Origin of the sequence: Nocardia sp. 348MFTsu5.1 (assembly GCF_000383535.1) — a bacterium.
Lineage (GTDB): Bacteria > Actinomycetota > Actinomycetes > Mycobacteriales > Mycobacteriaceae > Williamsia > Williamsia faeni.
Window position 1 is genome coordinate 573668 of the sequence record NZ_KB911510.1, and the last position, 56940, is coordinate 630607.

Genomic DNA, 56940 nt, shown 5'->3' on the forward strand with positions numbered 1-56940 from the left:
GTCGTGGGGGATCGACCGATTGTTCGCCGCCACCGTGAACCACTCGATGTGGTTCCACCGTGAATTCCGCTTCGACGACTGGCTGTTGTATGCGAGTGAGTCGCCCGTCGCGGCCGGCTCCCGCGGGCTCGGCACCGGTCGCTTCTTCACCCGCGAAGGTGTGCTGGCCACCACCGTGGTCCAGGAAGCGCTCATCAAGTACTTCCCGCCCCGCAAAGCTTGATCGACACTGCAACGCCTGATCGACATCGCAGACGTTGATCGGGCTGTATGAGGCAGACTTGTCCCATGCAGCCCCTGCAATCAACGCCCCAGTATTGGCTGACGCCGGGCCATGACCTGGAGCCGCGCAGCTGGCAGCGGCGTACCCGCAGACCGGTCATCGGCATCAGCGCGATCGCGGGTGTGATCTTTGCGATCCTCGGAATCGGTGCGATCGCGATCGGTTCGCAGACCAGGGATTTCACCGCCGAAGGCGCCGTGGTGCTCACCGCCGGTCAGTACGAGGTATCGGCCAACGACATATGCGGTGGCACAGGCGAATTCGAGGAGATCAGGGTCGGCACCCGGGTGCGGATCCTCGATGTCGACCTGACCGTTCTCGAGCAGTCGACGCTGGCCACGCCGAGGTTGTCGGCCGACGAATGCCGGCTCGAGTTCTCGGTTCCCGGCATTCCCGAAGACCGCGACCGCTACGTCGTCGAGATCGGTTCCATGTTCCGGTACGAGACGACCCAGAGCGTCCTCGAACACGGCATCGACATCGCGCCGTGAGACCGGCCGCCGATCAGACCTGACGGTCCTTGAATACCGGGGTCTCGCGCTTCATGCCTGCCTTGCGGGCGATCGCATGGTTCACACCGCGCAGTAGACGCAACTGCAGGACCTGCTCGACGGGGAACGAGAAGCGCGGTGACCGAGACCAGGTCTTCTCGAACAACCGCTTTGTCGACGCGACCGAGTCGGGCGAGCGGGCCGCGATCTTCTCGATGAGATCCATGGCCGCCGCATGCGGGTCGTCGGCCACTCCGGTGACCAGTCCGATCTCCTTGGCCTCGGCCGCGGAGAGCATCTCCCCGGTCATCGTGAGGCGTTTGGCGATGTCGATGCCGGTGAGCTGCGACAGGGACGCCGACGCGGACATGTCGGGAATCAGACCCCACTTGGCTTCGAGAACCGAGAAGTCGGCGTCCGGTGTCGCGAATCGGAAGTCGGCACCCAGTGCGATCTGTAGTCCGCCGCCGTAGCAGTGGCCGTGCACCACGGCGATGACCGGCACGGGTACGCGTCGCCACTGCCAGGCGGGATTCTGAAAACCATTGTCTCCCAACAGCAGATTGGGGATGAATGTCCGGTAGATGCTCTTCTCCTTGCCCGCGAGGCTGGCGAAGTCGAGGCCGGCACTGAACGATTTGCCGGCGCCGCTGATGATCACCGCGCGCAGGGTCTTGTCCCGGCCGGCGAGTTTGGCGGCATTGGTGAGTCCGGCGAGCAGGGGCAGCGTGAGGCCGTTGTGCTTGTCGGGCCGGTTCAGCTGGACGTGTGCGATCGGACCGAACGAGGTCTGCTCTACCCGATAGGTGACCGAACCGTCCGCGGCGGGGCTCACGGCGGGGTCGGTTGCAATGGTCAACGGTGCCGGTCCGGACGTGGCGTCTGGAGTGGACATGGCGTTCTCCTTCAGGTGTCGATTCGGGTCTGCGGTGCGCGGACACGGTGGTCAGTGCCCTGATAAGCGGCGGCGTAGAGCCCACGGCCACCTATGTTACCCACGAGTAATGTCGTGCTGCCATCTGATGGTCGAAACCCGAACCCGAACCAGATGTTGGATAGCGATTGGTTAACCCCAAACCGGCACCGCGGGTGGGGTGCCGAGGTTAACTTATCGGGACAGGCATGTCCGATATCGCGTCGCCGTGTGCGGTGCAGGCCAGCGGTCCGGTCGGACCGGTAGGAGTTCAGATGAGTGAGAACACCCCAGACACCGTCTTCCATCACCCGTCGGGGGTCGCTGTCCACACCACTGTCGAGGCATTTCAGCTGACCGCAAAGATGCATCCCGACCAGGTGGCACTACGCACGCCGGGCGGTATACAAGAGATCACCTGGCGCGAGTACGCACAGCGGGTTGAAGCGATAGCCCTGGGTCTGGTCACGTTGGGCGTGCGGCGCGGCGACACCGTGGGGCTGATGCTGAGGAACCGGCCGGAGTTCCACCTCGTCGATACCGCGATCGCCCACCTGGGTGCGGTTCCGTTCTCGGTATACAACACCAGCGCCCCGGAGCAGCTCGAGTACCTGTTCACCGACGCCGCCACCCGCATCGTGGTCACCGAACAGGCGTTCATCCCGGTGGTGAAGCGGTCCGGCGTCGATCTGGCACACATCATCGTTGTCGACGGCCCGGCGGAGGGTGCCATCGAACTGCGGGATGTCGAAGCGCAACCCGATGATGAGTTCGACTTCCAGGCAGCTTGGCGCGCAATCGAATCCGATGATCTGGTCACACTGATCTACACGTCGGGTACCACTGGTCCGCCGAAGGGTGTGGAGATCACCCATCGGAATGTCATCGCGGCAGCCGAATCGGTGTCCGCTGAACTCGATGCCGGGTTCGACGATCGGATCATCTCGTATCTGCCCGCGGCCCATATCGCCGACCGCGTGTCGTCGCATGGCGCCAATCAGTTGCGTGGCATACAGATCACTTCAGTTGCGGATCCAAGGGAGTTCGCGGCTGCCTTGCCGGATGTCCGACCGACCATCTTCTTCGGGGTGCCGCGGGTGTGGCAGAAGATCAAGGCCGGGATCGAGGTGAAGCTCGCCGAAGAGACCAGCCCGGTCAAATCGAAGCTGGCGGGGTGGGCGTTGGACGTTGCCGCGCGCGGGGCCAAGGCCGATTTGGCCGGTCGGCCGCGGGGCAAGGCATTGGACGTGCAGTATCAGGTCGCCGACAGGCTGGTGCTGTCCAAGGTGCGGGCCGCCCTCGGTCTGGACCAGGTCGAGTTGGCGATGTCCGGGGCTGCGTCGATACCTGTCGAAGTGATCGAATTCTTTGTCGGACTGGGTATTCCGATCATCGAGGTCTGGGGTTTGAGCGAAACCACCGGTGCGGCGACCAAGACGTCGGCCGACGACCTCCGGGTGGGAACGGTGGGCAAGGCCGTCGGTGGAGTGGAACTCAAGATCGCCGAGGACGGCGAAGTGCTGGTGCGGGCGCCGATCGTGATGCGCGGCTACCGCAACAAGCCGGAGAAGACCGCCGAGGCGATTGATGCCGACGGCTGGTTCGCGACCGGCGACGTGGGCACCATCGACGCCGAGGGCAACCTCACCATCGTCGATCGTAAAAAAGAGCTGATCATCAACGAGTCGGGTAAGAACATGGCGCCCAGCAATATCGAGAACGCGGTGAAGGCGTTCTCGTCGCTGGTGAGCCAGGTGGTGGCAATCGGCGACAACAAGCCGTATGTCAGCGCGCTCGTGGCGCTCGATCCCGACGTCTGTGCCCTGAGAGCGAAGGCATTGGGTGTGCCCGCTGCGCAGATCGCGGATCTGGTCGGACGTGAGGAAATCGTCAAGGAGGTCGCCGAGGCGGTCCGGGCCGGCAACGCCAAACTATCCCGGGTGGAGCAGATCAAACGGTTTGTCATCGTTCCGGCCGCCTGGGATCCCGGCGGCGATGAACTCACTCCGACAATGAAGTTGCGGCGCAAGCCGATTGCGGCCAAGTACGCCGACACGATCGGCGACCTGTACGCCGAGTCGCCGGGACCCGCGGTCATCAACCTCGGCTGAACATCGAGCGCGCATCGGCCCGCCCGGCGCATTCGAAAGACGATCGGGAGATGATGGGCGGGTGATCCAAGCAGTGGTGTTTGACATGGACGGCGTGCTGATCGACTCCGAACCGATCTGGGAGCAGGTCCGGCGGGACGTTGTCGCCGAGTACGGCGGCAGGTGGCTTCCCGAAGCGCAGACGGCGTTGATGGGTATGAGCACCCCGGAGTGGGCCGCCTATCTCAGTGCAGATCTCGGGGTCGGCAGACCGCCGGCGGAGGTGGCGCAGATTGTCATCGATCACATGGTGGCGCGCTATGAGGAGCATCTGCCGGTGCTGCCCGGCGCCGATGAGGCGGTCCGCACGTGCGCGGACCGGTGGCGGCTGGGGTTGGCGAGTTCGTCACCGCGCCGACTGATCGACGCGGTCCTGCACAGTGCGGGATGGACCGAGCTGTTCGAGGTCACGGTCTCCACAGAGGACCTCGACAGGGGTAAACCCGCACCGGACGTCTATCTGCATGCGGTCGCCGCACTCGGCGCCGAACCCACCGCCTGTGCCGCCATCGAGGACTCATCGAACGGTATGCGTTCGGCGACTGCCGCCGGGCTTGTGCTCATCGCCGCCCCACGTCCGGAATACCCGCCGGCCCCTGACGCGATCGAGCCGGCCGCGCTGGTGATCGGCGGTGTCGGCGAACTCGATGTCGACGTGGTGGCGGCGCTTGCCTGAGCCGGTGTCCCAAAGTCTGATATCCCGGATGTCTAGCGCGGCGTGATGGGCGGCAACGTCGACCACGGGAAATTGATCCACTTGTCGGTCAGACGCCAGGTGTAGTCGGCGCGGATGACCGACGTGGGCTTCTCGTACACCACCGCGGTGCGCACCTCGGAGGCGTGATCGCGACAGAAGCCATGGACCAGCTCGAGTGTCCGCCCGCTGTCGGCGACATCATCGACGACGAGCACGCTCAGTCCGTCGAGTTCGGTGGCGTCGAGGATCGGGGGCAGGATCACCGGATCGTCCAGGGTGGTCCCCATACCGGTGTAAAACTCGACGTTCATAGTGAACAGTGCCTTGCAATCGAGGTTGTAGGCCAGTGCTCCGGCCGGCAGCAAACCGCCGCGTGCGATCCCGAGGACAACCTCGGGAGCAAACCCGGAGTCGGCAATCGACTGGGCGAGTTCACGGCTCGCCTGCCCGAACAGGTCCCAGGTCAATACTTCTCGATCCGTCATCGAGCCATCGTTTCATATCCAACGATGCGCAATTCGGTGTCGTGCGGGTTCTGTTGCATACCAGCATTTTTCAGAGCTCGGTGAAACTCCCCGGCGACTTGCCGAGCCGGGGTCATTCAGCTGTGGTGAGCCGAGAATTGACGTCGACGAGTGTGCCGTGGGCGACGAGTCCCGTTGTCAGGACCAGCGCGGTCGCGCAGACGGCGAGTAGGGATATCAGGACAAACAATTGCATGATCGCGGCATCGGTCGGTGAGGCCCCGCCGAGCACCATGCCGACAAACGCGCCCGGAATCGTCACGAGGCCGACGGTTCGGGTCTGGTCGATGGCCGGCACGAGCGCGGTGGACGCAGCTGCGCGGCAAATCTCCATGCGGGCATCATATTTCGAGAACCCCAGAGATAAGGCCGCTTCGACTTCACCGTGTCGAACCTTCAGTTCGTCGGCCGCCCGGCGACCGGTCAACGATGTCGTGTTCATCGCGCCGCCGATCATGATGCCCGCGCTGGGGATCACCGCCAGCCCGGACGCGGGGAGTACCCCCACGAGTACCAGCCCGGCGACAATGACGATCGTCATCGCCGCGACCGGGACCAGGGTCCGCCCTATCTCGCGAAGTGTGGGCCGGTGCCCGGTGACTCGGCCGGCGGCGGTCCACGACGCGATGACCGCCATCACGAGTACAAATCCGGCGGACGCCCACAGATTACCTACGAGCAGCCCAAGAACGAGTGCCAGTGAACCCAGCTGAATGGTCGCGCGAACCGATGCCCGGGCAATTGCCCATTCCATTCGGGTTCGTCCCGCGTAGGCGACCAGGGCGGCGATGATTGCCAACAAGACCACCGCAACTGCGAGTGCCGGTCCGATGTGAATGACCGTATCCGACATCGAGACCTCCCACTCTTGCGACGATGAGCCTGCGCCGAGCCACAGTGCGTTGTGTCCGACGGTAGCCGCTGAGGTTTCCGAATTGTTCGCCCTGCGTAGGACTGTTGAGTCCGACGCGCTGGGTCGTATGACTCTTGGCATTGCGGCCTCGACCACAGACACTGGTAGGGACCGGTTACGAAACCCAGCTGCGAGTCCTCTGTAGTGCTCGTCTGAAAGGTGTTGCCATGTCGCATGTTCAGCGGATCATCGTCGGTGTTGACGGGTCGGAGCATTCCCTCGCGGCGGTGCGCTGGGCCGCCCAGGATGCGGCACTTCGGGCCGTGCCCTTGGCCATCGTCACGGCGCTGAAGGATCGTTTGCCCAGCCTGGCTGACGCGATCAATCTGCGGTCGGATCGTTCCAAAGTTGTCCGGCGCCATGCCGAACTCACCTTGGAAGCGGCGGCCGAGGTTGCCCGGGAGGCCGCTGCTTCGCGAGATCTCGAGATCAGCACCCTGATCGAGTTGGGTTCGGCCGCGGACATCATGCCGAAACTGGGGGAGCAGTCGGCGATGCTGGTACTCGGTTCACGTGGGCTCGGGGAGTTCAGAGGGGGCCTCATCGGATCGGTCAGTAACAGCGTTGTCACCCACGCCCGCTGCCCGATCACCGTGGTGAAGGCGGACGACCGCTCTGCAGAGGCATCGGCGTTGCCGGTGGTGGTCGGTCTCGACGGCACCAAACACAGCGAACCGGCGCTGGCCCACGCCCTGACCGAGGCGTCGATCCGGGGCGTCGACCTGGTCGCGGTTCACGCATTGATCGACCTCGATCCCGGGCACTCCGCATCGGGAGGACTTGCCGATCCGAAGCTTCCATCCGACGCCGATGACGACATGGCGCTCGCGGAGAGCCTGGCCGGGTGGCAGGAACAGTTTCCGGATGTTCACATCCGTCGCGAAACGGTCCGGGATCGTCCGGTACGGCAACTGGTGCGCGAAGCTGATCAGGCGCAGTTGATCGTGATGGGGAGCCGGGGCGGGGGCGGGTTACCGACGATGCTGTTCGGCTCCACGAGCCAGGCCGTGCTGCACACCGTGCAGACTCCGGTGACGATCGTGCCCACCTCTCGGTGAAAACTGCGGCGGCGTCGCCGCTGTCAATCTGGTTTGGGGCGCAGGACTGCCGCGCCGGCGAAGTGACCGGCTTTGAGGTCACGTAGCGCGGTGTGTGCTTCGGTGAGCGGATATTCGGTCGTTTCGATGTGGAGTCGGTGCTGATCGGCGAACCGCAGGAACTCGCGGGCGTCGGACCGGGTGTTGGCCTCGACACTGTGGATCTGTTTCTCGTGGAAGAGATGCCGCTGATAGTCGAGCGGTGGCGTATCGCTCATGTGGATGCCTGCCAGGGAAAGTGTTCCGCCACGATCGAGTGCCTCCAGCGCCGTGGGCACGATGTCGCCGACGGGTGCGAACACGATGGCCGCGTCCAATGCTTCTGGCGGGGAGTCGTAGGTGTCCTGGGCTGAGGAAGCGCCGAGTTCGAGCGCAAGGTCCCGCGCTTTCTCATCGCGCGTCATCACATGCAGGGTCGCGCCCTGGTGGAGGGCAACCTGGGCCACCAGATGGGCGCTACCACCAAATCCGTACAGACCCAGACGGCCACCCGAGGGGAGCTCTGCTCGTTTCAGCGCGCGATAACCGATGATTCCGGCGCACAACAGCGGGGCCAGCTCGGTGGGGGTGTAGCCGGTGGGCAATGCCAGCGCGTAGTCGGCCGGTGCCACGACGAAATCGGCGTATCCGCCGTCGTGGTCCCATCCGGTGTACAGCGAACTCAGGCAAAGGTTTTCCGATCCCCGGCGGCAGTAGACGCAGGACCCACATGTCTGACGCAGCCACGGTACGCCGACCAGTTCACCGACCTGAAAGTCTGTTGTGGTGCCGGTGGCGATCTCGACAACGCGGCCGACGATCTCGTGACCCGGGACAACTCCGGGCCTGTGCACCGGGAGATCCCCTTCGGTGACATGAAGATCGGTCCGGCACACCCCGCACGCCTCGACCGCGAGCAGGAGTTCACCGGTGGCAGGGGTCGGTTGCGGCTCGATCACCAACTCGATCGGTGAGTCCTCAACCGGACCGGGACTCGTCACCCGCCATGCACGCATCTGTTCCACCTTCGGTCTCGAGCGTCTCTCGCCCGGGTTCCAGCGTGTCTGCGATCGTACGCGTGGCAACCTGATCGAGGACGGCCTCGATACCGCCCAGGTGGAAGGCGCGGCGTTGATGAACTGCTCCGTTGCCGGAGGTGAACACCTTCTCTATGGTGTCTGTGACCATCGTGTGGTCGCCGAGGAGATCAAGGGCATCCGACACGTGACGCACCAGGTGATCGACCGCCGTCCGCGTATCGACCATGCTGCCGCTCAACGGATCTGGGCACATCCCGGTGATCCCGTCCCGGGCAGCGCGCCATTTGGCGAGTCGCAGCCAGCTGGTATCGACTGGCGGCGGCGGGTCGTCGTTGCGCTGTAGTGCGGCAAGTTCGGTCATCACCAGTGCTCGCACAAGTGTTGCGCACAAAACAGTTTCGTCCGTGGTGGCCGGGACATCGGAGACCCTGAACTCCACGGTCTGGAACTTCCCGGAATACCGGATATCCCAATAGATCATGCCTTCGTCGAGCGCTGCTCCGACGGCGATCATTCTGGCGATCGCGGTGTCGTAGTCGTTCTCGGACTCGAAATGTGGCGGACAGTCCGCGGTGGGCCATCTCGACCACAACACCATTCGCCAACTGTCGTATCCGGTGTCGGTGGCGTTGTGCAGCGCGGAGTTCGCGGTCAGCGCCAACAGCACCGGTAGCCAGCGTCGGGACCGGCTGATCACGGCGATGCCGCGACCTCGATCCGGCACCGCCACGTGGACGTGACATCCGGATACTCCCTGCTCGCTCGCGAGTAGGCCGAAGTTGTCGGCGAGGAGTTGGTACCGGTCGGTTCCGGAGACCGGCCGGATGTCACCGGGCATGGGTGGAAGCCCACAGGCGAGCAAGCGCCCACCCATCTCCCGGGCCGCGGATTCCGCAGTCCGTCGACTGCTCAGGATGTGGTGGCGCAACTCGGACGACGTGTTCAGAACCGGTGTCGCTGTTTCGATCTGGCAAGGTGTTATCTCCAACTGGAGATCCAGCCCGAGCGATTTCGCCACATGGCGAACCGCCGTGCTCTCCATCAACGGTGCTCCGGTGATGGGATCGACGAGTAGTAACTCCTCCTCGACACCGAACGTCGGTATGTCCATCTTGCAGCTCATCGGATCTCCTGACTCTGTCGAGTCGGTCGGGTCCGAGGAGCTTGGGGCCTGACCGTGGCTCCTGGTTGTGGCGCAACAGGGGAGTACCCAAAAATTCCGCCATCTACCTGGCGCGCCGAATAGGTGTTGCCGTGCGATGCCTGCGCTCTATGCACTCTTCTGGCCGGATTCTTCTTCCTCAGCTCAGATGGCGGGGCTGCGGGTGGGACTTGTGATTCCAGTCGGACCCGGTCGGTTGCTGATTGCCTGTCCCCGACGACATCGTGTGCTCATCGGAGGGTACCAACGACACGATGATCGACTTCGATGTCGGACAATTGCTCTTCAGAGCGGTCGAGTCCAGTGGAACAAGGGGATTGGTCTCCGGATAGTAGGCGGCCGCGCAACCGCGTGGGGTCGCGTATTCGACAATGCGAAACGCTCGTGCACACCGGTCCTGGTCGTCATCGTCCCAGCGGGTGACGATGTCAACGATGTCGCCGTTGCGGTGGCCAAGGGCAGATATGTCTTCGCGGTGCATGAAGATCACGCGCCGACCGCCCTCGATGCCGCGGTAGCGGTCGCTGAAACCGTAGATGGTCGTGTTGAATTGATCGTGGCTGCGTAAGGTCTGCAGGATCAGATGGTTGGGCGGTACCTGTAGCGCGTCGATCGGTGACACCGCGAATTCTCCACGGCCGGAGTCGGTCTCGAAGGTGCGGGAGTCGCGCGGCGGATGCGGGAGGATGAACCCGCCAGGTTTGCGAACATTGACCTCGTATCCCTCGCAGCCGGGAACCACACGAGCGATATGTTTCCGGATGTTGCGATAGTCATCACGCATCGCGGCCCAGTCGATACCGTGTCGACTGCCGAGTGTGGCCTCGGCGATACCGGTGATGATCGCAACCTCGGATTTGAGGTGCGGGCTCGCCGGCGGTAATGGACCCCGGGAGGCATGAACCGAACAGGTGGAATCCTCGACCGAGATGTATTGAGGCCCAGTGGTTTGGACATCCTTCTCGGTTCGGCCCAAGGTTGGCAGGATCAGGGCGGTGTCTCCGCAGACGAGATGGGAGCGGTTGATCTTCGTTGAAATCTGTACAGTCATCCGGGCATTGCGAAGGGCTTGGAACGTGACATCGCTGTCGGGTGTCGCTTGTGCGAAGTTCCCGCCGAGACCGAGGAAGAAATGGGCTTTGCCGTCGCGCATCGCCCGGATGGAATCGACGGTGTCCAGACCGTGCTCGCGTGGGGGATCGAATCCGAACTCTTGCTGCAGCGAGTCCAGAAAATGTTGTGGCGGACGTTCCCAGATACCCATTGTGCGGTCACCCTGGACGTTGGAATGTCCCCGGATCGGGAACAGTCCGGCACCCGGTTTGCCGATGTTTCCTTGCGCGAAGGCAAGATTGGTGACTTCTTTGATGGTGGCCACGGCATTGCGGTGTTGGGTCAAGCCCATTGCCCAGCAGAAGACGGTGGCTTTCGAATTACGAAGAAGCGTGGCGGCGTCGGCGATCTGTTCACGCGACAGGCCCGTGGTCGCGGTGACGACATCCCAGTCCACGGCCCGAACGTGGTCCCGCCAAGCGTCGAAACCCGTGGTGTGGGCGTTGATGAAGTCGTGATCGAGAGCGTCTGATTCGACGAGCAGTGAGCCCAGGGCCTGGAAGAGGGCGAGGTCGCCGTTGAGGGCGATCGGAAGGAACAGATCGGTCAGGTCGGTGCCGGGACCGACCACGCCGCGCGGGGTCTGTGGATTCTTGAAGTTGACCAACCCTGCTTCGCGTAAAGGGTTGATGGACAAGATCTTGGCACCGTTCTTCTTGGCCTTTTCAAGCGCGGTGAGCATCCGGGGATGGTTGGTCCCAGGATTCTGTCCGGCGATGACGATCAGTTCTGCGTCGTAGACGTCGTCGAGGGTGACGCTGGCCTTACCGATCCCGATGGATTCCTGCAGGGCGATCGACGTCGACTCATGACGCATGTTCGAGCAGTCGGGGAGATTGTTGGTGCCAAAGGCGCGGGCAAACAACTGGTAGACGAACGCTGCTTCGTTGGAGGCCCGGCCCGATGTGTAAAAGATCGCCTCGTCGGGAGAGTTCAGACGGTTCAACTCATCGGCGATGAGCCCGAACGCTTCGTCCCATTCGATCGCTTCGTAGTGGGTGCCGGAGGGGCGTTTGATCATGGGATGCGTGATCCGCCCTTGTTGCCCGAGCCAGTGCTCGCTGCGGCCGTCGAGGTCGTCGATGCTGTGTTCAGCAAAGAAGGTGGGGGTTGCGCGCGTGGTGGTGGCCTCCTCGGCGACGGCTTTCGCGCCGTTCTCGCAAAACTCTGCGGTATGCCGGTGTCCGGGATCAGGATCGGGCCAGGCGCAGCTCATGCAGTCGAAGCCCTCGGCCTGATTCAGTTTGAGCAGCGTCTTCGCGGTTCGCGTCGGGCCCATGTGACCGAGGGCACGTTTCATCGACACGGCCACTGCAGTGGCACCGGCAGCATGTGTTTTCGGCTTCTCTATGTGCAGATTCGCCAGGTCACGTTCGTTGTTGTCCGCGTTGTTGTCAGGCATGAAACCCTTCCGATCCGCTCGCTCAGTGCTGCGCTCGCCGGGTACCCCGCACAGCTCGTCTTCATGCGTGCAGCCGACCAGGGAGAGGACCGCCGGGTCTCAGTTGGCGATCATCTTTTGGGCATGCGCAAGGATCGCTTCGAATGTGAAGTCGAAGGTCGTCTCCTCGACATCGTCGATGCGCCGGCCCTTGACCGAGAGTTCCTGGAATAGCGGAGCAGTCAATGCGCTGTTCGTGTCACTGCGTGGCCCACCGCCGCCGTCGCCTGAGAACACCCCCTGATGTTCGATCATTGCTGCGCCGCACACGTGTGCCAGCAGGGACAGATACACCTCGAGTGCATCCGGTGGGGTGAATCCGGCTTTGACCATCTCGGTGATGACCGAATTGAGTTTGTTGGCGGTAGCACGGATCGACATCGGACTCAGTTGTCCTGTTCTGGCACGCAGGAGGATCAACTCGACCAGCACCGGCTGATCCTGGAATGTCTTGTGCATCTTCCGGAAGTGCTTGCGCAGGGCGTCCTGCCAGTTTTCTGCAGTGACCGAAGGAGTCGCGGCGTGGTACTCCTCGCTCGCCTGTTCGGTCATCGCGTCGAGCAGCTCTTCCTTCTTGCGGAAGTACCAATACATGCTCGCGACACCGACGTCGAGATGCTTGGCGAGCGAAGCCATGCTGAGCTGACTCAGCGATGTCTTGTTGGCGACCTCGAATGCCCCGGCAATGATTTCCTCGGCAGAGATCGACCCTCGTGGCCGGCGGTTCCCTGCCGCCTGTCTCGAGTTCGAGGTCGCCATGTTCTCCTCATTCGCGCGCTGGTCGCCGAAATGTCAGATCTTCCTGGAAGCGAAGGGGTTCGTCCCGATGCCCGCCCGATGTGGCCGGGGCGAGTGCGCTGACGACACCTCGCGACGCCCAAACGGTACACCTTTGCGGGTCGTCGAACAGCGCGTCGGATTGGTGTGGTGATCGGAGTGCGTCCGGTTTCACCGATTCGCGATTTCCCGGTTCTGTAACGCGTTACAGTTCTGCCGAGACCTCGTATGGTCGCCCCTATCATTGGCCGTTCGATATCTCTCCGGCTGCGGATTGCCCTGGTCAGCCGCGTTCCACACTTTGAAGGGACTCAATTGAAAACAACACATTCAGTGCGCCGCGGCGTTCGTGATGTTGCCGCGATCGGCGCCGCCTCGCTCATGGTGCTGGGGGTGGTATCGGGATGTGCCGACTCGTCATCGGACTCGGGTGACTCGGCTGCCGCCAGCATTTCGTTGCCCTCGAATGTGCCCCAGGGCGATCCCATCAAACTCGGCTTCATCGCGCCGGAGGGCGGGGCCGCAAACCTTCCCATGGTTCGTGAGGGTGGTGAGGCCGCGGTCGAGTACCTGAACAACAACGGCGGCGGTATCGGCGGACACAAGATCGACCTCGTGGTCTGCAAGCAGCAAGAGGATCCGGCGTCGGCGACAAACTGTGCAAACCAGATGGTCGAGGAGAAGGTCGTCGCAGCGGTCACGCCGTTGGGTGCGCAGGGCGCGGTGATGGTGCCGATCATCACCGGCGCGGATATCCCTTATGTCGGGCAGGCCCCGGTCTCCCAGGTGGAGATGGTCACGCCCGGCTCATTCATGCTCTCCGGCGGGATCATCGCTGTGCTGACCGGGCAGGCAACGGTTGCCGCTCAAGAAGGCGTCAAGAAGTTCACCGTTTTCATCGGGGACAGCGGCGACGCCGCGGCGTCGGTGAAGTTGCTCGGCGATCCACTGTTCAGTCGGGCGGGAATTGCGCTGAACGTCGTCACCGTTCCGACCGGAACGGCAGATCCCACTCCGCAGATCACCGCCGGACTGGCGGACAAACCCGATGCCGTCACGATTCTCGGCGACACATCGCAGTGCATCTCGTCGCTCAAGGCGATGCAGACCGCGGCGCCGACCGTGAAGAAGTACCTGATTTCCACCTGCCTGGACCAGAAAGTGATCGAAAGCGTTGGCCTGGAAGCGGTCGCCGGTTCCAAGGCCTTCACCTCCGTCAATCTGAGCGCCGATGATCCATCGGTGAAGCTCTACAAGGACGTCATGGCGAAGTACGCACCGGACACCGATCCCGCCGGTATCGCTTACACCGGCTACCAGGTCGTCATGTCGATGGCCGAGGTCGGCAAGTCGCTCACCGGCCCGGTCACCGCCGAGCAGTTCACGGCAGCGTTGGAGGCGGCAAAGGATGTTCCGTTCCCAGCGGCACCGGGGTTGACCTTCACGTGTGATGGCAAGGCGTTCCCGCCGCTTCGTGCGCTGTGCAGCAAGGCAATTCTCGCCAGCGACGTCACCGCTGACGGATCACTCGAAAACTCTGTCGCAGTCAACAACGGCTAGATCTATCGGAGCGGGGGCCGCACGTCGCTGCGGCCCCCGGTCGAGGACACCTGATGACACAGCATTTCTCATTTCTCCTTCTGGGATTGGGCAACGGAGCCGTGTTCGCCGCGCTCGGGCTCGCCCTCGTGATGACCTTCAAGAGTTCAGGAGTGGTGAACTTCGCGACCGGCGCGGTTGCCCTCTATGCGGCGTATACATATGCGTTCTTGCGACACGGCGAACTCCTCAACCCGATCCCGGGTCTACCGGCGAGAATCGATCTCGGTAGCGAGTGGAGCGTGCTTCCGGCGATGGCGTTGTCGGTTGTCATCTCGGCGATTTTGGGTGTCATCCTCTACCTCTTGGTGTTCCGGCAGATGCGCTCGGCACCGGCGCTGGCGAAAGCGGTCGCGTCCATCGGCCTGATGTTGGTGATTCAGGCTGTGATAGCGCTGCGCGTAGGCGTCGACACGCCGACTGTTGGACCCATCTTCGAACACGACACACTGCAGATCGGTGACATCGTGGTCCCGACCGATCGACTGTGGCTTGCCGCGGTGGTTGTCGGGCTGGCTGTGTGTTGCGGGCTTGTCTTGCGTTACACCCGCTTTGGTCTCCAGACCGAAGCAGCTGCCGAGTCCGAAAAAGGCGCGTTGGTCACGGGCCTGTCGCCGGACCGGATCGCAGTGAGCAACTGGGCTCTGTCGTCTGCCACCGCTGCCATCGGCGGCATCGTCATCGCACCGATCATCCCGCTCAATCCGGTCGCATATTCGATGTTCATCGTGCCGGCGCTGGCGGCGGCACTGGTGGGCAACTTTTCGAGTGTTGCGGTGACGGTGGGCGCCGGACTGGTGATCGGGATGGTGCAGTCCGAGGCAACCAATTTGCAGTCGACGGTCGACTGGTTCCCGGAGGCGGGCGTGGCCGAAGCCGTTCCGTTGCTGCTCATTCTGGTGTTTCTCCTGGTTCGCGGGCAACCACTTCCGGGACGAGGCGCGGTGACCCGCCAGGACCTCGGACGGTCGCCCCGGCCTCACCGGCTGCTGCTGGGCACGGCTGTTGGTCTGGGCGTCGGGTTGGTCGCGCTCTTCATGACGTCGGGGAGCATGCGGCTGGCTGTGGTCTGCTCGATGATCTACGGAATCATCGCGCTCTCGCAGGTGGTGATCACCGGATATGCCGGTCAGGTTTCACTGGCGCAGCTCACCCTGGCCGGTGTCGGCGCATACAGCCTGACCAGGTTCACCAGTGATCTGGGAATTCCGTTTCCCATCGCTCCGATCCTGGCGGCCTTGGTGGCGATGGCCATCGGGGTCGTGGTCGGATTGCCGGCTCTCCGCGTTCGCGGACTACCGCTGATGGTGGCGACTCTCGCGTTGGCGGTGTTCCTGGAGGCGTTCTGGTTCCGCAATCCCACCCTCAACGGCGGTATGCAGGGTGCTCCCATCGAGCCACCCGAATTCTTCGGCATCGATGTCGGCATCGGAGCCGGGGAGGGTTACCCGAGACTGGCGTTCGGAATCGTGGTTCTTGCCTTCCTGATACTCGTTGCATTCGGAGTTGCGACCCTGCGGCGCAGCGGTTTCGGTGCATCGATGCTCGCGGTGCGGGCGAATGAGCGATCAGCGGCTGCGGCAGGTATCAACGTCGGAGTGACCAAGCTCGCGGCGTTCGCGCTCGCATCCTTTGTGGCGGGCCTGGGCGGGGCACTCCTGGGCTATCAGCAAACCCTGGCCACCGCGGGCAGCTTCGGGGTGTTCGCCGGGATCGCTCTGTTCGCGGTCACCTTCGTGGCAGGAGTGACGTCCGTGTCCGGGGGATTGCTCGCCGGAGTCCTTGCACCCGGTGGCCTGATGTTCTTCCTCAGTGATCGCTACCTGGACTTCGGCGAGTACTACATGTTGTCGAGTGGCATTCTGCTGGTGGTCGTCGTGGTCACCAGCCCCGACGGACTTGCCGGATATCTCCATCGGATCCGGATCCCCGGATTGCGCGGTGGCGGGGTGCGGCCGAGGGCAAGTGAAATGTCAGTCGCCGCCGAAGAGACTGCTCTCGCCCCCGAAGGTCGCACCGGCGACGATGTGGTCCTTTCGGTCCGGAATGTCAGCGTTCGGTACGGTCCCGTGCGCGCAGTCGACGACGTGAGTTTCGATCTTCATTCCGGAGAGATCGTCGGGCTGATCGGCCCCAACGGTGCAGGTAAGACGACGCTCATCGACGCCATCGGCGGTTTCGCCGTCGCTGATGGCCGAGTGACACTGAACGGCAACGAGATCGAGAAGCTGCCACCCCATCGTCGGAGCCGTTTCGGATTGGGTCGCACCTTCCAGGATCTGGAGCTCTACGACGAGCTGTCGGTTGCGGAGAACGTGACGGTCGGGGCGGTCCGCACTGGCGGCGAAACGTCCGAGACGGTTGATGCAGTGTTGCGCTTGCTGCAGATCGAACATCTGGCTCATGTTGCTGCAGCTGACCTTTCACAGGGCCAGCGGCAGTTGGTATCGGTGGCCCGAGTGCTTGCCGGCCGCCCGATCGTCGCCATGCTGGACGAGCCCGGGGCCGGACTCGACACCACCGAGAGCCGGTGGCTCGGTGAGCGACTGCAAGCGGCTCGCGCGATGGGGTCGACAATGCTGCTTGTCGATCACGACATGGAACTGGTGCTCAGCATCTGTGATCGCGTCATCGTGCTCGACCTCGGTGGTGTGATCGCCACGGGTACTCCCGACGAAATCAGAACGGACGATGCGGTGATCCGCGCCTACCTTGGTTCCCCCACCGGACACGGCAATGACCTGACAGAGACCTCGGGTTCTGTCGCTACCGACGAGGTTTCAACATGAGTGTTCTGTCCTGTGAAAACCTGGACGCCGGCCACACTCGGAGGAGTCCGTGCGTGCGCGGCCTCGATCTGTCACTGTCCGAAGGCGAGATCGTTGCGCTCCTCGGACCGAACGGCGCGGGCAAGACGACCTTGCTGATGACGCTGGCCGGATTGCTTCCCAGGCTTGGCGGCTCGGTGTTGTTGGCGGGTGAGCAACTCGGGTCAGGGAATACTCGCGCGGCAGTACGCCGGGGTCTGGTCCTGGTTCCCGACGATCGTGCACTGTTCAAGAAGTTGTCCGTCGCGCAGAATCTCCGTCTGGCCATCAGGGGGCGTGGACCCACGGCGCGCTCGTCCATCGACGAAGTGCTGCAGTACTTTCCCGCGCTGGAAGCTCGATTGAATCTGGCCGCAGGTCAGCTCTCCGGTGGTGAGCAGCAGATGCTCGCGATCGGCCGGGCGCTTGTGCAGCGACCCAAGGTGCTCCTCATCGACGAGCTGAGTATGGGGTTGGCGCCGGTTGTGGTCGAGTCGATCCTGGGTGTCTTGCGCAATGTGGCGTCCTCCGAGGGAACTGCGGTGATGCTGGTGGAACAGCATGTGCGCCTGGCACTCGGGATCGCTGATCGAGCGGTTGTCCTGGTGCATGGTCACGTGAGCCTGGAGGACGATGCCACGGTGCTTTCGAATGATGTGGGCAGGATCGAACGGGCCTATCTCGGTCAATCCGGCGGCGACAGTCGTCCGCAAGCGGTGTAGGAGACGTCGAATGCCGGAAGATGTTGCAGTAGAAGCAGAGACGGTCATCGCGACCTATCGCGAGATCGAACACGAGCTGACGGCCGTGGAGGCTCCGTTCGAAACAGTGGAGATCGCGGGTTCGGGAGGAGTCATCCGCAGCTACCGGCATGTGCCGGAGAACTTCTATGACGTCGCGGAGGCCATCGAAGAGCAGTTTGCCGACAATATGCTTACGGTGAGTCCGCACGCATGGACGTACGGCGAAGTGTTTGCGCGTGCCAGGCGGCTGGCTGCCGCGCTCGAGGACCGGTACGGCATCGGACCCGGTGATCGGGTGGGCATCATGATGGCCAACCAGCCGTACTACCTGGTGTCGCTGCTCGCGATCACGCGGATCGGCGCGGTGGCGGTGCTGTACAACAGCCGCGCGAGCCGCGCTGAGATCGGCTCGGCCACAAGCGATGTGCGCAGTTCGGTAATCATCGCCGACCCCAAACGCATCGCACTCATCGAGCAGTCGGACTGTGATTCGGTCTTGATCTCGACCGAATCGATTGAGGGCATGGGGGTCGCGACGCTCGCTGATCTGATCGACGGCGCCGACAAGGACAGCGAACGTAATGTGGTGTCGCCGGAATCGGTCTGCATGATCTTGTTCACCTCGGGCACGTCGGGTCGGGCAAAGGGTGTTCTGCTGACTCATCGCAATCTCGGAAATGTTGTGCTCAACATGCGATACGTACTCGAGTGCAATCTCAGATTCGCGGCGAGACAGTACGGCATTTCGGTCGATGAGATACGCGCGCTGATGCCTCCGGTGTCGTCGTTGCTGATCTTCCCGCTGTTCCATGTCTCAGGTTTTGCGGCGCTGATGGTCACGATGCAATCGGGTGGGCTGGTCGCGACGATGGAGGGCTGGGACCCGGAACGTGCCGCGGGTCTGGTGGAGGAGCACAAGCTCACGTTGATGGCGGGCCCACCGATGGTGGTAGACGAGCTGCTCATGCAGCCATCTGCTCAAGAGCGCCTCGGTTCGCTCATGAATGTGGTTCCGGGTGGGCAGGTCACACCGCCCAACGTCAAGAGCAAGATCGCCACGACATTGCCGAATGCGCAACGGAGTTCGGGGTGGGGGATGACCGAGACCGGCGGAAGTGTGTGTACGGCGAACGGTGCTCTGCTGGGCATCTTTCCGGACACGCTGGGGCCGCTGAGTCCGACGATGGACGCCCGTGTCATGGACGCCGACGGACACGAAGTGCCATCCGGAAGCGTCGGCGAGCTCGAAATCCGCGGAGGACTGGTGATGGCCGGCTACGCGGGGCCCGATGGTTTGGCTGTCGAGACTCCTGACAACTGGTTCCGCACAGGCGATCTGGGATTCATCGACGAGTTCGGCCTTGTCTACGTCGTTGATCGCGCGAAAGACATCGTCATCTCGGCGGGCGAGAACATCTCATGCGTCGAGATCGAAAATGTTCTCATCGCCAGTGACTGGTTCGTTGAGGTGGCCGCATTCGGTGTGCCGGACGCCCGACTGGGTGAACGGCTGGTCGCGGTGGTCACCCTGCGTGACGGACAGTCTGTCACTGGCGACGACATCCGCGGTCTCGCGCGCGAATCGCTTCCGGAATACAAGATTCCCACTGAGATCATCTTCGACGCCGGGCCGTTGCCGCGGAACGCAACCGGAAAACTTGTCAAACGCGTACTGCGTGCGACGTACCTTGAACGGCACCACAGCAACGCGGGAGTCGGCTAGACAAGTCCTGCCGCCTTCACCGGCCCGGGCTACGAACTCGAGACCGACCGGTCCGAACCGTCGCGCGAGAGGGTTCGTCCCAGCGCCAGGGATGCAGTTCGTACGGCGGGTCCCAAGAGTTCGGGTTTGAACCGTTCTTTCGGCACGGATACCGACAGTGAGGCGACCGGTTCGTCTCGCATCAGGACGGTGGCCGCGAGACAGCAGGTACCTTTCGATGATTCTTCACGTTCGATGGCGACACCCCGGGCGCGGGTCTGGGCAAGTTCTCGTTCCAATATTTTCGGATCGGTGATCGAGTTCTCGGTGTAGCGACGGAGTGGGCGCGTCAGTACGTCCGTCTGGAAGTCCGGGGATTCGAATGCCAGCAGCGCTTTGCCCACCGCCGTGCAGGTGAGCGGGAGTCGGCCACCGACTTGTGACGGCAAGTGCTGCGCGGTGTGTCCATGGATCTTCTCGATGTAGACCACGTCGTACTGATCGCGCACGGCGAGGTGGACTGTTTGTTCGGTGACGGCGTAAAGATCCTGCATGAATGGCATCGCAGCTACGCGTAGACGACGTTTCACCGATACCCGCTCGCCCAATTCGAACAGTGTCATCCCGAGTTCGAACTTGGCTCCGGTCCGCTGGATCCAGCCGAGTTCGCTCAACTCGACAAGCAGTCGGTGCGCGGTTGACCGTGGGATGCCGGTGCGCGTGCACACATCGGCCAGGCTGAGTGCGGTCCCGCCGGGGAACGAGTCGAGCAACAGGGCCGACTTTTCGAGCTGCGACATGTTTCCATCCCGTCTCATGGGACGAATCCTAGTCCGGGGTTCGAAAGGGCCATACCTTCGTGCTCATGACAACGAAAGAACACGTGATCGGCGATGCGGCCGAGCGACTTGCCGCCGCTGCGCGTACGGGAACACCGTGCGAGCCGGTGCGGGACCTGATCGGCCGCGACAACATCGATGCGGCCTACCGCGTGCAGAAGCTGAACATCGACGGGCTGGTTGCGTCGGGGCGTCGCATCGTCGGGCGCAAGACAGGCTTGACGTCGCCGGCGGTGCAGAAACAGCTCGGTGTCGACCAGCCCGACTTCGGTGTGTTGCTCGACGACATGGACTGCACCGGTGATGCAGAGGTGGACTCCACACGTCTGCTGCAGCCGAAAATCGAGGCCGAGATCGCGTTCGTGCTTTCCCGCGACATCACGGCGCCGATCACCGAAGCCGATGCGCCGCAGTACGTATCCGATGTCTATGCCTCGTTCGAGATCGTCGACAGTCGTATTGCCAACTGGGACATCAGCCTGGCCGACACGGTTGCGGACAATGCGTCGTCCGGACTCTACGTGCTGGGGGATCGACGTGACCGAGGCGATGTTCCCGACCTCACCGGCGTCGAGATGACCATGACCGAAAACGGTGTGCAGGTGTCGCAGGGCAAGGGCTCGGATTGCCTGGGCAGTCCCTGGAATGCCTTCGTATGGCTGGCCAACATCACACTCGAATACGGATCAGTCCTCCATGCGGGAGAGGTTGTCCTGACCGGCGCCCTGGGACCGATGGTGCCGGTGACCCCCGGCTTCACCTATGTCACAACAATTTCCGGCATCGGCTCCGCGACAGCGGTTTTCAGTGCCTGACCACTCAGTAGCCAATCAATCCAGTCGAAAGCAGAACGTATGAGCACCATCAAGGCCGCGATCATAGGATCGGGCAATATCGGAACCGACCTCGTCATCAAACTCAAGCGAGTGGCCAAGAACGTGGAGATCGCCGTTCTGGTCGGTATCGACCCGAACTCCGACGGGCTCGCTCGCGCCAAGCGGATGGGCATCAGCACCGTGGACACCGGAGTCCAGGGTCTGATCGATCACCCGGACTTCGCCGACATCGAGATCATCTTCGACTCGACGTCCGCGAAAGCACACGTTGCCAACGAAGAAGCGTTGCGGCCGTACGGAAAACGCCTCATCGACCTCACCCCGGCCGCAATCGGGCCCTACGTGGTGCCTGCCGTCAACCTCGAAGAGCACCTGCATGCACCGGATGTGAACATGGTGACGTGCGGTGGGCAGGCGACCATCCCGATCGTGTCGGCAATTTCGTCCGTGACCACGGTCCACTACGCCGAGATCGTGGCGTCGATCGCTTCGAAGTCTGCCGGTCCCGGGACGCGGGCGAACATCGACGAGTTCACCGAAACCACATCTGAGGCCATCAGGGCGGTTGGCGGCGCTGCATATGGCAAGGCGATCATCGTGCTGAATCCGGCTGATCCACCACTGATCATGCGCGACACAGTGCTTGCGCTGGTGACCAACCCGGATCAGGATGCGATCCGTCAGTCGGTTCTCGACATGGTGGCCAAGGTGTCGGCGTACGTGCCGGGCTACCGCCTCAAGCAGGATGTTCAGTTCACCCAGCTCGACGATGCCGAGTCCGTGGCGACGCTCACCGGTGGTGTCGATGTCGGGCCGGGTCTGTGGAAGGTGGCGGTGTTCCTCGAAGTCGAGGGCGCTGCCCACTACCTGCCGGCCTACGCCGGAAACCTGGACATCATGACCTCGGCCGCGCTGCAGGTGGCAGAGCGGATCGCCGAAACGAAACTCACCGACTCAACTGTGGAGATGGCCCGATGACAACCAACAACCGAGCGTCCGCCATCGACGGCGCGCCCCTGTACATCCAGGACGTCACGCTGCGCGACGGCATGCACGCCACCCGGCACCGGATCACACCGGAAAACGTCGCCCGGATCGCCGGTGCCCTTGACCGGGCCGGTGTCGACGCGATCGAGGTCACCCACGGAGATGGCCTCGCCGGACACAGCCTCACCTACGGACCCGGCAGCAACACCGACTGGGAATGGATCGAGGCCGCCGCCTCTGTGGTGCATCGCGCGAAACTCACCTCATTGCTGCTTCCCGGGGTCGGCACCGTCAAAGAACTCGAACGCGCTTTCAAGATGGGTGTGACCTCGGTTCGAGTGGCAACCCACTGCACCGAGGCAGACGTTTCGGCCCAGCACATCGCCAAGGCGCGTGAGCTCGGGATGGATGTGTCCGGCTTCCTGATGATGTCGCATCTGGCCGAGCCGGCCGCGCTCGCGGAGCAGGCAAAGTTGATGGAATCCTATGGTGCACATTGTGTTTACGTCACGGATTCGGGTGGTCGGTTGACGATGGACGGTGTCCGGCAGCGGGTACGCGCCTATCGGGACATTCTCGATGCCGATACCCAGATCGGTATCCACGCACACCAGAATCTGTCACTGTCGGTGGCCAATTCGGTGGTGGCGGTGGAAGAAGGTGTCACCCGCGTCGACGCCTCGCTCGCCGGACATGGTGCGGGCGCGGGCAACTGCCCGATCGAACCGTTCATCGCTGTCGCCGATATCGAGGGCTGGAAGCACGGCTGTGACCTCTTCGGTCTTCAGGATGCCGCCGACGACATCGCCCGGCCCCTGCAGGATCGTCCCGTCCAGGTCGATCGCGAGACACTGACCCTCGGGTTCGCGGGTGTCTACTCGAGTTTTCTTCGGCACGCCGAAACCGCGGCCAAGCAGTACGGACTCGACACCCGCTCCATCTTACTGGCGGTCGGCGAGCGTGGACTTGTTGGCGGACAGGAAGATCTGATCACCGACATCGCACTGGATCTGGCGGCCGGCAAGAAGTAGGTCGACGCTCACCCAGGTCATCACTAGGCATTTCCCCGGTGTGATGGGCAACACAACAGGTCACTGTTGTGAAACTGTCCACTCAAGCGAGGGAAAAGTCTATGAACTCAGCAATCGGCGGGACCGGCAGCGAGTACCGAAGTCCAGGTGGTTCCGTATCCGGGTGGTCGAGCCCGAAGCATCGAAACAGCGTCCTGTGGATCGTTGCGTTGGCCACTGCAGCGATCGTTTTCGACGGATACGATCTGGTCGTGTACGGCACGGTCCTGCCGACACTGCTCGATGACCCCACACAACTCGGGAATCTGTCGGCGGGCACAGCCGGCGTTCTCGGGTCCTATGCGCTGGTCGGGGTGATGCTCGGCGCACTGATGGCGGGTGCGTTCGGTGACCGGCTCGGCCGTCGGCGAATGATGTTGATCAACATCGTCTGGTTCTCGGTCGGTATGGGTGCCACTGCCCTCGCGCAGTCCATCACCTCGTTCGGGATGTTGCGATTTTTCACCGGTATCGGTGTCGGGGGCCTCGTTGCCACCGTCGGGGCGATGATCGCGGAGTTCGCGCCGGCCGCCAAGCGGAATACCTACAACGCGATTGTCTACAGCGGTGTCCCGCTCGGTGGCGTTCTCGCGTCGACGCTGGCGATACTGCTGGAGGATCACATCGGCTGGCGCGGGCTTTTCTGGATCGGCGCCCTTCCCCTTGTTGTCCTGCTGCCGCTGGCGGTGGTGAAGATGCCGGAGTCGCCGCAGTGGCTGCTTGCTCGCGGCCGCTACGACGACGCTCGGAAGATTTGCGATGCCACCGGCATTCCGATGCCGACGGTGACAGCAAAGCCTTCTGCGACAAGTGATGTCGTCGGCGAGAAGGTCGGATTCGCCGCATTGGCAACAAAGCCGTACCTAAAGCCCACCCTGCTCCTGGGCTTCATGAGCTTCGCCGGATTGTTGCTGACCTACGGATTGAACACCTGGCTGCCGCAGATCATGGAGAACGCCGGGTTCAATGCGAAGGGCTCGCTGGCGTTTCTGCTCGTGCTCAACGGTGGAGCGATCGTCGGTGGGTTGATTGCCGCACGCATGGCCGATCGTCGTGGACCACAACGCATCGTGGCCACCACCTTCTGTATCGCAACTTTCGCGCTCATCTGCCTGACTCTCGGACTTCCGCTGCCGGTGCTGCTCGCTGCGGTCGCGGTCGCCGGAACCGGAACCATCGGCACACAGGTCCTCATCTACGGCTACGTCTCGAATTACTACCCGACAAGCGCCAGGGCAGCCGGGGTCGCGTGGTGCGCAGGGTTCGGCCGACTCGGCGGCATCGTCGGACCGATGATCGGCGGCCTCCTACTCGGAGCGGGCATCAGCTCCGGCACCGCCTTCTACATCTTCGCCGGCATCGCACTCGCGGGTGCGGGTGTCACCTTGCTGGTGCCGGCCAAGTCCGAACTGCCCACACCTGTCGCGCTTGACACGATTCGCGTCCCGCTGAGCGTGCAGGACTAGGCCGAGCAGGACTGACCGCTGCAGAAGCACGGCAGAAGTGCTCTCGCCCGGCTCGTCCGGGCGAGAGCACTGTCCGGTGTGTGCGGCCGCGCATGCCTGGGTGGGACTGGTTGTACTCCAAGAGGTTTGGCCCCGAGGCGCGCCGATATTTAGAAACCGAAAGCATCTTTTCGAGCGTTTGATTGCTCGGACACAACGGATTCGCGAAAGTTCAGCCCCGGTGATTGGGTCTTAGCCGATGTGGGTATTCAGTTCCTCGGGTCGAGTAGTCGGCCTATCTCCGCACCAAGCTTCAAGAGGAACGCGAGAGTTCACCATGACTACTTCAAATGGCATTCCCAGCTCGTATCAGACTCCCATCAATTCGCCGCCGGGGTCGGCAGACGACTCCTCGACAGCCGATGTTGCGAAACAGCAGGCCGGTCAGGTTGTCGAAGGCGCGAGCGACGCCGGAAAACAAGTCGCCGCGGTCGCCGGCGATCAGGCACAACAGGTGGCCGGCGAGGCCAAAAACCAGGCGCAAGATCTACTGCACCAGACCCGAGACGAGCTCACGACCCAGGCAGCAGCGCAGCAAACACGTGTTGCCGGTAGCCTGCGGGCCCTGTCGGCAGAGTTCGATTCGATGGCGAGAGGAAGCGAAAATCCCGGATTGGCAACGGATTTGACGCGTCAGGCCGCGGGACATGCCGATACCGTGGCGTCCTGGCTGGATGAGCGTGAGCCCGGCCAGATAGTGGATGAGATCACCCGGTTCGCTCGTCGCAAACCAGGTACATTCCTGGCTCTGGCGGCTGGGGCCGGGTTGTTGGCCGGTCGTCTCGGGCGCGGCTTGGCCGCATCCGACAGCGATACATCCACGAACTCGGCCCGTTCACGTCCGCTGCCGAGTCGGGCAGTCGACACCCCGACCGCTCCGCTACCCCCATTGCAGCCACCGGCCGCGGGCTACGGAAGTCCTCCACCCGCGGGGTACGGGGCCGGGGTCCATTCCGCTGCCGACAGCACGCGTTCGGAATCGTCGTATGTCGTGCGACCGCAGGCCAGTCCGGATGCGGGATACGCTCAGCGGCCGTCACCGGGGGTGAACCCATGACCGGCGCGCACAGCACGCCTGCCGCAGCAGGCGGTGATCCCCCGTCGATCGGGGAACTTTTATCGAATGTCAGCGAGGACCTTTCGGTACTCGTCCGGCAAGAGATGGCACTGGCCAAGGCCGAGGCGACCCAGACTGCCAGTCGAGTGGGCAAGGGCGCCGGAATGCTTGCAGGCGCGTCCGTCGCCGGTTACTTCGTCTTGCTGTTCCTGTCCGTCGCCGGATGGTGGAGTCTCGGAAATGCCATCGGCAGAGGATGGTCCGCGCTCGTGGTGATGGTGATCTGGGCGGCGATCGCAGGTGTCCTCGCAGTACTCGGCCGTTCGGCGCTGCGGAGGGCCAAAGGCCTACCGCAAACCGCAGATACCGTAAAGAACATACCCGGCGCGTTGACGCCGCATCCACAGGAGAGATCATGACCACCTCAGATCCAGACCAGATTCGGGCCGACATCGAACGCACGCGGTCGACCCTGAGTTCAGACGTCGATACGCTTGCGTACGAAGCCAATCCGGCCACCATGGCGAAACGCAGGGTCGGACGGGTGACCAGCACCCTCGGCGGTGTCCGCGATCGGGTCATGGGCTCGGCCCACGAAACCGCGCAGAACACCTCGGATGCAACAGGTTCCGCGATCTCGTCCGCCTCCGACGCTGTCCAGTCGGCTCCCGGCACGGTCAAAGCGCAGACCCAGGGCAATCCGCTGGCGGCCGGCGTCATCGCCTTCGGCGCCGGTCTCCTTGTCTCGTCGCTCATCCCGGCCAGCGAACGAGAAGCACAGGTGGCTGCGACGCTGCAGGAGAAGGCACAGCCACTCACCGACGAACTCACGGACGTGGCCAAGCAAACCGCGCAGAACCTGCAAGGGCCTGCACAGGAAGCGGTGGCCGCGGTAAAGGAGACTGCAGCCGATGCCGCGGAGACCGTCAAACAAGAGGGCACATCTGCAGCGCAGGATGTCCAGCGTCAGGCGAGGGACGCAAAGGATACCGTTGCCGACCAGTGAGAATGGGAACGAAAGGGTTCTGAGCCCCGGACGGATCGGCTCGGGCGACGGGGCGCCCGAGCCGACCATTCGCGTTGGGCGTCCCCACACACCCAGTCCAGGTTTGTGATCGGTGTTGCCGGGGTAACAGGTCTTCGATTTCACATTTCCGTCGGAAGGGCATCATGAGTACTCCCGGATACGATGCAGCCACCCCCACCGCCGGCTCGTCGGCGCCCGTCGCGAAGAAGAAGAGACCCATCACGACTGTTATCGGCCTGTTGGTGGCGGTGGCACTGGTCATTGCGCTGTTCGCCTTCGTTGTCCAGAACACAGAAGCAGCGAACATCGAGTTCTTCGGTCTCGAATTCGAGATGGCCCAGGGTGTGGCGCTACTGCTGGCGGCAGTCGTCGGATTTCTCATCGCCGTCCTTTGTAGCGGTTTGCTACGAGTCCGCCGGAAAGTGCGTAATCGCCATCATTGAGGGAGTTCGTCGACCTATGTCGTGCGCGTACAGCGGTGAAAACACCCCTATTCGGGAACGGTGAGCCATGAGTACACCAGTCGATGGAGAGAACCCAGAAGAGAATCCGGCCGATGTATTGCCGCAGCAGGATGACCACGTCGGAGGAGTGGCCGCCACCAAACGGCTTCGACCGCCGGCCCGTGCACTGAAGGGGCTCGAAGATCTTTCGGTGGTCGATTCGCCCGCCGCCAAGCTGGCGGAGACTCTTCAACGTGTGTTGCCGACTGCGGCGTCGGCGTTCTTGCGTGGACACTGGCTGGGCCATCCGTTGCATCCGATTCTCGTGACAGTTCCGATCGGGGCCTGGATTGCGGTGCCGCTCCTTGATGTCACCGGCCAACCCGCCGCTGCGCGACAGCTACTCGCGTTTGGTGTCGCAGCGTCGCTGCCCGCATCGGCGACCGGTCTGGTGGAGTTCACCACTCTCGACGTCGCCCAGCGGCGCGTTGCCCTTCTTCACATGGCGGCGAACACCCTCGCCCTCAGTTGCTTTGGTCGTTCCTGGTGGCAGCGACGGCGTGGCGGCCACCTGCGCGGGGTCGGATGGACTGTGGCGGGACTGACCGTCGCGGGAGTATCTGGCGCGCTCGGCGGTCATTTGTCCTACTCACAGGGAGCCGGGGTAGGTCGGGAACGGTGAGGCCTCCGTCGAGGCAGCGACAAAGTTCAGCCTGTGGGTCTCACTCATGTGGGGGATGTTTGGAACTGTTGAGGTGTGGGCACTCTAGATCACGCTTCTCCTGCGGTTAAGGATTTTCCCGCCGCAGGTGGGGCAATTTGTGCGAGTTCTCGATGCCTCCAGATGCGTGGGCTCTGCCGAGCTCGGTCGTTGGGACAGTTCTGGAGGAAAACCATGATCGCTCCGAGTCGTCGCCGGTCCGGATACGGAGCAATGGAATTGCTCAGCGTGACGAGGGAGCCGGCCCACACCGGCGCGGTCGTCTGGAAACTGCAGTGCGATCAATGTGAGCGCACATTCACCGTCGCAGCCGTCAAGCTGCGCCGCGATGCCGAACACGTTGCGGCGGCCCATGGTTGGTCGATTTCTGCTCCACTCACGCTGTGCCCGGCCTGCGCGTCGATTCGCCGCCAGTAGTGGCGTCTGTGCGCAACCGATTCGGTGAATAACCCTCCGCCCATTCGCCGGCGACCTGCGTCAGTGATCATTTGCGTGCAAATCAAGTTGTTCCGCGCGGCGAAGTAGATTTCCTGAATGCGGATGCCCGCATTCTTTTTTTGGGTACAAAGTCACCTATCGGCGCGGAGATCACCAAAAATGATGACGGCGGCAGGTCGCGACTGAAATACTTTCGAAACCAACTTGGCATTTGGTCTCGGCCTTGGCCGCCCGAGGTGATCTGGGTGTCAGTCGGACTGACGGCGATGTGGTAGGGAGGTTTGTGCTTTGGAAGATGACTATGACGTGGTGATCTGGCCCGACCCCAGTCCCTTGAGGGACTGGTGGTCAGCGGTCATGGCCGCAGCTGCATGAGCGGCCACCACCTGGGTGACCATGTTCCGTTTTCCGTCCCTGTGGTTTCGCACAGGTAGTCCTGGGCGCCACCAAAGCGTCAAGTGCCGCAGAAGGTTTGGAAGGTATCGCTGAACACCTTCGGAGCGGGTGTGGCGTAGTCGGACCATTCGTCGCGGCGATCGAAAGGATGTGTGACGACCTCGAGGAGCTTCTCGAACGGAGCGAGTTCGCCGTCGGTCGCGGCGCGCAAAGCGGCGTCGAGTTGATGATTGCGCGGGATGTACAGCGGATTGACGCCGTCCATCGTGTTCGCTGTCGCGGTTGCCTCGCGCCCATGCGTCGTCAGGGCGCCGCGCCAGCGTTCCAGCCAGGGACTGATCTGCTCGCGGGGTACAAGGCCGTCCAGAGGCGTGGGGTTTCCGCGTAGTTCGTCCGCGAGAGCACGGAAGGTGCCTGTCCAGTCGGTACCGTGTGCCTCCATCAGCGTCAGCAGGTCGTCTACCAGCGGTCGGTCGATCGGCTTGTCGGCCAAGCCGAGCTTTGCTGCCATGCCGGCGGCGTAGTGGCCGTGGTAGCGCTCGTCGAAGGTATTCAGGACTGCCGTCACCGCGGTGATTGCGTCGTCCGGTGTGGAATCGATGAGGGCCAGCAGTGTTTCGGCGAACCGAGCCAGATTCCATTTCAGGACAGCGGGCTGGTTTCCAAACGCATAGCGTCCGCCGCGGTCGATCGAACTGAACACCGCGGCCGGGTCGAACGCGTCGAGGAACGCGCACGGACCGTAATCGATGGTTTCACCCGAAATGGTTGTGTTGTCGGTGTTCATCACCCCGTGCACAAAACCGGTGAGCATCCATCGCGCCACCAGGGATGCCTGCGCCTCGACCACCGCCTCGAAGAACCTCAGGTAGCGATTCTCCGGCAATCCGGTCAGCTCCGGGTGATGACGGGCGATCGCGTAGTCGGCGAGGGTTTGCACGACCTCACCCTGTCGGACAGCGTATTCAAAGGTGCCAACCCGCAGGTGACTGGCCGCGACCCGGGCGAGTACGGCACCGGGCTCGGCGCCGGTACGGCGAACGTCCCGGCCCGTCGCGACCACCGACAGCGCGCGTGTGGTCGGTATGCCGAGCGCATACATCGCTTCGCTGACCAGGTATTCGCGCAGCATCGGGCCGACTACCGCGAACCCGTCACCACCACGCGAGAACGGTGTGGGCCCAGAGCCTTTCAGATGCAGATCCACGCGCTGGCCATCACTGTTTTCCAACTCGCCGAGCAGCAATGCCCGACCATCCCCGAGGAGCGGTGCATAGCCACCGAATTGATGGCCCGCGTATGCCATTGCCACGGGCTGGACCCCGGCCGGCGCCGTCGATCCGGACAGAACGCCGACCCCGTCCACGCTTCGGAGCGCTTCGACGTCCAACTGCAGCGTCGCGGCGAGCGGCTCGTTCAGGATGAGCAACGTGGGGTCGGGCGCCTCGGCACCCTGCCACGGCACCGTGAGGGTGCCCAGCTCGTCGGCGAACGTGCTCTCGAGACCGGCCAATACGTTGGTCGTGCCCACTTGCGAATCCGGGATTGCAGCCATCACACGAGGGTAGCGACAGGACAGCCGGCCGGGTCACTCACGACCAAGCCGGCTGTCTGTGCTTGTTAAACCTCTGAGGTCAGTTGACGGTGAGTTTTCCGACGTTCGTCGGGCAGTAGATCGGGACTGCGATGTTGATCAGGGTGCGGGCCTGGGCAGCTTCGAGGCCGGTGGTCTCGGCGATCTTGACCCGGGTGGCATCGAGGCTGGTGCCCGACGTCAGCTCGTCGCAGGCGGTACGGGCCGCGTCGATCTCTTCATCGTCGCTGCCGAAATCGGCGTCCTGAGCCTTGAGTGCTTCGGTGTAGGCGGTGTCCTGTGCGCTGCCCACTGCCTCCGAAGCACCGGCCGCGATGCTGCTGACTGCGGTCGAAGCGTTGTCCTGGATCTCGCTCGCGGCACTGGACGCGAGTTGTTCGGCACTGCTCAGGACCGGGTTTGTCGTGCTCGAATCGTCGGTGTCGTCGCTACCGCATGCCGTCGTCAACAGCAGGCAACCGACAAATGCAATAAGCGCCACGATGATTTTCATGGTGTCCTCGTTTTCGGTTGGTGGGTGTGCACGATGCAGGTTTGTCAATGATTACCGTCCTACAGCATCTAACCCGCTAGGCGCTCCGTACATCACCTGATCTGGATGAACTGAGCATCAACAATTCGCCGCGCACGAACCTGTTGTGGACACCAACCTCTACAGAAGTCTGGACACGTGTCCGGTCACCTGGGTAGCGTGTCACCTCATGGGACGCGTGGATGGAAAAGTTGCAATCATCAGTGGTGGCGCACAGGGGATGGGTGCCTCACATGCCCGGCTTCTTGTGGCTGAGGGTGCCAAGGTCGTCATCGGCGACATCTTGGACGACAAAGGCAAAGCGCTGGCGGACGAGCTGGGGGAGGCTGCTCGCTACGTCCACCTGGACGTGTCGCAGTTCGATCAGTGGCAGGCCGCAGTAGAGACCGCAGTGGGCGAGTTCGGGAAGCTGAACGTGCTGGTCAATAACGCCGGCATCGCCAACGGCAGTTCTATTCAGCAGTTCAAGCACGATAAGTGGCAGAAGATCATCGACGTCAACTTGACCGGAACCTTCTTCGGTATTCAGGCCTCGACGGAGCCGATGATCGCCGCCGGTGGTGGATCGATGATCAATGTGTCGTCGATCGAGGGCCTTCGCGGGGCGCCGTGGGCACACGGTTACGTGGCCACGAAATGGGCAGTGCGTGGACTGGCGAAGTCTGTGGCTCTGGAGTTGGCGCCGCACAACATCCGGGTCAACTCACTGCATCCGGGACTCATCCGCACGCCGATGACCGAGAAGTTCCCGGACGACGTGGTAACGATTCCTCTCGGTCGCCCCGGTAACTCCGAAGAGATTTCGACGTTTGTCCTGTTCCTGGCCAGCGACGAGTCGTCGTATGCAACCGGCACCGAGTTCGTCGTCGATGGCGGTCTCGTCACGGACGTCCCGCACAAATCCATGTAGTTTCGCGGGCATCCGAACTTGTCATCGCGCAACACTTTTGAGGAGACACTATGGCGATTCGCGTCGCCCTGATAGGTACTGGCAACGTCGGCCGGCTGGCGCTGACACAACTCATCACCAGCCCCGATTACGAGCTGACGGCCGTGGGTGTCTCGACGGAGTCGAAGATCGGCAAGGACGCCGGGGAGTTGGCCGGCCTCGATGTCACCACCGGGATCACGGCCGTGGGTGACATCGACGCGGTCCTGGCGACCAAGCCTGACTGTGTTGTGTACTGCGCGATGGGTGACACCCGCACGGGGCCGGCCACGAAGGACTGCCAGAAGATCCTCGAGGCCGGAATCGACGTGGTGGGTTCGGCGCCGGTGATTCTGCAGTATCCGTGGAAGCTGTTGCCGGACAAGTACATCGACCGTGTGGAAGCGTCGGCTCAGCAGGGGCAGGCCAGCATCTTCATCACCGGGGTCGACCCTGGTTTCGCCAACGACCTGATCCCGTTTGCCCTGGCCGGTACCTGCCAGCGCATCGAGCAGGTCCGTGTCATGGAGATCGCGGACTACGCCACCTACGATGGCGCGACCGTGATGTTCGACGTCATGGGTTTCGGCCGGCCGCTCGATGAGCTGCCGATCCTGTTTCAGCCCGGCGTGCTGGGACTCACCTGGGGCACGACGATCCGGCAGCTCGCTGCGGGTCTGGGCATCGAGGTCGACGAGATCACCGAGTCTTTCGAGCTGGAGCCGGCGCCCGAGGCGTTCGACGTCGCCGTCGGACGGATCGAGAAGGGGACCGTCGCCGCCATGCGCTTCGAGATCCACGGCAAGGTCGACGGCCACTCCGCGATCGTCGTCGAGCACGTCACCCGGTTGCGCGATGACCTTCGTCCCGATTGGGCGCGCCCTGCCCAGGCGGGTGGTTCGTACCGCGTCGAGATCACCGGTGAACCCAGCTACACCGTCGACATCTGCCCGACCAGCGAGAAGGGTGACCACAACCATGCCGCGATCGTCGCGGCGGCGGGACGCATCGTCAACGCCATCCCGGTGGTCTTGGATGCGGCGCCCGGAATCCGGACCACGCTCGATCTGCCCCTGGTGACCGGCCGCGGACTGTACGCAGGCTCGGTCGCCTGACGTCAGTCTGAGTCGCGACAGCGCGAAGACCCTGAACCGTAACGGTCAGGGTCTTCGCTGCGTGAGTTCGAAGAGGGTTCGGTCAGGCGACGACAGTGTCGATGTACCCGTCGTAGTTGGTGTCGTATTCCTCGACGTCGGTCCAGCCGTCGTAGTCGGTGTCGGTGAGGACGGTGTCGGTCCAGCCGTCGTAGTTGGTGTCGTACTCCTCGATGTCGGCCCAGCCGTCACCGTTGGTGTCGGTGAGGACTGTGTCGGTGTACCCGTCGTAGTTGGTGTCGTAGATTTCAACGCTCATGTGGGGATCCTTTGGTGTGGTGGAAGGCTGCATTCTCGGTGCTCGTAGATAGGAGCGAGCGCGACCATGGAATGTTCCACAGAAACTCGGACAAAATTCCCGTGCGCCCCCACAGCGTTCACAAAGACCAAACACCCCACCCCCAAAACCTTGCTACGCCTGCACTTTTCAGGTGGTATCGGAGAGCCGACTGCGCATCGGTTTCTGAGACCGTCAAAACCCGGCAACACACGTGCGCCGTCGGCTAGGTTGTTGGCACTTGCACATCACAGCGCCGACAAGTCGGGTCCGGGACCAGTCGCGCTCGACCGAAGGAACCAGCAACCATGAGTGGGAACAGGGTCTTTGTGATCGGCGTCGGGATGACGAAGTTCGAGAAGCCGGGCCGTCAAGAGGGCTGGGATTACCCCGCGATGGCCAAGGAGTCCGGAACGAAAGCCCTCGATGACGCCGGGATCACCTTCGATCAGATCGAGGAAGCCCACGTTGGCTACGTCTATGGGGACTCGACGTGTGGGCAACGGGCCATCTACGAACTCGGAATGACCGGGATCCCGATCACGAACGTCAACAACAACTGTTCCACCGGATCGACAGCGTTGTACCTGGCGGCGCAGTCGGTACGCGGCGGACTGGCCGATTGCGTGCTCGCGCTCGGATTCGAGAAGATGCAGCCCGGGTCGTTGGCGTCAGGCGGCTTCCAGGACCGGGAACAACCGCTCGGCCGCCACATCGCGGCCGAAGCGGAGTTGTTCGAGTTCGCGTTCCCGGCGGCGCCCTGGATGTTCGGCGCGGCCGGCCTCGAGCACATGCAGCGATACGGCACCACCGTCGAACACTTCGCGAAGATCGGTGAGAAGAACCACCGGCATTCGGTGAACAATCCGTACGCGCAATTCCAAGATGAGTACACCCTCGACGAGATCAGAGCGGCGAAGATGATCTATGCGCCGATCGAGTTGACCAGACTCCAATGTTCGCCCACCTCGGATGGCTCCGGTGCGGTGATCGTCGCCAGTGAGGCCTTCGTCGACAAACACGACCTGTCCGCGCAGGCCGTCGAGATCGTCGGACAGGCGATGGTCACCGACCTCGAGTCGACGTTCTCCGACAAGAGCGCAATCACCATAGTCGGCGCCGACATGACCCGGCACGCTGCGCGAAAAGTGTACGGCCAAGCCGACATCGGGCCGGAGGACATCGATGTGATCGAACTGCACGACTGCTTCTCGGTCAACGAACTCCTGACCTACGAGGCGCTCGGTCTGTGCGCCGACGGCGAGGGCGGCAAGCTCATCGACAACGGCGAAACGACCTACGGCGGACGCTGGGTCGTCAATCCGTCCGGTGGCCTGATCTCCAAAGGCCATCCCCTCGGAGCCACCGGCCTCGCCCAGGCCAGCGAACTGACCTGGCAACTACGCGGCACCGCTGACAAACGGCAGGTGGATGGCGCGAAAGTCGCACTGCAACACAACATCGGGCTCGGCGGAGCCGTCGTGGTCACCGCCTACCGCCCGGCCGAGCGCTGATCGGCCCTCCGTCGACCGTGCCGAAAACGCCGTCGACCGTGCCGAAATCGTAAGGGCAGTGGTGGTTTTGGCACGCTCGGCGGCAACAACGGCACGCTCGACGGTGATTGGGGCACGCTCGACGGTGGCTCGGTGGTGGCTCGGCGGTACCGTAGTGGTCACTGCCCACCGCTCGGCCGAGCGCTGATCGGCCCTCCGTCGACCGTGCCGAAAACGCCGTCGACCGTGCCGAAATCGTAAGGACAGTAGTGGGTTTGGCCCCCTCGACGGCAACTACGGCACGCTCGACGGTGACAAGGGCACGCTCGACGGTGGCTCGGTGGTGGCTCGGCGGTGCCGTAGTGGTCACCGCCTACCGCCCGGCCGAGCGCTGATCGGCCCTCCGTCGACCGTGCCGAAAACGCCGTCGACCGTGCCGAAATTGCAAGGGCAGTGGTGGTTTTGGCACGCTCGACGGTAACTACGGCACGCTCGGCGGTGACAAGGGCACGCTCGGTGGTGGCTCGGTGGTCCGTAGTGGTCACGGCCCACTGCTCGGCCGAGCGCTGATCGGACCTACTTGACGGACTCCGTCGGCGGGCGCCACGAGACGGCCGGATGTGCCTGTCCCAGTCGTACATCGACCGAATCCTGGTAGAAAGCAACGTATCCGCGGAGTCGGGCCACCTCGTCGAAAGGGGTCTCGTAGCTCCAACAGATCGCGGAGTCGCCATCTCCGTCGAAACGCCAATGTGTGGCTTCGCCTTTGAACGGACAGCGACTCTGCGTGTCGGGATCAGCGGTCAACTCGACGCGGATGTCGGTGCGCGGGAAGTAGAAGACCAGCCCGTGGTCCTGCTCGTCGACGAGGAGCGAACGGGACGTCTGCGCGAGTAGTCGCCCGTCGAATGATGCTGTCACCACATTTCGGCGGGGGTAGATGTCCACCCGATAGTCAGGTCTGTCCGCGAAGGCACTGGTGTTCTGCGATGTCATTCGGGTGGCTCCTAGCGAGGGAATGTCGGGGCAACATCGCCGATCAGCGGCAAGACCGGCACGTCTCTATGCGTGGTTCACAATCGTTTTGCCGATGGAATGCTCGAGTCGGCAGACCGGATCGGCCGGATGATCGCCTCCTGGGTGAACGAGGCCAACAACTCGCCGGTTTCGGTGTGGATCTGGCCGCGCACGTAGGTCATACCGGCACCGACCTGCGTGCTCTCATGCGAATAGAGAATCCACCCGTCCCATGCCACCGGCTCGTGAAAGCCGATGGTCACAGTCATGACTCCAGTGGATACGGTCTGATGGGCCTGGCTCGCACCGATCCCGGCGTGAGCCCGCATCGTCGTGGCCACCGACAGGTGACCGGTGAAATGCGACAGCAGTGCCTTCGCCAGATCGTCGCGGTCCGGGATCGGGTCGTACTTCAGCCACGCGTACAACTCGGGCGGCCCCACCTCGTCGGGGCTGTTGACATCGACGACGTCGACCAGCCGGACTTCGCGTCCGATCAGCGGCATGTCACGCACGTTGGACTCGGCGGGCGAGGCCACGTCCGGGAGCGGAGCGGAGTGCCGGATCAGGTCTTCGGTCGGCACATCGGCGAGCACCGACACCATCGCGCAGCGCCGACCTCCCTGACAGACCGCCACGTTGGCGCTGGCCATCGATCGGCCCTCATGGATCACGTCCACCTCGAACTCGACCGGAATCGTCGCATCGACGGCGCGGGTGAAGACCGCCCGCGCCGACCTGATCGACTTGCCGGGAAAACGCTTGGCGGTTGCCACGATCGCCTGGGCGAGCAATTGGGTACCGTCGGCCACCTGACGCGCCCCGCCGTCACTGGTGCCGGTGAACCGGTCAGGACCGGCCTCCGCGACATCGAAGATGTCGAGCATCCGTTCGACGGACGACTCGGCGAAGTCGGTCGTGGATTCCGTGGGTGCCACTGTTTTGGTCCTAACCTGCGATCTGGATCGAGCGGAAGCTGCGATCGAAATAACGTAACAGACCAGTTCACTCGCATTGTGCGGGTACAACTTCTGGCGCTGGATCATTGCTGCGTTGGAAGTCCAGGTGAACGACGCATTCCCGAGTGGCTGGTCGCGACCAGGACTGAATTTCGGTGAGTTACCCTCAAAACCGATGACCGACCGATAGGTTGGTGTGCTCTGTCGAAGACAATGGCGCGCAAGGAAATTAGAGTCTCGAAAGGTCGCACGAATGCCGAACAGCAGTCTTGAGTCGCTGGGTTCCACCAGCTTCGCGAACCGTACCGTCGTGATGTCGGGCGGAAGCCGCGGTATCGGGTTGGCGATAGCACGGGCTCTGGCCGAACGCGGCGCCAACATCGTCTTGCTGGCGAAGACGGACACCCCTGACCCCCGGCTGCCCGGAACCATCCACACGGCGGTCGCGGAGATCGAGAGTGTCGGTGGAAAGGCCGTCGGTGTCATCGGGGACCTGCGGAATGCCGACGACATCGCGCGGGCAGTCGACACTGCAGTAGAGACGTTCGGTGGCGTGGACATCTGCGTCAACAATGCGAGTGTTCTCAACCAGTCGAAAACGGCCGACCTGCCGCTCAAGCGGTTTGACCTGATGCAGGGTGTCAATGTGCGCGGAACGTTCGCGCTCACCCAGGCGTGCTTGCCGCATCTCGAGAAGTCGCCTGCAGCACAGGTTTTGACACTCTCTCCGCCGTTGAACATGGCGCCGGAGTGGCTCGGTAAGTTTCCCGGTTACATGCTCGCGAAGTACGGGATGACGCTGCTGGCCCTGGGTTTTGCCGCCGAATTCGCCGAGCAGGGGATCGCCAGCAACTGCCTGTGGCCTGAAACCACCATCGCGACTGCTGCGGTGCAGAACCTGCTCGGTGGTGAAGAGGGGACGATTCACGCGCGCGATCCACAGATCATGGCGGATGCTGCCGCATTGGTGCTGTCTCGGCCGACGTCGGAGACCGGACAATGTCTCATCGACTCGGCAGTGCTCACCGATGCCGGCGTCGCCGACCTGTCGATCTACGGCGGCCAGGATCCGCTGGATTACGACTTCTTCATCGACGTTTAGACACCACTGACGCAAACGCTCCACACATTCGAAGGCGCCTCAGCTCGCCAGTGATTGTGTGGAGCGTTTTGCTCATTCCGCCGGCCAACTGTTTCGGCCCGGCGGCGGGCTCCACTCATGCGGTCGGGGAGGTCGAAGGCACCTGCGATGGTCTCGTCGGAGCCGGCCGCAGTGTCAGATGCCGCCGCTCCCCGCCGCAACGTCAGAATTATTTCGACGACCTCCGTTCGGCGGCCAAGTCGTACGAGACAGACTGAAACCGTTGCGAATCAAACTCTTTGAAACGGTCGTCCACAACGTCGGCAAGGATGCCGCGAACTGCTACGGCAAGACCGGCAAGTTTCTTCCCGGCGCGGCGACAACTGATCGGGCAACGCCTCACGATTCTGACCTGCGGCGAAAGCGTGGCCGATCTTTGCCGGCGGTGAGTCGTCGCCATCTGCGTCTGGCACCTGGGGCGAGCGATCAACGAAATCAAGCGCACCGCCGCTGATGGGTGCGCACTCCTTCCCGGGTCGAAATTTCGACTCGATTCCGACACTTCAAACGCCGGGCAAAACTCGGCCGGAATGATATACAGTAACTCTTACAGTAGATTCGCCGTGGTGCTGTTGCCCAAGCGGTTGCGACCGTGAGGACACCGTGCGCGATTCATGGACCGCCAGCGCAGGAGAGTGTGTATGACCATCGCGGAGTTGGAGTTTGATCCGTTCTCGCAGGAGTTCTTTGATGGCGCGTATGACCTGTACGCGCGGATGCGCGAGGAGGCTCCGGTCTACTACAGCGAGAAGTATGACTTCTACGCACTGAGCCGGTACACAGACGTGGCGGCGGCCTATCGCGACTTCTCCACCTACTCGTCAGCGCGGGGGATCGACCTCGCCACGGTTCGACGCGGCGAGGTGCCGCCCCACAGGTCCATCATCGTGATGGATCCCCCTGAGCATCGCCACGTCCGGGGGATCGTCTCGAAGGTGTTCACCCCCCGTGCCATCGCAGAGTTGCGGCCGATGGCCAGCGACCAGATAGACCGCTTCCTGAGCGCTGTCGATCCGGCCGGATTTGATCTCGTACAAGACTTTTCGGCCCTGTTCCCGATAGAAATCATCTCGCGGATGCTCGGCGTGCCGGAAGCTGAACGCACCCAGGTCCGGCTCTGGACCGATGAATTGCTGCATCGCGAGGTCGGGCAGATCGAGATGTCAGAAGTCGGGTTCAACGCGGTCGTGGAAATCTCGCGGTACTACTACGCACTCGCCAAGGCGCGGCGCGCAGATCCGCAAGACGACATGATCAGCCGCCTGGTCCAGGCCGAGATCGAGCGTGACGACGATCAGCCACCGACGTTGAGCAACATGGAGATCGCGATGTTCGCGGCGTTGCTCGGCGGTGCGGGTGCCGAGACGGTTGCAAAATTGATCGGCGGCGCCGGTGTTGCCTTCGCGCGGTTCCCGGATCAGTGGGAAAAGCTGCAGCAGGATCGGAGCAAGATCCCGGATGCGGTCGAGGAACTGCTGCGTTACGAATCGCCCAATCAGTACAACGTCCGATACTCGATGAAGGATGTGAGGCTTCACGGCGTGACCATCCCGGCAGGTAAACCGGTCTTTCTCTTGCTCGGATCGGCAAACCGTGATCCCGAGGCATTCCCCGACGCCCACGTACTCGACATCGACCGCGATCGATCCCAGGTGCCGAGTCTTGCATTCGGCTACGGCATACACAGTTGCCTCGGAGCAGCACTGGCCCGGCTCGAAAGTTCCATCGCACTCAATCGGCTCCTTGATTTCATGCCGCGGTTCGAGGTCGATCTGGATCGGTGTACTCGCGTCACGATGCAGAATGTCGCGGGCTACAACAATGTTCCCGTCCGGGTGCTGAGGTGATGGCTCCTCAACGACCTCTCTTGTAACCGCGAGCACCACTGTGGCAGAGTCAAAGTAAAATAAGATGACTTAGTTGCCTATGAGAGGTCGTTGTGCACCGAGATTGCGGCGTTCGGCATGCGATCCATACCGAACCATCGTCGGTATGACTCAGACTGCCGGCCGAAGTCCGCGTAGTGAAGACCCTGCCCTCGGACTCGCTATCGCTGAACCTGCACCGCTGCCCCAGGTCGAATGGTGGACCGTACCGGTCGAGTCGGGTGGCGCGAACGACGACGGATACGGGGAGATGGTTGCTCGTCTGCGTCGATTTCTGAACACGGTGACTGCAGCCCGACCGGATTCCGCGACAGTCGCAGCGCTGACCGCGGACCTCGCGGCCTGGGACGAACGACTGGCCCCCACTGCGGTCTCGGAGCGCAACCAGTTCTTCGGGCGCCGTCCTGACCTACCCGGTCGCGGGCAGACGATGTCGCCGGTGTTTGTGGTCACCGAAGCGGACCGGAAGACCGTGCGAGGCACGGTCACGTTCGGGAGGTACTTCCTTGGCGGGAACGGAGCGGTGCATGGCGGTGCCATTCCGCTCTTCTTCGATGAGGTGCTGGGCCGGCTGTCGGTGACTGCCGGCCGCACTCGAGCTCGTACGGCGTACTTGCACACGAACTTTCGTTCGATCACGCCCGTCGGCATCGAGCTGGACGTTCAGGCGTGGTTTGTCAGCGAGGTCGGCCGTAAGCGAGTACTGCGCGCCGAGCTTCGTCACGCGGACCTGCTCTGTGCCGAGGCCGAGGGCTTGTTCGTCACCCTTAAACCAGGTCAGCCGTGATAGGCCTTTCGGCTCTGTTCACTGGTCGCCGCCGTCCGGATGAGGCCAAGTAACACCCTGCAGCACATCACAAATGGAGGATCGTTGAAGATCAAGAACTCGGTGGCATTGGTGACCGGATCCAATCGTGGCATGGGGCGCCACTTCGTCGAGCAGTTGCTGGAACGTGGGGTCACGAAGGTGTACGCGGCGGCGCGTGACGTCACCGGTATCTCAGTCGAAGGTGTGGAAGTGGTCCCGCTCGATATCACCGAGCCCGCCGATGTAGTCGCCGCGGCAGCACGCGCCGGAGACGTCTCGCTGCTGATCAACAACGCCGGCTTTTCGGCGAATCAGAATTTCATCACCGGCGATCTGGACGAAATCCGCCGGGAGATGGAGACGAACTACTTTGGCACACTTGCGATGTGCCGGGCATTCGCCCCGATTCTGGCAGCCAATGGCGGAGGCGCCATCCTGAACGTCTTGTCGGTGGTCTCGTGGATCTCGGCGGACGGAGCGAATGGTTACGCCGCGTCCAAAGCGGCGGCGTGGAGCCTGACAAATGGCATTCGGCTGGAACTGGCCGCCCAGGGGACCCTGGTCACGGGTCTTCATCTGTCGGTGACCGACACGGATATGGCCGCCGGTATCGACATGCCGAAGAACGATCCGGCTGAAGTCGTCCGGTCCGGACTCGACGGTCTGGAACGGGGTGACCTCGAGGTCCTTGCCGATGAACGTACGGTCGCCGTCAAGTCGTATCTGGCGAGTGCTCCGGCAGCGCTATATCCGCAGCTGGGGGCGGTGCGATAGCGGGCCGCCCGTCGTAGTACCCGGGGTGAAGTTGATCCATCCGATCCGGCTGCGTCATCGCGCTTCCAATTGACGACGTGTCTTGCGGTGAGCACGTGTCGTGGCCCGATGACTGTGCCGGATGCATCAGATGTTGTCGGTGAAACCGTAGGTTCGATCATGACGCCACGTCGCGTTTACTTCGCTACCCGAATCCGGCGAACGCCGATCCGGTTGTCCTAGGTAGGCACACCCATCGGGCCGACGCGAGCACGGGCACTGATCCATTCCCTTCGGATGTCTCTTGGGCTAGGGTTTGGAATACTTCAATTGATTGAAGCAAAGGTCAATTTTCTCCGACAGCGAGGCCGGATATGAGTGATGGAACGGGCCGGGTTGCCGGCAAGGTTGCAGTGATAACAGGGGCTGCTCGAGGTCAAGGTCGGGCGCATGCTGTTCGGCTGGCACAGGAGGGTGCAGACATCATCGCGATCGACATCTGCTCGACCCTTCCCAGCGTGACCTACGACTCCGCGACACCCGAGGACCTCGCCGAAACCGCACGTCTGGTGGAGAAGCACGGACGCCGGATCGTCACCGCGCAGGTCGACATCCGCGACCGCGCGAAACTGCAGGCCGCGGTCGACACCGGCGTTGCCGAACTCGGCCGTCTCGACATCATCATTGCCAACGCGGCGATTTCGCCGATCGCACCGTGGGACGAGATCACGTCCGAGGTCTTCGATGACACGATGTCGATCAATGTCGCCGGTACCTGGAACACGGTGATGGCAGGGGCCAAGTACCTCGTCGAGGCGGGTGGCGGATCGATCATCCTCGTCAGCTCTGCTGCCGGCATCAAAGTGCAGCCGTACATGGTCTCGTACACAACCAGCAAGTTCGCCGTGCGTGGCATGGCCAAGGCCTTCGCCGTCGAACTCGCCAAAGACCATATTCGGGTGAACAGTCTCCACCCAACCGGCGTCGCAACCCCGATGGGCACCGGGGACGTCCACGCACGGATCGAGCGCGCGGTCGCCGGAAATCCCAGGCCCGCACAAATGTTCACCAATATGCTGCCCGTGGACTACACACAGCCCGAAGATGTTGCCGAGACCGTGCTGTTCCTCGCCAGCGACGAGTCCAAGTACATCACCGCGCACGAGATCGCGCCTGACGCGGGGATCACCGAATTCTAGGTTCGCGTTCGTAATTCGGCGACGAGCGCCTCGATGCGCCGTACCCGCGTCTCCGGCTTCTTTGCGTTCTCGATCATGCGTACGTGCTGCTTCTTCTGGCTCGGGGTCAGTCGGTCGTAGGCGGCACGTACGGGCGGGTCGGCGACCAGGGCGGCGACGAGGTCCTCGGGCTCGACGACCGTGATGGGTTCGTTGTCCAACTCCACCGTCACCTCGACCTCGTCGCCGATCGTGGATCCGGAGGCGATCCGGTTCGCGTTGCTGAGGCCGATCAGGTGACGGCCCCGCATGATCGCGATCCGGGTGCTCCAGGTGTGGCCGTTGATCGTGACCGTCACCCGGGGTCGCTTCCCGCCCGACAGCGACTCGACGACGTCGGGCGGTACCTCAAGCCCTCTCATCGGCTCGGGTGGCTCGACGACGGTACGGAACTTCATCGTTCAACTCCTTGCTCGGTTGGGTAGCGTGAAATACACGCTCTACCAATGGTGTTGACCCGCTCCGAAAAGCCCCGCACCTACCGTCGAGCGTGCCCTCGTTGCCGTCGAGCGTGCCCTTGTTTCCGTTGAGCGTGCCGTAGTTGCCGTCGAGCGTGCCCTTGTTGCCGTCGGCTGTGTTCTTGTTCAAAATAATTGCGCCACAAGGGCACAGTCAACGGTTGTTTCGGCACGGTCGGCGGCTACCAGGGCACGCTCAACGGGTTGCGTTGGCGTGCAGATCGGTTCGACGGAGTCTACTTTTTGTCGTACGACGAGATGCTGTTGAGCCGATCTAGTTCGAATGCAGACAATTCCAGATCGACAGAGGCGAGAAGTGCGCCGAGTTGTTCCGGGACCCTGGCGCTGGCGAGGGGCGCGACGATCGTGGGTTGTTGCCTCGTCCACGCAAGAGCGACGGTCGCGATCGCGACCCGATGTTCTTGTGCGATGGTGTCGAGTTCGGCGACCACCGCGAGTCCCTCGGCGCTGAAGAACCGGCCGGCGAATGGCCCGCGCTCGGCCCCTTCGAGGTCTGCTTCGGTTCGGTACTTACCGGTGAGAAACCCACTGGCCAATACCCAGTACGGGAACACTGCGAGGTCGAACTTCTGGGCGAGGGGCCGAACGCCTGCTTCGAAGTTCTGTCGCGCCACCAAACTGTAATTGGGCTGCAGTGCAATAGGTTTCGCGAATCCGTTGTCGTCACACACGGTCAGCCACTCGGCGATCCGATCGGCCGAGTAGTTCGAGATACCGACATGTCGGACCTTCCCGGACTGGACCAGGGCATCAAACGCCGCGACGGTCTCGACCAGCGGTGTCTTTGCGTCGTCGTAGTGCGCGTAGTAGATGTCGATGTAGTCGGTGTTCAGCCGCGCCAGGGAGGCTTCCGCGGCCCGGGCAACGTTGTCTGGGGCCAGGCCAAAGGTGTCCGCCCGCAGTCCGACCTTGGTCGCCAGGACAATGTCGTCGCGCCGCTCACGCTTCTGAAACCACTGTCCGAGAATTGTTTCCGAATCACCGTCGGTCTTGTCCGGCATGGTGTAGCTGTCCGAGGTGTCGACGAAATTTCCACCGGCGGAGACGTAGCTGTCGAGCACCGCGAAAGACGTTGCCGGGTCGCTGGTCCAGCCGAAGGTGTTGCCGCCCAACAGCAGTGGGTAGACATCGAGATCCGAGGTGCCGATACGGGTCATGTGTGTGGTCTCCATCAGTTGACGTTGTCGATCTGTGCGAGCAGATCTCGGGTTGCTTGTACGGCGTTACCGAGCTGGGTCGAGAGTGGTACACCGGCCTGCATCGCCGAACGAACGGGCACCTCGAGGCCGATGACGAGATCGCGGGGCAGCACAGCGAGGATGTCGCGCAGCGGCAATTCGCCGGTTCCCGGAATCCTCCGCTCGAACATGGACTCCGCCATGTAGTCGTCGATGACCGGGATCAGCGGCGCGTCACTGACCTGGATGTATCCGATGACATTCGGATCGACGCCGGCGAGGTCATCGGCACTGGACCCGGACCGAACGAGGTGCATGGTGTCAATGAGAATCCGGAAGTCCGATCTGCCAACAGCTTTGACCACATACAAGGCTGTGTCCAGATCGCCGATGGTGGTCCCTGGACTGATCTCGACCGTGGTCTCGATACCGCGCTCGGCGGCCATCTCGGCCAGGATGCCGAATTGGTCGATACTGCGGCTCAGGTCTGGATCGAGCGAGACGGTGTTGACGCGGGTGACCCCGAGTTCTTCCATGATCGCCAGATCGGCGGATTTATCGCGGATGTCCATACCGCCACGAACCGACATACCTTCGCCGAGGGCGATGCTCACCCCTCGATCGCGCATGGCGGCAACCATCTCCTTACGCAGCGCGGGGTCGTCGCGCAGTGAAAACGGGGGATAAAAGGGTGGGTCGTACGGGAATGACGTCAAACCCGAGGAGATATGGCCGCAGCCGAGATCTGCCGCCAGTTCAACGTGTTCGACGGGCGGTAGCCCGAAGACACTGAGCATCTCTATTCCCAGTCGCTCCATTGCCTTCTCACTTTCGATGAGCCCAGCTGAACCGCACGACTGGCCGGCACTGCGCGTGCAAGAATGATGTTCTGAATTGCCAGAATATCATTGTCGACTGTGAAAATGTTGCTCTTGCGTCGCTCAATCGGGGCCGCGCGAGCCAAGGATTGGAGCACCTGATGTTGGATCGGATCGAGGTCGGGCTCGTCAGCGCCGACGACGCCGTGGTGAACTTCTATGCCACCGTTTTTGAGATGGAAAAGCTAGAAGTCACCGAAGCAGGTTCGGGAACCGTGCACCGACTCCGGGCGGGCGGCACGGTGCTCAAGGTAATGGTGCCCAAGCAGCCACCGGCAGTGGCCGAACCGTCCGGGTCGTTCCTCGCTGCAACCGGGTTGCGATACCTGTCGTTCTACGTTGCAGACGGACTCGACGAGCTCGTCGAACGGGGTGTCGCCGCGGGTGGGCGGCTGCAGATGGGTCCAATCGACATCGGTCCCGGAAAACGGCTTGCCATCTTCGCCGATCCCGACGGCAACACCTTAGAACTGGTCGAAGGACCGAGCTAACCGCGCGCTCGTTGGTACTGCTCGGCGGTCAGAAATCCAAGCCGACTCCGCCGTCGAGCGGGCCGAACGGGCCGCCGACCGTGCTCTCGTTGCCCCCGACCGTGCTCTTGTTCAACTGGCTGCGCCACAACGGCACGGTCGACGGTCGGTAGGGCACGGTCGACGGTAACGACGGCACGGTCGACGGTCGGTAGGGCACGCTCGGCGGTCGGTAGGGCACGCTCGACGGTCAGGAGGGCACGGTCGACGGGCCGGATCGCAGGTGGTCGGAGGTATCGCCGGTGAAGTCGAGTAGTGAGTAGTCACGTGAGGCAAATGTCCAGCCGTCGCCGGCCCGGACGACGGTGTCGTGGTGGCGGCCCGACGCGATGATGTCGATCCGCCCGTCGCGCGGTTGCAGCACGGTGTAACACGACCGCACCCGCGCCCGGTCGGGGCCGTCGAATTCGATGATCGGGTTGGTGATCAGGTGCCGAGTTCTGGGGGTGCCGTCCGCATGAAGGATCACCATCGTGCGAAACATCTGTTCGACATGGGCCGCGCCGTGGCCGACAACGGTCTCTCCGATCAAGATGTCGGCATCGGTGAAAAGCGCTGCCACGGCGCCGAAGTCACCTGAATCGACCAGTTCTGCGTACCGGTGGAGCAGTGCGCAGATGGCGTGTTCGTCGCGGCAGTCGGTCATCGCGCGGCGGTTGGCTGAAGTGTTCCTTGCCGGGCACGGCGGCGTTGGCGGAATCGGATCACTGCCTTGACGATCTCTTCGATCCACAACACGGACGACCCGATTGCCACGGCGACCAGCCATTGGTCGGAGGTCAGCGCGGTGGTATCGAACAGGTCCTGCAGGAAAGCGACGTGCACGACGGCGATCTGCAGCATGATCACCGCACCGAGCGAAACCCAGATGGCCTTGTTGGTGAACGACTGCGGTGAGAACACCGAGCGCGTGTCGGATCGGACGTTGAGCAGGTTGAAGACCTGATAGGACACGAATGTCGTGAACGCGAGGGTGGTGACAAAGAGCGGGTCGTCCGCGCTGTCGGGGAACATATCGTCAGCGAACGCGAGAACGGCGATGGTGCCGGTGGCCATCACGATGCCGAACGTGAGAATACGGCGGATCCGGTTGCGGGTGAGCAACTGCTCGCCCGGTGGGCGTGGTTTCTCGGTCATCACGGACGATTCGGTCGGGTCGACGCCAAGCGCCAGAGCCGGCGGGCCGTCCATGATGATGTTCACCCACAGGATTTGCAGCGCGGTAAATGGCGCCCCACCGGCGAGGTCGAAGACCCCGGCGCTGAGGAAGACGAGGACGAAGCCCCACGCGGTGGTGAGCTGGAACTTCACGAACTTGATGATGTTTGCGTAGATCCCGCGGCCCTCGCGAACGGCGGCGACGATTGTGCTGAAGTTGTCATCGGTCAGAATGATGTTGGCCGCGCCTTTGGAGACGTCAGTTCCGGTGATGCCCATGGCAATTCCGATGTCGGCCTGCTTCAGCGCGGGCGCGTCGTTGACACCGTCGCCGGTCATGGCCACCACACTGCCGTTGGACTGCAACGCCTTGACCATTCGGATTTTGTGTTCCGGCGCGACCCGGGCCAGGACACCGAAGTCGCGGGCCCGTGCCGCGAGTTCGTCCTCGTCGAGGGCATCCAGCGCGGAACCGGAGGCGGCGTCGCCGGTGATACCCAGGTTGCGCGCAATCGCGGTCGCGGTGGTCAGATGGTCGCCAGTGAGCATATGCACTTTGATGCCCGCGGCGTGCGCGATCTCGATTGCCGCAGCGGCCTCCGGGCGTGGTGGGTCGACGATGCCGACCAACGCGTAGAGGGTGAGGTGGTCGACCTGGTCGAACAACGCGGCGGAGTCGTCCGGCACGGTGTTGCCGATCTCGCGCCCGGCGATCATCAACGTCCGCAGGCCTTCGGCCGCCAGCTCGTCGATACGAGCTTGAATCCGTTCGTGATCTGCGGCCTCGAGTGGCCGTACCCCGTGTTCGGCGAGCACCGACCCGGCTCGCTCCAGCAGAACATCCGGCGCACCCTTCACACAGCAGCGGTAGGTGGGGCCCGCGCTCTCATCGATATCGCGATGGAAGGTCGCCATGAACTTGTAGTCGGAGTCGAACGGTACCTCCGCGACCCGGGGGAGCGCCTCGCGCGTGCCGTCGACGTCGATGCCACCCTTTTCCGCAAGAACCACCAGCGCACCCTCAGTGGGATCTCCGACCAGAGTGCCCTCGTGGATGGAGGAGTCGTTGCACAACGCCATCGCGGTGAGCGCATCGGTCAAGTCGGGCAACGGGAGTCCGTCGCCGATGAGGATCTCCCCGGTGGTTGCGTAGCCCTCGCCGCTGACCCGGAAGCCGCGCCCGACGATGTGCAGTCGACGCACCGTCATCTGGTTGAGAGTCAGGGTCCCCGTCTTGTCGGTGGCGATGTCGGCGGTGCTGCCCAGGGTTTCCACCGCGGACAGCTGTTTGACGATCGCGCCGCGTTGCGCCAGCCGCGACGCACCCATGGCCAGCGTGAATGCCACTACCGCCGGCAGACCCTCGGGAATGGTGGCAACCGCAAGCGACACCGCGGTGAGGAGCAGGTCGGTCCATGAATCGCCGTTGATCAGCCCCATCGCGAAGACCAGGGTCACGACGACCAGGGCGATGATGGTCAACGTCTGCGCCAGCCGATCGATGCGACGTTGCAGCGGGGTCTTGTCGCCGCCCGCCTCCCCGAGCAGCGTTGCGATGGCACCGATCTCGGTGTCCATGCCGGTGCCGGTCACCACGATCGCGGCTCGTCCCCGGGTCAGCGCGGTGTTCATGTAGAGCATGTTCGTGCGGTCTGCCAGGGGGAGGCTCGCGTCATCGAGTGTGTCGACGAACTTTTCCACCGGCTGCGACTCACCGGTCAATGCCGATTCGGCCACCTGGACGTTCGCCGCCTCGACGATCCTGCCGTCGGCGGGGACCGAGTCACCGGCCTCGAGCAGCACCACGTCACCGGGCACGAGTTGCGAGCGGGCAACTTCCTGGAGTCGGCCATCGCGGCGCACCCGCGAATTCGCGACCGCCATGTCGCGCAATGCCTGGAGACTGTTCTCGGCGCGCGCTTCCTGCACGTAGTTCAGCACGGTGTTGAAGATGATCACCGCCAAGATCACAACCGGTGTCTCCCACTCGTGGGACACGAGGGCGCTGACCGCCGCGGCAATCATCAACACGATCGTCATCTGGTCGGTGAGCTGGCGCGCTATCTTCTTCCAGCCCGGGTCTTTTGCGGCCTCAGTGAGCAGATTGGGTCCGTGTTTGCCGAGTCGATCCGCGGCCGAGGTCGCCGTCAGCCCGGTGGCGGGGTCGACACCGAACGCGGTTTCGACATCGGTGGTCGAGCGGGTGAACCACGTATCCCGTTGGTCGGGGGACCTTTCGGCTACGCGGGCTGACTGGGTGATGCCAGAATCCATGCGCGAACTCCCTCGGTGTCGCAATGGTCGGTCGATCGCACTCGCGCTCACATCGTACGAAGAATGTGCGCTTCGCTCACGTTGTTCGATGCTTTCGCCAGTTCGAGGACAGGTTGCGTCCACCTCCGATGGCGTCAACTCTCCATCGGAGGGCGGAAGCACTACCGTAGGCACAAGCCGGGCGATTTCTGCGAGCGTCGATTTACGGTTGTTTTGTGTAGGCTCACGACGTATCCAGACGACGAAAGATTCACGATTATGAGGGCAAACCTCACCCCTGAAGCCGAAAGCGCCATCGCCGACATCGCGCAGCGTTATTCCCTCTCCCAGGACGCGGTGCTTTCCATGCTGTTCGCCGTCAACAACGGTGGCGGCACGATGGCCCAGTTCTCCATTCCCGAACTCGGTGGGTCCGGACAATGGATGCGGGGCGGCATGACGATGGTCGGCAACATGTTCGACAATGGACTCAAGTCGCGGGTGAACGGACTGTGCGGCGAACTGTCGCAACTTCTCGCAACCACCACGGTCTTTCCTCGCACGACGGTCGATTCCTCGGGAGGGTTCACCTCAAACAACTGGTGGCCCTCCGACCTCGGCATTCCGAGCTCGTCCGGGGGACAGAACGACGCCCGGTACGCCATCTTTCCGAACACTCGGCGGCTGGCGATCCAAGCAAATGGCGTCACAAGGATTTTCGATACCGGAGAGCACAATATCGGTGGCGTCCAACAGCAACAGGGCGGCGCGTACGGCACGGTGAGCTTCACGAGCCAGTTCGGGACCTTCGACGTGTCGAGCCTGCAAGAACTCGGGACGCAACAGGTAGCCGACACTCCCGTCGCCGCACCTGCGCCCGAGATGTCGAACACGGCACCGTCCTACGCTCCTGATGCGCAGAACGGGTACGAGTCGGCACCGACTTTCACGCCGCAGGATCAGTCGCCCACGTCCGGCCAGTCCGGTGACCCCAACGCGATTGTCGCCGCGATCGAGTCCCTCGCCGGGCTGCACCAGCGTGGCATCCTCTCCGACGAGGAGTTCACCACGAAGAAAGCCGAACTCCTCGGCCGGCTCTGAGGCGGACACCATCTGCCTCGACAGGGTCGTGCGGGTACACCAAAGACACGTTCGCACAACCCTTTTGGGCGATCGCACCTGATGGGTTCGTGGTGGTCCGAACGGGTGCTGTTCGCCTCATCGCTTCCGAACTCAACGAACGAATGGATACTGCAGTGCCGGAGCGCTATTCGCGTTTTGTGGCTATCCGGCCAGATCTCGATCGCCCGTCCCTTCACGAATGACGCGGATGGTTCCGACGATGTGTCTTTCCATTTCTTCACGAGCGCGTTGTTGATCACCGTCGCGGATTGCGTCGGTGATGGCGCGGTGGTCGTGTTGGCGGTCGGCGAGAGCGTTGGAAAGCGGATTCGCGACACCGGCGGTATTGATCAGGAAATCTGACAGGTCCCACATGCGCTGGGATGTCTCCGCCATGATTCGGGAGTGGGCCATGCGGTGGATGACTGCGTGGAACTCTCGGTTCTCGAGTCGGTAGCCGTGAGCACGGACGACGGGATCGGTTGCAACGATGAGACCGTCGACATGCGCAGACACCGCGTCGAGGTCACGTAGCTGCGCATCGGTCCGACGAAGAGCTGCAACGCCCGCGATGGTTCCTTCAAATCCGCCGAAGAGCGTGAAGAAGTCTTCGACTTCCTGCTTGCTGTACGACACCACCTGAATGCCGACCTGGGGAACGATGTCGATCAGTTTGTCGCTCGACAGGCGCCGCAATGCATCCATGACGGGTTGTTTGCTGACACCGAACTCCTGGCGGACCGTTTCGACAACGATCTTTTCCCCAGAGTGGTAGCGCCCCTCGAGAAGGCGGCTCTTCAGGGTGTCGTACAGCGCGGAGGACAGGCGAGCGCCGGTGAGGCGGACGCTGGCCAGCGCCGCTGCCGCGTCCACAGCAGGATCGGGCGTGGTCATGGCGTAACGCTATCGAATAGTTCGCTGAATCGCGGGAGGTGCGTTGACGATCTTGACGTGCTGGTCGGTGTCGTACCGATCATTCGATTCCCTCTCTGCACGATTCCACTGCAACTACTTGCATTCTAGTACTTGTGGTCTGCATCACTGTAAGTTAACGTGGACTGGAACGCTAGCATTCCAGTTCGATCTGGTCGAGAGTTCGGCCGGTGCGGGGCGGAGATAGGCCTGGCGTTTCCGATCTCGATCGATACGTCGCGCGGGCGACGGTTCAGCAAGGAGAAATCAGCTCATGGAGTTCAGCATCGGTACGTGCGCAAAAATTGACCAGGTTTCCATGGTCAAGCAGGCAGAAGACCTCGGCGTCAGCCACTTCGGCGTAGGAGAAGGTCCTCTGCTCTTCAGCGATCCGTACCAGTTCCTGGCCCTGGCGGCTCGCGAGACCAGCACCATCAAGCTCGGCACGATGGTCACCAACCCGCTCACGCGGATCGCTCCGGTGACTGCGAACTCGATGGCCACCCTCAACGCCCTGGCGCCCGGTCGCACCTATCTCGGCATCGGCACGGCGAACAATGCGCTGCGTTCGATGGGCAATAGCCCGGCGAAGATCTCCGAACTGATGCACGCCATCGAGGTCTCGAAGGAACTGATGGCCGGCCGCCGCACAACACATACCTGGCGCGGGCAGACCACCGAGGTGGAGTTTCTCGACAAGGAAAGCGGTTACTACAACGTCACGGACAACATTCCGATCTGGGTCGCGGCCGGTGGACCCCGCGGTTTGGCCGAGGCGGTGAAGTATGCCGACGCCATTGTCTACTGCCTCGGACCGAACACGGACATGATCAAACTGATCCGCAGTCGCTTGGACAAGGCGGTTGCCGACGTCGGCCGTGCGCCGGGCTCGGTCAAGTTGGTGTCGCTGTCGTGGTTCTACCAGCTCGAGAACGGCGAAACCTGGGAAGACGGTGTCACCAACGGATTTGGCTCCGGACCGATCAGCTCGTGCATCACCAACGCCGGCCTGATGGACCAGCACCGCGACATCCTCGGCGACCAGATTGTCGATGCGTCGATCACCGCCGCCCAGCAATACCTGGGCGATCCCACTGCCGCAGACCAACCGCACTATCTCGACACCTGGGCAAAGTACCTGCGCGGCCTCGACCCCAGGCACCGGCCAATCATCACCAAAGAACTGGTCGACTACTGGTGCCTGTACGGATCGCCGGCCGAACTGCGCGAAAAGACGGCTCTCATGCGGGAATCCGGTGTCGACATCACCCAGGTCTTCCTGTCGAATCCCTTCACCGCCCAACGGGACATCGACAACATCGGCCATTCGATCCTTGCTCACGCCTGAGCAATCGTCACTGAATCAAGGAGCTTCACAATGGAACTCGATCCCCGCACCACCGCGCTCATCGTCGTGCACTGTCAGGGCGATGTCGTCGGCCCCGACGGCGCCTTTTCCGATTTCTTCTACAACCAGGTCGTCGAGCGTGACGTCGTGGCGCGCATCGGTCAACTCGCCGACGAGGTACGACGGGCCGGTGCGCACGTCTTCTACACGCGAGTGGCCTTCAAACCCGACCTGTCCGACCTCCAGGTGAACTCGCCGATTCTCGGCATTGTGGAGCAATCCGGTTGCCTCCAGGAGGGCAACCCACTGACGGAAATCATCGAGCCGCTTGCCCCGCAATCCGACGACGTGGTGATCACCCACCAGCGGGTCGGCGGGTTTGAAGGCAGCATATTGGACCAGGCATTGCATAGCCGCGGAGTCACCACGGTGGTCTTCGCCGGTGTCGCCACCAACTTTTCGGTCGAGGGAACCGCACGCGTTGCGAGTGACCTCGGCTACCGAACCGTCGTCGTGGACGACGCGTGCTCGGCGGCATCACCCGAAACCCATTCGGCCAGCATCCAATCGCTGAGCCTGCTCGCCGATATCACCTCGGTCGACGAAGTGACGCAAGCTCTTTCGGTCGGCGCGGGTGGCGTCTCCTAGCGATGCACTCGCACCCAACCTGTCGTCCAGAGAATCAAGGAGCCCGATAGATGACCCAGTCGATGCTGGTGGCCCGGCTGCATGAGATCAACCAGCCCATGAAGTTGGAGCGGTTGCCGATACCGCAGCCACGCCCGACCGATGTCGCGGTGCAGGTCAAGGCCTGCAATGTGGTGCCCAACCTCAACAACGTGCTCGCCACCTATGCCGAGTGGTTTCCGTACTTGCCCCTGCCGGAGCTGCCCGCGGTGTTCGGACTGGACTCGGCCGGTGTGGTGTCTGCGGTCGGGGACGAGGTCAGCGGCGTGCAGGTGGGGGACCGGGTCTACGTCAATCCCGGACTGTCGTGTGGCGACTGCCGTGCCTGTCATTCCGGCAAGGATCAGAACTGCGACAGCTACACCTTCATGGGGTACTTCGCCTTCGGGCCCAACGGGCAGCAGTGTTTCGATGCTTACCCCTATGGCGGCCTCGGCGAGTATCTGACAGCGCCGGGGCGGAATCTCGTCAAAATCGCCGACACCGTCAGTTTCGAGGAGGCCGCCAGATTCGGCTACCTGGGCACCTCGTTCTCCGCACTCCGCAAAGCCGGGGCAGGACCGGACACCACGGTCCTCATCAACGGAATATCGGGAACCCTGGGGCTCGGAGCGTGTATGAATGCCCTCGCCATGGGCGTGCCCCGCATATTGGGGACCGGTCGTGATGCCGGGCTGCTCGAAGACGTTCGCCGCATCGCACCCGATCGGATCAGCGTGCACGCCGTCGGGACCAGCGACCTGAGCGAGTGGGCACGCGCCCAGAACCTAGGGGCCGGAATCGATATCGTCATCGACGCGGTCGGCCCCGGCGCACCCGCCGAGTCGATGCTCGACGCAATCGCTGCCCTGGGTCGCGGGGGCGTGGCCGTCGATATCGGTGGAATGATGGAAAAGCCGGCGCTGGATATGTTTTCAATGATGTGCTCGCAGATCTCAGTACTGGGCAGCCTGTGGTTCTCGACCAGAGAAGCGCAAGAGATGGCCGACATGGCCGCTCGTGGCGTCCTGGATCTGAGCGTGCTGGAGCACCACACCTTTCCCCTCAAAGAGATCAACGAAGCACTCGGCGCCCTCCCGGCGCGGCACGGCGGATTCACCAACTTCGTCAGTGTGCCCTGACCACCAAATCGGACTGGTGTGAGACTTGCGTCATAGCACTCGGCCGCGTAGTTTCAATACTAGACGTCTAGCATGCTAGATGCATTAGCCGGAACGGAACGAATACGATGCCTGATTTTGATACTGACGTGCTCGTCGTCGGCACCGGCCCCGCCGGGTCTGCCGCGGCACTCGCGCTGGCCACCTATGGGGTGCGGGTGCACATGGTGAGCAAATGGAACTGGCTCGCGAACACGCCTCGCGCTCACATCACCAACCAGCGCACTGTGGAAGTCTTGCGCGACTTGGGTGTTGAGGACGAGGCGGCGAAGTACGCCACCCCGTGGGAGTTGATGGGCGACACCTTGTTCGCGACCAGCCTCGCCGGTGACGAGGTCGCCCGGGTCCGTACCTGGGGGACCGGCGATGACCGGGTCGGCGATTACATCGTCGGCAGCCCCTGTGGACTGCTGGACATCCCGCAGCTCTACATGGAGCCGGTGTTGTTCAAGAACGCGGCCGAACGCGGCGCGACGTTTGCCTTCAACACCGAGTACCTCTCCCATGTGCAGGATGAGAGCGGGCTGACCGCGACCCTGCGCGAACGCCTCACCGGACGCGAATACACGATCCGCGCGCAGTATCTCATCGGCGCCGATGGCGCTCGGTCCACCGTCGCCGACGAGATCGGCCTCAAGATCGAGGGCGAAATGGCCCGCGCGGCAACCGCTTACGTTCTCTTCAAGGCGGACTTGAGTCGCTACGTCGGGCACCGGCCCAGCATCTTGCACTGGATCATGACTCCGAGTGCCAACTTCGGCGAGATCGGCATGGGTCTGCTGCGGGCAATCCGCCCCTGGGATACCTGGATCGCCGGATGGGGCTACAACATGGCCGATGGCGAACCCAGCTTCGACACGGAAATGGTAACCGCGAAAGTCCGTGCGCTGGTGGGCGATCCCGACCTCGACATCGAGATTCAGTCGACCTCGACCTGGCACGTAAATCAGGCCTGCGCCGCCACTTATTCGGTGGGTCGCGCATTCTGCGCTGGCGATGCGGTACACCGACATCCACCGAGCAGCGGACTGGGATCGAACACCTCCATCCAGGACTCGTTCAACCTGGCTTGGAAACTCGCTTACGTCGTCAAGGGATTCGCCGACCCGGCACTACTCGAGTCTTATTCGTCCGAACGGCAACCCGTCGGTGAGCAGATCGTGGCCCGCGCCAATCAATCCCGGGTCGACTACGGACCGCTCAACGCCTGCTTCCGCACCGAAGGCGAAGCCGATCCGGTTGCGGCCGGTCTGGCCAAACTCCGCGACCCCAGTCCCGCGGGCGTTGCCGTGCGCGAAGCCCTCGCGCAGGCAGTAGAACTCAAGAACTTCGAGTTCAACGCCCAGGGCGTCGAGCTCAACCAGCGGTACAGTTCCGAGGCCGTCGTTCCGGACCCTGCGGCCGGCACCGAAGAGTTTGCCCGTGACCCCCAGTTGTACCTGCAGGCCACCACCCGGCCCGGCGCCAAACTTCCGCACGCCTGGCTCGTCGACGAGCGGGGCATTCGCGTGTCCACCCTCGACGTCACCGGTAAGGGCCAATTCTCGCTTCTCACCGGTCTGGGCGGCAGAGCCTGGGAAAAGGCCGTGGCGGCATTGGATCTGCCGTTCTTGTCGGCGATCGTTGTCGGCACCAAAGGTGTCGAAGACCCCTACTGCGCCTGGCAAAAGGTTCGCGAAACCCACGAAGCCGGCGCAGTGCTGGTGCGGCCCGACGGGTATGTCGCGTGGCGCCAGACCGCAGCGGTCTGGGATGAGCACGAAGCGCTGAACCAGCTACAGGCCGCGCTGTCATCAGTCCTCGGTGTCGATCTCGACGAGACCCCCAAGCGTGGGTCTGCCGATACTGCAACCATTTTCGAAGAGCAAGGAGTGGAACTTGAGCACGCAACCGTTCACTAGCGTTTGGTCCGACTTGGCCCAAGTTGAGTTCAGTCAGGGATTCATCCAGGCCGGCCCCTACCGGACCCGTTACCTTCATGCCGGGGACTCCAGCAAACCCACATTGATATTGCTGCACGGCATCACCGGGCACGCTGAGGCCTACGTCCGCAATCTTGCGGTCCACGCCGAACATTTCTCGGTCTGGGCAATCGATTTCATCGGGCACGGCTACAGTTCGAAACCCGACCATCCCCTCGAGATCAAGCATTACATCGACCACTTGCAGCAGTTCATGGCCGCGATCGATGTCCAGACGGCCTACTTCAGTGGGGAGTCACTCGGTGGTTGGGTCACAGCACAATTCGCCAGTGACCATCCCGAGAGTGTCGAGCGGATCGTCCTGAACACCATGGGCGGCACCATGGCCAACCCGAAGGTGATGGAACGGCTCTACACGTTGTCGATGGAGGCTGCGAAAGACCCCAGCTGGGACCGGGTCAAAGCTCGACTGGAGTGGCTCATGGCCGACCCGGCGATGGTCACCGACGACTTGATCAGAACCCGCCAGGCCATCTTCGCCCAGCCGGGCTGGCTCGCGGCCTGCGAATCCAACATGGCTCTGCAGGATCCAGAAACCCGGGCCCGCAACATGATCACCGACGAGGTCTTGGAAAACATCAAGGCCCCGGCCATGGTGCTCTGGACCACCAAAGACCCGTCGGGCCCGGTCGACGAGGCGCGCCGGATCGCCTCGCACATCCCGAATTCGCGGCTCGAGGTCATGGAGAACTGCGGCCACTGGCCTCAGTACGAGGACGCCGA

54 protein-coding genes (2 of these 54 only partly in view) are annotated in these 56940 nt (G+C 62.8%); 34 read left to right on the forward strand and 20 right to left on the reverse strand.

Annotated features, from left to right (window positions below; translation table 11 throughout):
* On the forward strand, positions 1 to 223 hold the end of the coding sequence (locus H290_RS0105985) for an acyl-CoA thioesterase II (RefSeq protein ID WP_020105867.1). Its footprint begins 668 nt before the window's first position; 223 of the gene's 891 nt are visible here — the last part of the coding sequence; the start codon falls outside the window, past its left edge; its stop codon occupies positions 221 to 223.
* Between the two features lie 65 nt (positions 224 to 288).
* Positions 289 to 774 (forward strand): hypothetical protein, encoded by a 486-nt coding sequence (locus tag H290_RS30095; RefSeq protein ID WP_020105868.1) that lies wholly within the window; start codon positions 289 to 291, stop codon positions 772 to 774.
* Between the two features lie 13 nt (positions 775 to 787).
* Here the strand turns inward: H290_RS30095 and H290_RS0105995 are convergent, their stop codons facing one another.
* Positions 788 to 1669, reverse strand: coding sequence for a crotonase/enoyl-CoA hydratase family protein (locus tag H290_RS0105995; protein WP_020105869.1), 882 nt, complete (start codon positions 1667 to 1669; stop codon positions 788 to 790).
* A gap of 293 nt (positions 1670 to 1962) precedes the next feature.
* Between H290_RS0105995 and H290_RS0106000 the strand changes: the two genes are divergently transcribed.
* Positions 1963 to 3798: a long-chain fatty acid--CoA ligase gene (locus H290_RS0106000; protein ID WP_028462847.1), complete on the forward strand. Its 1836-nt coding sequence runs from the start codon at positions 1963 to 1965 to the stop codon at positions 3796 to 3798.
* Between the two features lie 61 nt (positions 3799 to 3859).
* The gene (locus H290_RS0106005; RefSeq protein WP_020105871.1) at positions 3860 to 4513 is read left to right on the forward strand and encodes an HAD-IA family hydrolase; all 654 of its coding nucleotides are present in this window, start codon (positions 3860 to 3862) and stop codon (positions 4511 to 4513) included.
* A 32-nt stretch (positions 4514 to 4545) separates the two neighbouring features.
* Here H290_RS0106005 and H290_RS0106010 read toward each other — a convergent pair whose 3' ends face one another.
* Both H290_RS0106010 and H290_RS0106015 read right to left on the reverse strand, forming a co-directional pair.
* Positions 4546 to 5019: a phosphoribosyltransferase gene (locus H290_RS0106010; RefSeq protein ID WP_020105872.1), complete on the reverse strand. Its 474-nt coding sequence runs from the start codon at positions 5017 to 5019 to the stop codon at positions 4546 to 4548.
* Positions 5020 to 5131: 112 nt separating this feature from the next.
* Positions 5132 to 5911 carry an ABC transporter permease gene (locus H290_RS0106015; protein ID WP_020105873.1) on the reverse strand — a complete coding sequence of 260 codons (780 nt, stop codon included), beginning with the start codon at positions 5909 to 5911 and terminating at the stop codon, positions 5132 to 5134.
* A 227-nt stretch (positions 5912 to 6138) separates the two neighbouring features.
* Between H290_RS0106015 and H290_RS0106020 the strand changes: the two genes are divergently transcribed.
* Positions 6139 to 7029 (forward strand): universal stress protein, encoded by an 891-nt coding sequence (locus H290_RS0106020; protein ID WP_020105874.1) that lies wholly within the window; start codon positions 6139 to 6141, stop codon positions 7027 to 7029.
* A gap of 23 nt (positions 7030 to 7052) precedes the next feature.
* On the opposite strand, the gene H290_RS0106025 is transcribed toward H290_RS0106020, so the two are convergent.
* The 4 genes from H290_RS0106025 to H290_RS0106040 all read right to left on the reverse strand — a co-directional run bounded on the left by H290_RS0106025 (position 7053) and on the right by H290_RS0106040 (position 12562).
* Entirely contained in the window at positions 7053 to 8063 is a 1011-nt protein-coding gene (locus H290_RS0106025) for a zinc-binding alcohol dehydrogenase family protein (protein ID WP_028462848.1), read from the reverse strand.
* Positions 8026 to 9210 carry a glutamate--cysteine ligase gene (locus H290_RS27910; RefSeq protein ID WP_231373508.1) on the reverse strand — a complete coding sequence of 395 codons (1185 nt, stop codon included), beginning with the start codon at positions 9208 to 9210 and terminating at the stop codon, positions 8026 to 8028. Before H290_RS27910 ends, H290_RS0106025 begins: the two co-directional genes overlap by 38 nt.
* Positions 9211 to 9388: 178 nt before the next feature.
* A complete protein-coding gene (locus H290_RS0106035) occupies positions 9389 to 11764 on the reverse strand; it encodes an FdhF/YdeP family oxidoreductase (RefSeq protein WP_020105877.1) in 2376 nt (791 codons plus the stop codon).
* A 99-nt stretch (positions 11765 to 11863) separates the two neighbouring features.
* A complete protein-coding gene (locus H290_RS0106040) occupies positions 11864 to 12562 on the reverse strand; it encodes a TetR/AcrR family transcriptional regulator (RefSeq protein ID WP_020105878.1) in 699 nt (232 codons plus the stop codon).
* Positions 12563 to 12961: 399 nt separating this feature from the next.
* Between H290_RS0106040 and H290_RS0106045 the strand changes: the two genes are divergently transcribed.
* The 4 genes from H290_RS0106045 to H290_RS0106060 are packed head-to-tail and all read left to right on the forward strand — an operon-like array spanning position 12962 to position 19452.
* Positions 12962 to 14140, forward strand: a complete 1179-nt coding sequence (locus H290_RS0106045) for an ABC transporter substrate-binding protein (RefSeq protein ID WP_369758764.1) — start codon at positions 12962 to 12964, stop codon at positions 14138 to 14140.
* A gap of 53 nt (positions 14141 to 14193) precedes the next feature.
* On the forward strand, positions 14194 to 16968 hold the full coding sequence (locus tag H290_RS0106050) for a branched-chain amino acid ABC transporter permease/ATP-binding protein (protein ID WP_020105880.1): 2775 nt from the start codon (positions 14194 to 14196) through the stop codon (positions 16966 to 16968).
* Complete coding sequence (locus H290_RS0106055; protein WP_020105881.1) at positions 16965 to 17708, forward strand: ABC transporter ATP-binding protein; 744 nt, start codon at positions 16965 to 16967, stop codon at positions 17706 to 17708. The genes H290_RS0106050 and H290_RS0106055 overlap by 4 nt, the downstream gene beginning before the upstream one ends.
* A gap of 10 nt (positions 17709 to 17718) precedes the next feature.
* Positions 17719 to 19452, forward strand: a complete 1734-nt coding sequence (locus H290_RS0106060) for a class I adenylate-forming enzyme family protein (protein ID WP_020105882.1) — start codon at positions 17719 to 17721, stop codon at positions 19450 to 19452.
* A 29-nt stretch (positions 19453 to 19481) separates the two neighbouring features.
* Here the strand turns inward: H290_RS0106060 and H290_RS0106065 are convergent, their stop codons facing one another.
* Positions 19482 to 20249 (reverse strand): IclR family transcriptional regulator, encoded by a 768-nt coding sequence (locus H290_RS0106065; protein WP_020105883.1) that lies wholly within the window; start codon positions 20247 to 20249, stop codon positions 19482 to 19484.
* A gap of 47 nt (positions 20250 to 20296) precedes the next feature.
* On the opposite strand from H290_RS0106065, the gene H290_RS0106070 reads away from it, so the two are divergent.
* The 10 genes from H290_RS0106070 (at position 20297) to H290_RS27930 (ending at position 28333) form a co-directional block, all read left to right on the forward strand.
* Complete coding sequence (locus H290_RS0106070) at positions 20297 to 21085, forward strand: 2-keto-4-pentenoate hydratase (protein ID WP_020105884.1); 789 nt, start codon at positions 20297 to 20299, stop codon at positions 21083 to 21085.
* A 39-nt stretch (positions 21086 to 21124) separates the two neighbouring features.
* Positions 21125 to 22084, forward strand: coding sequence for an acetaldehyde dehydrogenase (acetylating) (locus H290_RS0106075; RefSeq protein ID WP_020105885.1), 960 nt, complete (start codon positions 21125 to 21127; stop codon positions 22082 to 22084).
* Positions 22081 to 23124, forward strand: a complete 1044-nt coding sequence (dmpG, locus tag H290_RS0106080) for a 4-hydroxy-2-oxovalerate aldolase (RefSeq protein WP_020105886.1) — start codon at positions 22081 to 22083, stop codon at positions 23122 to 23124. The genes H290_RS0106075 and dmpG overlap by 4 nt, the downstream gene beginning before the upstream one ends.
* Positions 23125 to 23225: 101 nt before the next feature.
* Positions 23226 to 24629: an aromatic acid/H+ symport family MFS transporter gene (locus H290_RS27915; protein ID WP_051121880.1), complete on the forward strand. Its 1404-nt coding sequence runs from the start codon at positions 23226 to 23228 to the stop codon at positions 24627 to 24629.
* 316 nt (positions 24630 to 24945) lie between these two features.
* Positions 24946 to 25725, forward strand: a complete 780-nt coding sequence (locus H290_RS30100; RefSeq protein WP_020105888.1) for a hypothetical protein — start codon at positions 24946 to 24948, stop codon at positions 25723 to 25725.
* Complete coding sequence (locus H290_RS0106095; RefSeq protein WP_020105889.1) at positions 25722 to 26144, forward strand: phage holin family protein; 423 nt, start codon at positions 25722 to 25724, stop codon at positions 26142 to 26144. The genes H290_RS30100 and H290_RS0106095 overlap by 4 nt, the downstream gene beginning before the upstream one ends.
* Positions 26141 to 26731 (forward strand): DUF3618 domain-containing protein, encoded by a 591-nt coding sequence (locus H290_RS0106100; protein WP_020105890.1) that lies wholly within the window; start codon positions 26141 to 26143, stop codon positions 26729 to 26731. Before H290_RS0106095 ends, H290_RS0106100 begins: the two co-directional genes overlap by 4 nt.
* A 164-nt stretch (positions 26732 to 26895) precedes the next feature.
* Positions 26896 to 27195, forward strand: coding sequence for a lipopolysaccharide assembly protein LapA domain-containing protein (locus H290_RS27925; protein ID WP_020105891.1), 300 nt, complete (start codon positions 26896 to 26898; stop codon positions 27193 to 27195).
* Between the two features lie 67 nt (positions 27196 to 27262).
* Entirely contained in the window at positions 27263 to 27877 is a 615-nt protein-coding gene (locus H290_RS0106110; RefSeq protein WP_020105892.1) for a DUF2231 domain-containing protein, read from the forward strand.
* A 213-nt stretch (positions 27878 to 28090) separates the two neighbouring features.
* Entirely contained in the window at positions 28091 to 28333 is a 243-nt protein-coding gene (locus H290_RS27930; protein ID WP_155976698.1) for a hypothetical protein, read from the forward strand.
* 475 nt (positions 28334 to 28808) lie between these two features.
* On the opposite strand, the gene H290_RS0106120 is transcribed toward H290_RS27930, so the two are convergent.
* Together H290_RS0106120 and H290_RS0106125 are read right to left on the reverse strand one after the other, a co-directional pair.
* Entirely contained in the window at positions 28809 to 30305 is a 1497-nt protein-coding gene (locus H290_RS0106120; protein WP_020105894.1) for a YdiU family protein, read from the reverse strand.
* A 79-nt stretch (positions 30306 to 30384) separates the two neighbouring features.
* A complete protein-coding gene (locus H290_RS0106125; RefSeq protein ID WP_020105895.1) occupies positions 30385 to 30837 on the reverse strand; it encodes a DUF732 domain-containing protein in 453 nt (150 codons plus the stop codon).
* Between the two features lie 208 nt (positions 30838 to 31045).
* Between H290_RS0106125 and H290_RS0106130 the strand changes: the two genes are divergently transcribed.
* The gene (locus H290_RS0106130) at positions 31046 to 31786 is read left to right on the forward strand and encodes a glucose 1-dehydrogenase (RefSeq protein ID WP_020105896.1); all 741 of its coding nucleotides are present in this window, start codon (positions 31046 to 31048) and stop codon (positions 31784 to 31786) included.
* Positions 31787 to 31836: 50 nt separating this feature from the next.
* The gene (locus H290_RS0106135; RefSeq protein ID WP_020105897.1) at positions 31837 to 32919 is read left to right on the forward strand and encodes a diacylglycerol kinase; all 1083 of its coding nucleotides are present in this window, start codon (positions 31837 to 31839) and stop codon (positions 32917 to 32919) included.
* 82 nt (positions 32920 to 33001) lie between these two features.
* Here H290_RS0106135 and H290_RS27935 read toward each other — a convergent pair whose 3' ends face one another.
* Entirely contained in the window at positions 33002 to 33217 is a 216-nt protein-coding gene (locus tag H290_RS27935; RefSeq protein ID WP_020105898.1) for a hypothetical protein, read from the reverse strand.
* A gap of 326 nt (positions 33218 to 33543) precedes the next feature.
* On the opposite strand from H290_RS27935, the gene H290_RS0106145 reads away from it, so the two are divergent.
* Positions 33544 to 34749 carry a lipid-transfer protein gene (locus H290_RS0106145; RefSeq protein WP_028462853.1) on the forward strand — a complete coding sequence of 402 codons (1206 nt, stop codon included), beginning with the start codon at positions 33544 to 33546 and terminating at the stop codon, positions 34747 to 34749.
* 555 nt (positions 34750 to 35304) lie between these two features.
* Here the strand turns inward: H290_RS0106145 and H290_RS0106150 are convergent.
* Together H290_RS0106150 and H290_RS0106155 are read right to left on the reverse strand one after the other, a co-directional pair.
* Complete coding sequence (locus H290_RS0106150) at positions 35305 to 35724, reverse strand: DUF427 domain-containing protein (RefSeq protein ID WP_020105900.1); 420 nt, start codon at positions 35722 to 35724, stop codon at positions 35305 to 35307.
* A 77-nt stretch (positions 35725 to 35801) separates the two neighbouring features.
* Entirely contained in the window at positions 35802 to 36632 is an 831-nt protein-coding gene (locus tag H290_RS0106155) for an acyl-CoA thioesterase II (RefSeq protein WP_051121909.1), read from the reverse strand.
* Positions 36633 to 36957: 325 nt separating this feature from the next.
* Between H290_RS0106155 and H290_RS0106160 the strand changes: the two genes are divergently transcribed.
* From H290_RS0106160 to H290_RS0106185, 5 genes are all read left to right on the forward strand, one after another.
* A complete protein-coding gene (locus tag H290_RS0106160; protein ID WP_020105902.1) occupies positions 36958 to 37806 on the forward strand; it encodes an NAD(P)-dependent oxidoreductase in 849 nt (282 codons plus the stop codon).
* Positions 37807 to 38486: 680 nt separating this feature from the next.
* Complete coding sequence (locus tag H290_RS0106170) at positions 38487 to 39692, forward strand: cytochrome P450 (RefSeq protein WP_020105904.1); 1206 nt, start codon at positions 38487 to 38489, stop codon at positions 39690 to 39692.
* A gap of 145 nt (positions 39693 to 39837) precedes the next feature.
* Complete coding sequence (locus H290_RS0106175; RefSeq protein WP_020105905.1) at positions 39838 to 40518, forward strand: PaaI family thioesterase; 681 nt, start codon at positions 39838 to 39840, stop codon at positions 40516 to 40518.
* Between the two features lie 84 nt (positions 40519 to 40602).
* The gene (locus tag H290_RS0106180) at positions 40603 to 41313 is read left to right on the forward strand and encodes an SDR family oxidoreductase (protein WP_028462856.1); all 711 of its coding nucleotides are present in this window, start codon (positions 40603 to 40605) and stop codon (positions 41311 to 41313) included.
* 353 nt (positions 41314 to 41666) lie between these two features.
* Entirely contained in the window at positions 41667 to 42491 is an 825-nt protein-coding gene (locus H290_RS0106185) for a mycofactocin-coupled SDR family oxidoreductase (protein WP_020105907.1), read from the forward strand.
* Here H290_RS0106185 and H290_RS0106190 read toward each other — a convergent pair.
* The 3 genes from H290_RS0106190 to H290_RS0106200 all read right to left on the reverse strand — a co-directional run bounded on the left by H290_RS0106190 (position 42488) and on the right by H290_RS0106200 (position 45005).
* Positions 42488 to 42928: a YdeI/OmpD-associated family protein gene (locus H290_RS0106190; RefSeq protein ID WP_020105908.1), complete on the reverse strand. Its 441-nt coding sequence runs from the start codon at positions 42926 to 42928 to the stop codon at positions 42488 to 42490. The two genes, H290_RS0106185 and H290_RS0106190, sit on opposite strands and share 4 nt — an antisense overlap.
* A 296-nt stretch (positions 42929 to 43224) precedes the next feature.
* Positions 43225 to 44166, reverse strand: a complete 942-nt coding sequence (locus tag H290_RS0106195; protein ID WP_028462857.1) for an aldo/keto reductase — start codon at positions 44164 to 44166, stop codon at positions 43225 to 43227.
* 14 nt (positions 44167 to 44180) lie between these two features.
* Complete coding sequence (locus H290_RS0106200; protein ID WP_028462858.1) at positions 44181 to 45005, reverse strand: sugar phosphate isomerase/epimerase; 825 nt, start codon at positions 45003 to 45005, stop codon at positions 44181 to 44183.
* A gap of 161 nt (positions 45006 to 45166) precedes the next feature.
* On the opposite strand from H290_RS0106200, the gene H290_RS0106205 reads away from it, so the two are divergent.
* The gene (locus H290_RS0106205; protein ID WP_020105911.1) at positions 45167 to 45556 is read left to right on the forward strand and encodes a VOC family protein; all 390 of its coding nucleotides are present in this window, start codon (positions 45167 to 45169) and stop codon (positions 45554 to 45556) included.
* 28 nt (positions 45557 to 45584) lie between these two features.
* Here H290_RS0106205 and H290_RS31920 read toward each other — a convergent pair whose 3' ends face one another.
* The 3 genes from H290_RS31920 to H290_RS27940 all read right to left on the reverse strand — a co-directional run bounded on the left by H290_RS31920 (position 45585) and on the right by H290_RS27940 (position 49027).
* On the reverse strand, positions 45585 to 45713 hold the full coding sequence (locus H290_RS31920) for a hypothetical protein (protein WP_255327721.1): 129 nt from the start codon (positions 45711 to 45713) through the stop codon (positions 45585 to 45587).
* Positions 45714 to 45785: 72 nt separating this feature from the next.
* A complete protein-coding gene (locus tag H290_RS0106215; protein WP_020105913.1) occupies positions 45786 to 46241 on the reverse strand; it encodes a nuclear transport factor 2 family protein in 456 nt (151 codons plus the stop codon).
* Complete coding sequence (locus H290_RS27940) at positions 46238 to 49027, reverse strand: cation-translocating P-type ATPase (protein ID WP_020105914.1); 2790 nt, start codon at positions 49025 to 49027, stop codon at positions 46238 to 46240. The genes H290_RS0106215 and H290_RS27940 overlap by 4 nt, the downstream gene beginning before the upstream one ends.
* 258 nt (positions 49028 to 49285) lie before the next feature.
* On the opposite strand from H290_RS27940, the gene H290_RS0106225 reads away from it, so the two are divergent.
* Positions 49286 to 50107 carry an SHOCT domain-containing protein gene (locus tag H290_RS0106225; protein WP_020105915.1) on the forward strand — a complete coding sequence of 274 codons (822 nt, stop codon included), beginning with the start codon at positions 49286 to 49288 and terminating at the stop codon, positions 50105 to 50107.
* Positions 50108 to 50290: 183 nt separating this feature from the next.
* On the opposite strand, the gene H290_RS0106230 is transcribed toward H290_RS0106225, so the two are convergent.
* Complete coding sequence (locus H290_RS0106230) at positions 50291 to 51022, reverse strand: GntR family transcriptional regulator (protein ID WP_020105916.1); 732 nt, start codon at positions 51020 to 51022, stop codon at positions 50291 to 50293.
* 292 nt (positions 51023 to 51314) lie between these two features.
* Between H290_RS0106230 and H290_RS0106235 the strand changes: the two genes are divergently transcribed.
* From H290_RS0106235 to H290_RS0106255, 5 genes are all read left to right on the forward strand, one after another.
* A complete protein-coding gene (locus tag H290_RS0106235; RefSeq protein WP_028462862.1) occupies positions 51315 to 52388 on the forward strand; it encodes an LLM class flavin-dependent oxidoreductase in 1074 nt (357 codons plus the stop codon).
* A gap of 30 nt (positions 52389 to 52418) precedes the next feature.
* A complete protein-coding gene (locus H290_RS0106240) occupies positions 52419 to 53036 on the forward strand; it encodes a cysteine hydrolase family protein (RefSeq protein WP_020105918.1) in 618 nt (205 codons plus the stop codon).
* A 50-nt stretch (positions 53037 to 53086) separates the two neighbouring features.
* Complete coding sequence (locus tag H290_RS0106245; protein WP_020105919.1) at positions 53087 to 54196, forward strand: alcohol dehydrogenase catalytic domain-containing protein; 1110 nt, start codon at positions 53087 to 53089, stop codon at positions 54194 to 54196.
* Between the two features lie 107 nt (positions 54197 to 54303).
* Positions 54304 to 56136 carry an FAD-dependent monooxygenase gene (locus H290_RS27945; protein ID WP_036518018.1) on the forward strand — a complete coding sequence of 611 codons (1833 nt, stop codon included), beginning with the start codon at positions 54304 to 54306 and terminating at the stop codon, positions 56134 to 56136.
* Positions 56137 to 56149: 13 nt separating this feature from the next.
* A protein-coding gene (locus H290_RS0106255) for an alpha/beta fold hydrolase (protein WP_020105921.1) crosses the window boundary here: on the forward strand, positions 56150 to 56940 show its 5' portion. Its footprint extends 46 nt past the window's final position; 791 of the gene's 837 nt are visible here — the first part of the coding sequence; its start codon is at positions 56150 to 56152; its stop codon lies off the right edge, out of view.

Coding starts and splice junctions, on each gene's coding strand:
- H290_RS30095 (WP_020105868.1), top strand. CDS start 289: ATGCAGCCCCTGCAATCAACGCCCCAGTATTGGCTGACGCCGGGCCAT.
- H290_RS0105995 (WP_020105869.1), bottom strand. CDS start 1,669: ATGTCCACTCCAGACGCCACGTCCGGACCGGCACCGTTGACCATTGCA.
- H290_RS0106000 (WP_028462847.1), top strand. CDS start 1,963: ATGAGTGAGAACACCCCAGACACCGTCTTCCATCACCCGTCGGGGGTC.
- H290_RS0106010 (WP_020105872.1), bottom strand. CDS start 5,019: ATGACGGATCGAGAAGTATTGACCTGGGACCTGTTCGGGCAGGCGAGC.
- H290_RS0106015 (WP_020105873.1), bottom strand. CDS start 5,911: ATGTCGGATACGGTCATTCACATCGGACCGGCACTCGCAGTTGCGGTG.
- H290_RS0106020 (WP_020105874.1), top strand. CDS start 6,139: ATGTCGCATGTTCAGCGGATCATCGTCGGTGTTGACGGGTCGGAGCAT.
- H290_RS0106025 (WP_028462848.1), bottom strand. CDS start 8,063: ATGCGTGCATGGCGGGTGACGAGTCCCGGTCCGGTTGAGGACTCACCG.
- H290_RS27910 (WP_231373508.1), bottom strand. CDS start 9,210: ATGAGCTGCAAGATGGACATACCGACGTTCGGTGTCGAGGAGGAGTTA.
- H290_RS0106035 (WP_020105877.1), bottom strand. CDS start 11,764: ATGCCTGACAACAACGCGGACAACAACGAACGTGACCTGGCGAATCTG.
- H290_RS0106040 (WP_020105878.1), bottom strand. CDS start 12,562: ATGGCGACCTCGAACTCGAGACAGGCGGCAGGGAACCGCCGGCCACGA.
- H290_RS0106045 (WP_369758764.1), top strand. CDS start 12,962: ATGGTGCTGGGGGTGGTATCGGGATGTGCCGACTCGTCATCGGACTCG.
- H290_RS0106050 (WP_020105880.1), top strand. CDS start 14,194: ATGACACAGCATTTCTCATTTCTCCTTCTGGGATTGGGCAACGGAGCC.
- H290_RS0106055 (WP_020105881.1), top strand. CDS start 16,965: ATGAGTGTTCTGTCCTGTGAAAACCTGGACGCCGGCCACACTCGGAGG.
- H290_RS0106060 (WP_020105882.1), top strand. CDS start 17,719: ATGCCGGAAGATGTTGCAGTAGAAGCAGAGACGGTCATCGCGACCTAT.
- H290_RS0106065 (WP_020105883.1), bottom strand. CDS start 20,249: ATGAGACGGGATGGAAACATGTCGCAGCTCGAAAAGTCGGCCCTGTTG.
- H290_RS0106070 (WP_020105884.1), top strand. CDS start 20,297: ATGACAACGAAAGAACACGTGATCGGCGATGCGGCCGAGCGACTTGCC.
- H290_RS0106075 (WP_020105885.1), top strand. CDS start 21,125: ATGAGCACCATCAAGGCCGCGATCATAGGATCGGGCAATATCGGAACC.
- dmpG (WP_020105886.1), top strand. CDS start 22,081: ATGACAACCAACAACCGAGCGTCCGCCATCGACGGCGCGCCCCTGTAC.
- H290_RS27915 (WP_051121880.1), top strand. CDS start 23,226: ATGAACTCAGCAATCGGCGGGACCGGCAGCGAGTACCGAAGTCCAGGT.
- H290_RS30100 (WP_020105888.1), top strand. CDS start 24,946: ATGACTACTTCAAATGGCATTCCCAGCTCGTATCAGACTCCCATCAAT.
- H290_RS0106095 (WP_020105889.1), top strand. CDS start 25,722: ATGACCGGCGCGCACAGCACGCCTGCCGCAGCAGGCGGTGATCCCCCG.
- H290_RS0106100 (WP_020105890.1), top strand. CDS start 26,141: ATGACCACCTCAGATCCAGACCAGATTCGGGCCGACATCGAACGCACG.
- H290_RS27925 (WP_020105891.1), top strand. CDS start 26,896: ATGAGTACTCCCGGATACGATGCAGCCACCCCCACCGCCGGCTCGTCG.
- H290_RS0106110 (WP_020105892.1), top strand. CDS start 27,263: ATGAGTACACCAGTCGATGGAGAGAACCCAGAAGAGAATCCGGCCGAT.
- H290_RS27930 (WP_155976698.1), top strand. CDS start 28,091: ATGATCGCTCCGAGTCGTCGCCGGTCCGGATACGGAGCAATGGAATTG.
- H290_RS0106120 (WP_020105894.1), bottom strand. CDS start 30,305: ATGGCTGCAATCCCGGATTCGCAAGTGGGCACGACCAACGTATTGGCC.
- H290_RS0106125 (WP_020105895.1), bottom strand. CDS start 30,837: ATGAAAATCATCGTGGCGCTTATTGCATTTGTCGGTTGCCTGCTGTTG.
- H290_RS0106130 (WP_020105896.1), top strand. CDS start 31,046: ATGGGACGCGTGGATGGAAAAGTTGCAATCATCAGTGGTGGCGCACAG.
- H290_RS0106135 (WP_020105897.1), top strand. CDS start 31,837: ATGGCGATTCGCGTCGCCCTGATAGGTACTGGCAACGTCGGCCGGCTG.
- H290_RS27935 (WP_020105898.1), bottom strand. CDS start 33,217: ATGAGCGTTGAAATCTACGACACCAACTACGACGGGTACACCGACACA.
- H290_RS0106145 (WP_028462853.1), top strand. CDS start 33,544: ATGAGTGGGAACAGGGTCTTTGTGATCGGCGTCGGGATGACGAAGTTC.
- H290_RS0106150 (WP_020105900.1), bottom strand. CDS start 35,724: ATGACATCGCAGAACACCAGTGCCTTCGCGGACAGACCTGACTATCGG.
- H290_RS0106155 (WP_051121909.1), bottom strand. CDS start 36,632: ATGCTCGACATCTTCGATGTCGCGGAGGCCGGTCCTGACCGGTTCACC.
- H290_RS0106160 (WP_020105902.1), top strand. CDS start 36,958: ATGCCGAACAGCAGTCTTGAGTCGCTGGGTTCCACCAGCTTCGCGAAC.
- H290_RS0106170 (WP_020105904.1), top strand. CDS start 38,487: ATGACCATCGCGGAGTTGGAGTTTGATCCGTTCTCGCAGGAGTTCTTT.
- H290_RS0106175 (WP_020105905.1), top strand. CDS start 39,838: ATGACTCAGACTGCCGGCCGAAGTCCGCGTAGTGAAGACCCTGCCCTC.
- H290_RS0106185 (WP_020105907.1), top strand. CDS start 41,667: ATGAGTGATGGAACGGGCCGGGTTGCCGGCAAGGTTGCAGTGATAACA.
- H290_RS0106190 (WP_020105908.1), bottom strand. CDS start 42,928: ATGAAGTTCCGTACCGTCGTCGAGCCACCCGAGCCGATGAGAGGGCTT.
- H290_RS0106195 (WP_028462857.1), bottom strand. CDS start 44,166: ATGACCCGTATCGGCACCTCGGATCTCGATGTCTACCCACTGCTGTTG.
- H290_RS0106200 (WP_028462858.1), bottom strand. CDS start 45,005: ATGGAGCGACTGGGAATAGAGATGCTCAGTGTCTTCGGGCTACCGCCC.
- H290_RS0106205 (WP_020105911.1), top strand. CDS start 45,167: ATGTTGGATCGGATCGAGGTCGGGCTCGTCAGCGCCGACGACGCCGTG.
- H290_RS0106215 (WP_020105913.1), bottom strand. CDS start 46,241: ATGACCGACTGCCGCGACGAACACGCCATCTGCGCACTGCTCCACCGG.
- H290_RS27940 (WP_020105914.1), bottom strand. CDS start 49,027: ATGGATTCTGGCATCACCCAGTCAGCCCGCGTAGCCGAAAGGTCCCCC.
- H290_RS0106225 (WP_020105915.1), top strand. CDS start 49,286: ATGAGGGCAAACCTCACCCCTGAAGCCGAAAGCGCCATCGCCGACATC.
- H290_RS0106230 (WP_020105916.1), bottom strand. CDS start 51,022: ATGACCACGCCCGATCCTGCTGTGGACGCGGCAGCGGCGCTGGCCAGC.
- H290_RS0106235 (WP_028462862.1), top strand. CDS start 51,315: ATGGAGTTCAGCATCGGTACGTGCGCAAAAATTGACCAGGTTTCCATG.
- H290_RS0106240 (WP_020105918.1), top strand. CDS start 52,419: ATGGAACTCGATCCCCGCACCACCGCGCTCATCGTCGTGCACTGTCAG.
- H290_RS0106245 (WP_020105919.1), top strand. CDS start 53,087: ATGACCCAGTCGATGCTGGTGGCCCGGCTGCATGAGATCAACCAGCCC.
- H290_RS27945 (WP_036518018.1), top strand. CDS start 54,304: ATGCCTGATTTTGATACTGACGTGCTCGTCGTCGGCACCGGCCCCGCC.